Genomic DNA, 57164 nt, shown 5'->3' on the forward strand with positions numbered 1-57164 from the left:
AATGGTTGTCAGCATTAGAGAAACACTACAGTATCTAAAAGTTAGCTTTTTAGTAGAGAGTCACAGAACAGATCTATGGGAAAGTTCGATATTTTTCTTTCGCTTTAGGTGAAGTGAAACTACATGAAATTGTATAATGGAAATAAATAATTGATAATTATACCATTATAAAATAAAAAAGTAGTAGTAGAGGTTACTAGTATCATAAACCACTTTCGATTATACGGTTGATGCGCTTCACATTATTAGAAATAGAGTGCTTGTAAATTAATTTATTTAAAAAATAGGTCTAAAAAATAATAATTAACCTGAATAACTGGATGCTTCAATCTATACACCATAATTGCACTTAATGCGCACTACAATTCCTTTTTAGCTAGCGCTATTTTATTCATCGTGCTAGCTCTTAACAGTTCACTTTGTAATACCCGTGGTTATTCGTGATTTGCTAAATTAACAAAGATACTGATTTATTTTTGTCTATGGATATTTCAATGCATCTTAATCGACAGTGCTCTCGACCAGAATAGTTTTAGTTGAAAGCCAGACCCTATGTTGACTAATAGCATTGAAGAGGAGACCTGCATAAAAAAGGTTATCTTCAGGCAAATGCAGTGGCACAAAAGATCATTTAAGCTTGAAGAAGTATGACGAATCAGAACCTTGAAAACGCTCTGATACCACTTGCACTATTGAACTTAACCATTGACATTAAGTTAAATGCAAGTGATTTTCTAAAGCAATATGCGTATTAAGAGTTAAAATTGTATTCGAGTTAGGAGCGAGAGTTTTTCCCACTAAAACTAATTAGTTAACCTCCAATCCTTGTGCGAAAAATTCCTTTTATTGACCAGGTCTCAAGCACTCGCTCTACCATTCAATAACCTAGCTTAAACACTTTACTACATATGTTACCTAAAAATTAGACACTTTTCTGTTGAGGAAAAGTGTCTAATCTGAGAGGAACCTCAATGAAGAGAATCTCTTAACTTAGAAGGGGGAACTAAACGGTAATTATACCGAGAATGCACCTTCCCAAACGATGCGGCGATAACGTTCAGGGTTGGTATCCCCTTCAGTACTGAATAACAGCACAACAGAGTCTTCATTGAGACCGACGTTACCATTGTTTTTGACGATTTCGTTCAGTGCTCCAAGAGTAATCGCACCTGACTCTCCGCTGGTGATCGCTTTATCGCCAGTTAGCGGGTTACCGTACATTCGCATACCTGTTGCAGCGACATTGTCCTCTAAGGCGATGAAGTAGCGACTGCAATCTCTCAAAACTGGCCATGTAACAGGGTTCGGTTCACCACAAGCTAGACCTGCCATAATAGAGCTAAGATCACCGGTCACGTTAATTATATTGCCTGCTTCACTTGTACCAGAGCGATAGATGCAATCAGCGGCTTTTGGCTCTGCGATGATAGTGTCAAACTTAGTTGGGTCCAGTCTATCTGCTAAGTAACCTAATACGCCACCGGCCATCGCTCCGACACCAGCTTGTAGAATGACATGGCTAGGCGCGTCAAAACCAAGTTGCTCGATTTGTTCTACGGCTTCGTCAGCCATTGTCGTATAGCCTTGTGAGATCCAAGTTGGGATTTCTTCATAACCGTCCCAAGCAGTGTCTTGAACTAGCATCCAACCGTTGGCTTGAGCAGTATCATTTGCTAGTCGCACGGTATCGTCATAGTTCACTTCGGTCACGATACATTCCGCGCCCAGCCCACGAATACGATCGACACTCGCTTGTGGCGAACCTTTTGGCATATAAACAACTGCCTGTTGTCCCATTTCACGAGCAGCCCAAGCGACGCCAGTACCATGGTTGCCCGCTGTCGCGGTTGCGAAGGTCAACGGCGCTTCCAGTCTTGATGAAACGGTTTTGAGGTCTATCTCTGCAATATCGACATTAAGGTGTTTTGCTAACTGACGACCTAGAGCGTATGAGCCGCCAAGAACTTTAAAGGCGTTAAGCCCAAAGCGTTTGGATTCGTCTTTTACCAAGATGGCTTTTACACCAAGGTGTGTAGCTAGTGCTGGCAATGAAACAAGTGGTGTTGGTTGGTAGCCGTCGATCTGAGAATGAAAGGCGCGGGCTTGTTTGGCTTGCTCAACACTAAAGAGTTCGCTTTTTTTCCCAGAAAAGAATGAGTTTTTAGATAGATTTAGCATAGGGCACACTTAATGAATAACGTTGAGAGAAGAAAAGGTCATCGAGAGGGAATGACCTTTTCGTTGCATTTTATTTGATTACGTAAGCGACCGCTTCTACTTCAACAAGCGCGTCTTTTGGCAATCTTGCCGCCTCTACACACGATCGTGAAGGCGCGTTTTCAGTACCAAATACTTCAGTATACACTTCGTTGAATGCAGCAAAGTCTTCCATATTAGATAGGAAGCAAGTTGTTTTAATCACTGTTTCCATTGAAGCGCCAGCTTCTTCTAGCACTGCTTGTAGGTTTGCAAGTGACATACGAGATTGTTCCGTAATGCCGCCTTCTACAAAAGCCATCGTCTTAGGATCTAACGGAAGCTGACCAGATGTAAATACTAAATCTTGGAAAACAGTGCCTTGAACATAAGGGCCGATAGCTGCTGGTGCATTGTCAGTATGTACTTTAGTTTTCATTTTTAATCTCTTGCCTCTTTAACTTCTGACATCGGAAGTTAACTTTATCAAACTTTACTTCCGATTAGGTAACTTTAGTTAACTTTATTGACGTGTGTCATTTTGAGAGTAGCTTTTTTATTCAAGATAAAATCAACTCTTGGTAACTATAAAACTACTTTTATTCGACTTGGTCAATATTAAAGTTAACTAAATGTCACTGCGATGGGGTTTTGATCACGATTTAATGCAAATTATTCATATTTTGGTTAACTATGGTTGACCCTGTGTTTTGGGTCACATTATTTAACTGAAATATCAGTAAACTGCCCTCGTACCGTTCACAAATATTAACTATAACGCTTAATTGCTCCACAACTAAGCCTAATAAGAACAAGCAAAGAGGTTCCAATGAACAATTTTCTGAATCGTGGATTTGACCAATCTGAATTTGAACACCGTACCCAACGCGCTCAAAAAGTTATGCATGACAAAAAGTTGGATGCAATGATTTTTACCACAGAGCCAAACGTTCGCTACTTTACTGGCTTTCATACCCAGTTCTGGCATAGCCCAACTCGCCCATGGTTCGTTATCGTTCCAGCTGAAGGTAAGCCTATTGCCATTATTCCAGAAATTGGAGCTAGCGGTATGGCGGGTACTTGGATTGATAACATTATTACTTGGCCATCACCTCGCCCAGAAGACGATGGCATTAGCTTGGTAGCAAGTGCTTTGAACTCATTACCTTGTCGTCATGGTCGTGTTGGAGCGACATTAGGTATTGAATCTCACTTGCGTATGCCAGTTAACAACTACCTGCAACTGACCACCATGGTTAAGAAGGATTTTGTCGATGTATCTCTAGAGATGCATGAACTTCGTCAAATTAAGTCTCAAGCAGAAATTGAAAAGACGCGAGAAATCTGTCGCATCACCAATGTCGGCTTTAAGAAGGTTCCGCAATACGCCAAAGCCGGTATGACAGAACGTGAAATCTGTAAACAGTTCCGTATTGACATGCTGCTAGAAGGTGCTGATGAGTGCCCATACATTATTGCTGGCTCAGGTCCTGATGGTTACGACAGCATCATTATGGGACCAACAGACCGCATTATTGAGCCGGGTGATGTGTTGATTATTGATACGGGTGCTGTTCGAGATGGTTACTTCTCCGATTTTGACCGTAACTGGGCATTCGGCCACGCGAGTGAGCAAACTAAGGCAGCGTACCGAGCGACCTATGAAGCGACGACTAAAGGTTTTGAAGCGGCGAAGCCAGGCGCGACAACGACCGATATCTACAACGCGATGTGGAAAGTCTTAGAAGCGAATGGAGCATTGGGTAATGACGTAGGTCGTTTGGGTCACGGTTTGGGTATGGAACTAACCGAGCGCCCATCAAACACTGCAACAGACAATACGGTCTTGAAGCCAGGCATGGTGATGACACTAGAGCCAGGCATGGTTTACGCACCGGGTAAATCTATGGTTCACGAAGAAAATATCGTCATTACCGAAGATGGTGCGGAATGGCTATCTGAGCGTGCTGAACCTGAACTGATCATTATCGATTAATCCTCCCAAAGTGCTTCTCTGTCTGTCTTATATTCGGAGAAGCACCTAGACGAGAAAGCATTATGGAAACCTTACAAGAGTTTAAAGATTGGGAAATTACGTTGTCGCATACACAAGCCCCTCGGATTGATCGTGTGCATATCGGGTTAGTTCAACTGAGCACTGACCATTCGTTAGAAATGGACTGGGCAAAGTTACTGGGAACACAGGCGGGCGTTTTTAGTTCTCGTGTTTATTACAGCAGTGAAATGACACCGGAAGCGCTGGATCAAATTGCCACTGGTATCAGTGAAGCATCGGATTTGATAGCCACGGGTTTGCCAATGGATGTAATGGCCTTTGGCTGTACCTCTGCATCAATCATTATTGGAGAGGAAAAGGTTGGACAATTGCTCACGAGAAATCGTGGAGATATTCCTGCAACTAACCCATGGACAGCCGCTCAAGCGGCATTTAGGCACTTAGGCGCACGCAAGATCGCCGTATTTTCTCCTTACCCAACAGAGGTGAACTTCCCTCTCTACAACCAATTGACCGCTGCTGGGTTTGAGGTATGCATTTTAGGCTCATTGGGGATCGAGAAAGATACCGACATTACCAAGATTTCTAAAGCATCCATGTTGGAGGCGTTAGAAACCATCTTGCCACAGTCAGGTGCAGACCTTGTGTTCATGTCCTGTACCAACCTTCGCGTTCTAGATCATATCCAAGAAATCGAAGACAAGTTCAACATCCCGGTTGTTTGTAGCAACTCGGCTATGTTTTGGCATGCCATGCACCTAGTCGGTAAGAAAGCTCAATGTTCAGGTTACGGAAAATTACTAAATCAATAGGGAAGAATAATGAGTAATACAGTAAAAGGCTGGATCGCAGCCATATTTATCGGTTTGTTATGGGGTATTCCTTGGATTGTCGGAACACCGATCTTAGAAGTTATGGACGCTCAAGTGTTAGTTTGGGTTCGTTATACCGTTGCTTTCATTACTCTGTTTTTCATTATCAAGGTGAGTAACGCGATTGGTAAGCCTCAGAAAAAAATCGACTTTAAACTAAATTGGGAAAATCGCCATGATATCTTTTGGGCTGCTTCTTGTGGGATTATTGGTCAGGGCGCATTTAGTTTCCTGTCGTTTCTGTCTTTGGACTATATCACTGCATCTGAAAATGGCGTTATACAGGGATTAATCCCAATCATCATACTTTGCGTGGGTTTCTTGCGTCACGGTGAGCGATTTACTGTACTGCAAATTGTAGCTGCGGTTGGTGCGTTTGCTGGCGTAGCGATTTTGGTGATGGACCCATCGGTTGAAGGCAGTGGCTTTAATATTGGTCATTTAATCTGCTTTGCCAGTGCGGCGAGTTTCTCTACGATGGCTTATGCACGCGCTAAGCTCGCAGAGAAATATGGCTCAGTTGCGACTATGTACCATCAGTTTGTATTTGCAGCGATAGGCTTCGGTATCTACTTGTTCTTTGTTGGCGCAGACTTCTCTTCTGCTTTAGGCATTTTCTCCTCTCCATTGCGTATTCTTTGCATCACTATTTTGGGGGTTGGTATTTCTGGAATCAGTTACCTGATTTATATCTATGCAATGGAAAGAGTCGGTGTAGACGGCACGGGTATGGCGCTGAACTTAATGCCATTGTCTTCGTTCGTACTCGCAGTATTCGCCCTTGGCGAAGCTGTGACGCCAATGAGATTACTAGCCATTGCAGTCGTCATCGGCTCCATGATGATGTTTATGAAGTTTGCTCACAAAAAAGAGCCAGAAGTTGAAGCAAAACTGGCTGAGAGCAACTAACCATGACACACACTGCTAAGGGATGGATTGTGACGATTTCAGTTGTGTTGTTGTGGGGTAACGAGGGCTCTTTAGCAATCTTGTCTCTCAGCGTCATTGATGCAAGATCCTGGTATGGCTGCGCTATGTGATTGCATTCGTAGTATTATTTATCGTCTTGGCAGTGTCTCTTTTCTTTGGATAGTCACCAACGAAACCAAGGTAAGTTTTTCGGTTTAGTTGGCAGAATCGTAGGGCAGTTTTGAAACTGTTATTATGTGGTGTTGTTGGTGAAGCATTATTTAGTTTTTCTCGTGCCCTTGTTTAAATCATTAGATCTCTAAAATGGTGTTACTTAAGGGGAACCACCAATTACCATTTTGAGAATGGTTTTACTGGTTTTCTCCATCTCTAATTACCCAGTAGTATTAGAGATTTTATCTACCTACTGAGCGTTCTTGGCTTTGTAGCATTTTTTATTCATATTTTGATGGCGCTAGCTTTAGTTGTGTCCAAATACTCCTCCTCTCTTTTTATAAACTACTTCATATTCCTATATTAGGAAATTGTTTAACAGGACTCGGTTAGAACCTTTGTTTCTGATGAAGGCCTTATGACACTTAGAATGGATGCAATGGGACTTATTATTGGGAGTATAGTCATTTTTGTTAGGTCTATACCCAATAAGCAACAGTTGGTTTTTAGTGTAACTAATTAAAAGGAGCCTTATTTAATGTAAGACCCCTTTTAGAAGTTGGAGTAAACGTCCGCTAAGCTTTGAACTCACGAATGTACTTATAGATTGCGTGGCGTGTAATACCTAAGCGTTCAGACGCTAGCCCTGTAGCTTCTTTTAGTTCGAAAATACCGTTATCAAATAGGATCTTAGTGATCGCCTTGTTTTTGCTTTTTAAATTAATCGAAGCGTCATTTTTTACTTCTTCAATGGCATGTTCCAGAGCTTGCTCAATAACGTCAGTAGCCGAAGAACTAAAGTTTTCATGTACACCAACATGAGGGAGTGAAACATCTGGCATTAAAGTTTTGATAATTTCGGGGAAAGGGTGTGACAAATTCATATTGATACAGAATAGCCCAATGGGTTTGCTATTTTCCCCTGCAAGCACGCATGTTGTTGACTTTAAAAGTGAGCCGTCCTTACCGTTAGTAAAGTAGCTTTTTGGGGTGACTTCTCCTGTCCTTTCGAATGCGCTAAGCATACGTAACCCCATATCTGTGATTGGTGATCCTACTTCACGACCAGTGTGATGTCCGTTAACAATTTTCACCACAGACTTTTCAAAGCTTTCAAACGAGTGAATGACGACTTCGCAGTGCGGACCGATAAAGTCTGCAATGGTTTCCGCTAGTCGAAAATTTGACTCAAGATATTGTCGATCAACTTCAGTGAACTCGACGTTAAATGACTTATAAGCTGATGCGTTCATTATAGACCACTACTGTTAACTCTAACTTGAGAGTTATTGTCCCTTGATGTTGACTTGAAATCAACCTACACATAGCTAAATGTAACCGAATTCATTGTTCTTTAACTGCAGTTGGCTTTTGGGTTCACTAAAGGGAACTAAAGTTGACGAAAATCAAATTTAAAAGCGATTATTAACCTTAATAGTGAACAATAGTTAACTCTACGGTATGGGTCACATTATTTAACTGAAATATCAGTAAACTGCCCTCGTACCGTTCACAAATATTAACTATAACGCTTAATTGCTCCACAACTAAGCCTAATAAGAACAAGCAAAGAGGTTCCAATGAACAATTTTCTGAATCGTGGATTTGACCAATCTGAATTTGAACACCGTACCCAACGCGCTCAAAAAGTTATGCATGACAAAAAGTTGGATGCAATGATTTTTACCACAGAGCCAAACGTTCGCTACTTTACTGGCTTTCATACCCAGTTCTGGCATAGCCCAACTCGCCCATGGTTCGTTATCGTTCCAGCTGAAGGTAAGCCTATTGCCATTATTCCAGAAATTGGAGCTAGCGGTATGGCGGGTACTTGGATTGATAACATTATTACTTGGCCATCACCTCGCCCAGAAGACGATGGCATTAGCTTGGTAGCAAGTGCTTTGAACTCATTACCTTGTCGTCATGGTCGTGTTGGAGCGACATTAGGTATTGAATCTCACTTGCGTATGCCAGTTAACAACTACCTGCAACTGACCACCATGGTTAAGAAGGATTTTGTCGATGTATCTCTAGAGATGCATGAACTTCGTCAAATTAAGTCTCAAGCAGAAATTGAAAAGACGCGAGAAATCTGTCGCATCACCAATGTCGGCTTTAAGAAGGTTCCGCAATACGCCAAAGCCGGTATGACAGAACGTGAAATCTGTAAACAGTTCCGTATTGACATGCTGCTAGAAGGTGCTGATGAGTGCCCATACATTATTGCTGGCTCAGGTCCTGATGGTTACGACAGCATCATTATGGGACCAACAGACCGCATTATTGAGCCGGGTGATGTGTTGATTATTGATACGGGTGCTGTTCGAGATGGTTACTTCTCCGATTTTGACCGTAACTGGGCATTCGGCCACGCGAGTGAGCAAACTAAGGCAGCGTACCGAGCGACCTATGAAGCGACGACTAAAGGTTTTGAAGCGGCGAAGCCAGGCGCGACAACGACCGATATCTACAACGCGATGTGGAAAGTCTTAGAAGCGAATGGAGCATTGGGTAATGACGTAGGTCGTTTGGGTCACGGTTTGGGTATGGAACTAACCGAGCGCCCATCAAACACTGCAACAGACAATACGGTCTTGAAGCCAGGCATGGTGATGACACTAGAGCCAGGCATGGTTTACGCACCGGGTAAATCTATGGTTCACGAAGAAAATATCGTCATTACCGAAGATGGTGCGGAATGGCTATCTGAGCGTGCTGAACCTGAACTGATCATTATCGACTAAATACCTACTTATAACTACAAGCCAACGCACGAGACTCGTGACGTTGGCGAGAACGTGAAACGAAAAGGACTCAAAATGAACACAACAAATAAAGACACATTTTTAGGGTGGGTTGCTGCGATAGCGGTAGCGTGCATTTGGGGCGTGACAGGCGTGGTTTCTAAGCCTCTTTCTATGGCGGTAGATCCAATGACCTTGGTATTTTTCCGATATGTCACGGCGGTTATCGGCCTATCAATTATTTTCTTTTTTACGTCGCGCAGTAAGAGCTTAAGTGTTGACTTGGGATCGTCACTGAAAATTGACAAAAAAGATATCGGGCGAATTGCACTATGCGGCATTGTAGGGCAGGGGGTGTTCTCACTGTTTAACTTCCTGTCATTGGCTCACATCGGTGCGACAGAGAACGGCGTTATTCAGGGTATGCAGCCATTCGCTACCGTCTTTTTTGGAATGATGTTCATGAATTTCCGCATGAACAAAATTCAGTGGGGTGCATTCATTGCATCGGCGATCTGTATTTACGCGATGAGTGTGGGACCGACTAATACGATTGAAGGTGGTACGCCGTTAGTAGGCTATGCATATGTTACTTGCTCAATGCTTGCGCTGGCTTGGACAGCTCACCTTCGTGCGAGCCTAGCAGACAAATATGGCTCAGTTGTGTCTATGCTGTACCAATATATTTCGGTAGCAGTGATGGGGATCTTCGTGGTGTTTGCAATGGGTCTAGATCTGTCTCAAATTTACATCATCTTCTCTAGCCCATTACTGATTGCACTACTGATTTTCCTAGGGACTGGTATTTCAGGGGGCAGTTATCTTATCCAGCTTTACTCTTTCAAACGCATTGGTGTTGAAAAATCAACTATGGCTCTGAACCTAATGCCACTTGTTGGCTACCTTGTCGCAGTACTCACACTGGGTGAACAAATGGCGATGGGCAAAACCATTATTGTTTCGTTAATTGTTGTTGCACTTTACGTTTTCACAAAATACGAGACAAAAGAAGAGCCGAAAGTAGAGCATAGTCTGAAAGCACAAGATGCTTAAACCGAATTATAACTAATAATATGGGAAGCTATCTGGTTAGATAGCTTCTTCTTTGGAGAAAGATATGACAGTAGAAAAATCCGCAATTGAATGGCGTAGACACCTTCACCAATACCCAGAGTTTGGGACAGAAGAGTTCAAAACGTCTGAGTTTGTTGCGAACAAATTGGAAGAGTTTGGGCTTGAAGTTCACCGTGGGATTGGTGGTACTGGTGTGGTGGGTATTTTACGTCAAGGTACCAGTGAGCGCAGTATTGGTCTTAGAGCCGATATGGATGCTTTGAGAATTAAAGAAGAGAACACATTTTGTCATGCCTCAAAGCATGAAGGTGCTATGCACGCTTGTGGACATGATGGACACACAGCTATGTTGTTAGGCGCGGCATGTGAATTGGCTCAAAGCCGAAACTTTGATGGTATCGTGTACTTCATTTTCCAACCGGATGAGGAACGTGGTACTGGTGCAAAAGCTATGATAGCCGATGGTCTATTTACTCGTTGGAGTATGGATGCAATATATGCGATGCATAATTTGCCTGGTATTCCTGCGGGCAAGTTTGTGACTCGCCCACGCTCGGTGATGGCAAGTGAAAGCAGCTTCGAAATCACGATAAACGCAACGGGTGGTCACGCAGCGTTGCCGCATATGGGGACCGATCCTATTGTGGTTGGTGCGCAGGTTGTTACAGCGTTACAGACTATTGTCTCCCGTAATCTAAGTGCTATCAACGAAGCCGCTGTCATTTCAGTCACAAACTTTGAGACAAATGGCACTGTGAATGTTATCCCATCACAAGTGACTATCACTGGTGATACGCGAAGTTTTACCGATGAAGCATTGCATAAGATCGAGAAGGGAATTGAGCGCGTCGTGGCTGGCCAATGTATGTCAGCGGGCGTTGATTACCAATATCACTTTAACAATAGTTTTCTTTCAACGATTAATACGCCAGAAGAAACGCAACACGCGATTGCGGTCGCAGAAGCAGTCGTCGGTTTGGACAATGTAATTGGCAACTGTGAACCATTTACGATCAGTGAAGATTTCTCCTTCATGTTGCGTGAGGTGAAAGGGTGCTACATTCTAGTTGGTAATGGTGTTGGAGAGTGTGGTGGAACTGCACTGCATAACCCGCACTATGACTTCAATGACGATATTTTGGGTACGGGTATGCGCTATTGGCAAACTTTAGTGGAACAGCAGTTAGCGAAGTAATCACGACTGGGGAAAGGCATCGACAAAGCCTCTGATCTGTCGGTGCCACAATGTTTGTGAGTTTGGTTAGTTCCGGTGATTCATTCGTATACTGCATACTTAAGCATTGTTATCGAAGCTCTAATGGACTTTGAACGGTGCCATCAAACACCACCGACTTTCCATATTTTTAGTGTTTCACAGCTTGCTAATATTAAAGCTTCTGTCCATGATTTTTGTCCCAAAACGACCTTCACCAAGCTAGAACAATACAAATAAAAAACGCCTCTCCTATCTCTAGGAAGGGCGTTTTTCTTTTGTTTAAATTATCTAGGTAGATTACCTCTCACGCACGTAAGTGGTTTGTACTAAGGTATCCAAAACAACTTCGCTCTTGGTCACTTTAAAATTGAGTGGCTGTTGCAAATCACCAAATAAAGGTGCGCCGCCGCCAAGTAGAATAGGGAAGCGCGTGATCACCATTTCATCGATAAGATCTTCTTTCAAAAAGTTCTGAATCGTCACACCGCCGTCGATGTATAGCTCGTTAAAGCCTTTTGCATTCAGGTCAGTAAGCACATCTTTTAGCTCGCCTTTTACTAAAAAGACTTTGTCTTCGTAGCCCTGTGGGACTTCTGTCATGGTATTGCTGAGTACGAACACGGGTTTACTGTACGGCCAATCACAATCAAAACTCAGCACAACATCTAAGGTATTACGCCCCATGACTAAGCCGTCAATACGTTCCATTAATGGGAAGAAGCCAGTATCAATATTGTCGGGATTTGGTACGGATTGTAGCCAGTCGAGTTTGCCTTGTTTATCTGCGATGTAACCGTCCAGACTGGTTGCAATAAATACGATATTTGCCATGAGTACCTCATCAAAGTAGTGATGCTTGAGCCAAGCTAAAGTATGGGTTAAAATTAATTCTACAATGTAGAATAATGCTGAGTTTATCGAGAAGATCAAATGTCTGTCAACGAAAAGAAACGTGGAAGACCGACCGCAAAGCAGTCACAACTGAGTGCAGAAAGCATTTTGGAGTCGGCTAAGTTATTGATGAAAAAGGAAGGAAAGGTACCAAGTATTCGCCTGCTAGCGACCCAATTGAATGTGGATCCTATGGCGATCTATTACTACTTCAAAAACAAAAATGCTTTGCTTGAAGCGTTAACAACATCGTTGGTGGAAGACATTTATCAACCGCAAGCAAATGAAGATTGGCAAAGCGAACTCAAACACCTGTGCGTTAGTTATATTGAGCTGTTGCGTGAGTATAACGGGCTGTTGCAAACCATGTTGAGCATGACATCCCACGGACCGGCTCAAGTGTTTACTGAGCGCTATCAATTGATTGTTCAACCCTTGGGTTTATCCCAGCAAGTAGAGAAAGACAGTTTGGATCTGCTGGCGGATTACTTACACGGTTTTGCGCTGTCGATTAGCTGTTGCCATGATGCGAGCTTGATTAAGACTGATATGTTGGATGGACCGTTAAGTCTGATCTGCTCATCATTGTTGGTATCTCGAACCTAGCTCACATTAACGCGCTGTTTGGGTATATACCCTGAAAGAAATTCCCATAACCAAAGGTTCTAACTAAAAGAGATTACAGGACTTTTATTTGGTTAATTAGACCTAATATCTTGGTTATGCCCGAAGCGAAAGGCGAAGGGATACTTTCAATAATGCTTGCTGGCGTGCTAGAGCCGTCAGTTTGAAGATGCATTCAAACACAATAAGGGATAACAATGGCTAACGAATACATTCCACCAAAAGTTTGGACAAACGATAATGAAAATGGCGGTCAGTGGGCGAGCATTAACCGTCCGGATTCTGGCGCGCGTCATGAGCAAGAGCTTCCAGTTGGTGAGCACCCATTTCAGCTTTACTCAATGGGTACGCCAAATGGTCAGAAAGTGACGATCATGTTTGAGGAGCTTTTGGCAGCAGGCGTAACAGCAGCTGAATACGACGCATACCTGATCAAGATCGGCGATGGTGACCAATTTGGTTCAGGCTTTGTGTCAGTAAACCCGAACTCGAAGATTCCGGCTTTGGTTGACCGTTCAGGTGCTGAACCGGTGAATGTTTTTGAGTCTGGCAACATCTTGTTTTACCTAGCAGAGAAGTTTGGTCACTTCCTACCAACAGAAGGCGCGAAGCGCGCTGAGGTAATGAACTGGTTGTTCTGGTTGCAAGGTTCTGCGCCATACCTAGGCGGTGGTTTTGGGCATTTCTACGCGTATGCACCAGAGAAGTTCGAGTACCCAATCAACCGCTTCACTATGGAAGCTAAGCGTCAGCTAGACGTGCTGGATAAGCGCCTTGCGAACAACGAATTCCTAGGTGGTGACGAGTACAGCATTGCCGATATTGCAACATGGCCATGGTACGGTAACCTTGTTCTGGGGCGTGCGTATGATGCGGCAGAGTTCTTAGATGTGGCGAGCTACAAGAATGTTGTGCGTTGGGCGAAAGCGATTGATGAACGCGAAGCAGTACAACGTGGTCGTATTGTTAACCGTTCATGGGGTGAAGAGTGGGAACAAGTACCTGAGCGTCACAGCGCTGCAGACATTGATTCCGCACTAGCGAAAAAGTCTGCGTAATCGCTTCATCGTACTAAACGAAAAAGGAATGCCTGTGCATTCCTTTTTTTGATCCCTAGTGGTGTGTTTTCTCGATTAAGAAGTCGATAAGCACTCGAACCCGCTTGGCTTTTTGGGTGTTCTTGTGAAAGTAAACATATAAGCCAGAATAGGGCTGCCAATATTCTTCAAGCACAGGCACCAACTCTCCAGTGCGAAAGCCCTCTTGTACGATAGGCGTCACAATACGACCAATGCCTAACCCGTTGATGGCAGCGTCAACCATGAGATCGGTGTCGTTGACGATCAGCGCGCTTGGCATGTCGACGGTGATGGCTTCCCCTTTGTTGTTCAACTTCAGCGGTGCGATTTGATTAGAAGAGATAAAGCGGTATTGAATCAACTTATGCTTTTTTAAGTCTTCTGGCGTATTGGGTAAGCCGAACTGCGCGACATAGCTTGGTGATGCAAATAACGCTTCTTTCACTGGGTGAGTGAGCTGACGTGCAACCATTCCTTCTTCCACTTTATCGCCAAAGCGGATACCCATATCGAACCCTTCACGAATGATATCGACAGTTTTATCGGAAACAGAAATTTCCAACTGGATATCGGGATAACGTTGGCAAAACTCAATGTAGATAGGTTTGAGCAAAGATTGATAAACAAAGCGTGGCACCGTGATACGAACTTTGCCCGATGGCACTCGGCTCAAATCACTTACACTCTCGACTGCGAGGTTAAGATCAGACATGGTAGTCAGTGTTCGATCGTATAAGCGTTGCCCTGCTTCTGTCAGCTCAATGCGACGAGTGGTGCGGGTAAATAATGGCAAGCCGAGTTGTTCTTCCAGCATTTTTAGTGCCTGACTCACCGATGGTGGTGCGATTTCTAACTTACGCGCTGCGGCGGTGATGCTGCCTTCTTGTGCAATAGTATGGAACATCATTAATTGATTGTAGGTGGTGCCGTTCATGTTTCATCCTAGTGTTGCGTTTATTGTTAGTTTCTACCTAATAATAATTTAAGTAAAGAGCATCTAAAACTAAAGGTTACTTCAGCGTATTCTCTCTTCATCGGTTAACGCTTCGAAACAGAGGAATCACGATGAGCAAAGTACTGGTAATTTCAGGTCACCCAAACCTAGATGAGTCATACACCAACACAGTTATCCTAGACGAGCTAAAAGCAGGGCTTAGTGATATTGAAGTTCGTCGTTTAGACACTCTGTATCCGAACTACCAAATTGATGTTGAGGCAGAGCAAACTGCGCTTATGAGTGCTGATGTGGTTGTGTTGCAATTCCCATTTTACTGGTACTCAGCACCGGCGTTGTTGAAAAAGTGGGTAGATGATGTATTCAGTTTTAACTTCGCTTACGGTCCTGAAGGCGACAAGCTAAAAGGCAAAGACTTCATTCTGTCATTTACGATTGGTGGACCTGCAGAGTCTTACGATCCACTTGGTTACAACCACTTTACTATCGAGCAGTTTGTTTACCCATTCCAACAAACGGCTTATTTGGCGGGCATGAACTATCGTAAGCCAGTTTATACCCATCGTATGGTGTACATTCCAAATGTGTATAACAAGTTGGAAGAAGTGCAAGCACGTGCAAAAGATCATGCGAGCCGCTTAGCTGCACAGATTGAAGAAATCACCGCTTCACCAGAGAGCCGTATGCAAACATTTGTTGCTGAGTGGTTCGCCAAATTTGATGTTTTAGAAGAAGGGACGGAGTTCTTCACAGACAAGCTAGCGCAAGACGTGAAATGGTCGATGCCAGAAGGTGAATTTTTAGGTCATGATGGCTTTCGTGATTGGTATGCGATTGCCCGTTCGACTTTTAAACCAAACTGTGACCACGACGTTCAGCAGATCGAAGTGAAACCTAATGGTGATCGTTTTCAAGTGGAACTGCGTATTCGATTAACAGCAGACAGTTATGATGATTCGATGATGAAAGGTGAAGCAGTCAACTTAAACGTTAATGAGACATGGCAAGTGTCGATTGATGAGAGTGGACGAGTCATCATTCATGAATACAGCGTTGTTCCAGTGGTGAGTTAACGGCCCTTAGCTAGCAATTCATTGCTTTCGCCCTAAGCCCAGATGCTTAGGGCTTTTTTTATTTGTTTAATATCTAAAAAACGAGCGCCATATTGACGCTCGTTTTCTCTAGATTATGTGCAGCTTAAATTAAGCAACAGATTGTTCCCGCGCGGTGTTCTGATAGGCAGGTAATTCCGATCTCAAGCCTTTGATCAAGCTGACACACATCAGCAATAGAACAAAAGTGAAAGGTAAACCTGTTGCCACCACCCCGGATTGAAGCGCTTGCAAGGCCTCTTTACCACCAATCCACAGCATTACCGCAGCGATAGAGCCTTCGATACATGCCCAGAAAATACGTTGTGGTACCGGCGCATCAATTTTACCACCAGCAGTGATGCTATCGATAACCAGTGAACCGGAGTCTGAAGAAGTGATAAAGAACACTAAAATCAGAACAATAGATAATACCGAGATGACCGAGCTAAACGGCATTGCATCGTAAACGTGGAAAAGGGTTAGTGAGATATCTGTAAGACCATTCGCACCCAGCTCGCCGACTTTGTTGACCACTTGATCAAGCGCGATACCGCCGAATACTGCCATCCAAATCAGTGTTACTGTGGTTGGAATAACGATAACAGCGAATAGGAATTCACGAACCGTACGACCTTTCGAAACTCGAGCGATAAACATACCGACGAATGGTGACCAAGATACCCACCACGCCCAGTAGAAGACCGTCCAACCATGCATCCATTCGGTATCATCTCGACCGTGAGGGTTACTCAGTGCGAAGATGTCTTTTGCGTATGCGACTGTGGTATCCCAGATCGACGTTGTTGCTACATCAAAGCTGATGAATAGCACAAAAGCCAATAGAGCGAATGCCACCGCCATGTTGATGTTACTCAGTAGCTTAACGCCACCGTCGATGCCTCGAACAACAGAAAGTACGGCAATAAAGGTTACGAATGCGATAACGATCATTTGCATGCCAATGCCGCCATCCAGACCAAATACATGGTTGATGCCGCTCGTTGCTTGCTGTGCACCCAGACCAAGCGAAGTCGCAAGACCAAACAGGGTTGAAAGTACCGCAAGAATATCAATGACATGACCTAACCAGCCCCAAGCTCTATCACCAAATAGCGGGTAGAACGCAGAGCGTAATGAAAGTGGTAAGCCTTTGTTGAAGGCGAAGAAAGCCAGCGAAAGTGCCACGATGGCGTAAATTGCCCAACCGTGAATACCCCAGTGGAACATGGTTGCACCCATAGCCAGGGATTTCGCTTCCTCTGTGTAAGGCTCAACATTCAAGGGCGTGCCATACCAGTCAGTGAAATAAGCCGTTGGCTCAGAGACACTCCAAAACAGAAGACCGATACCCATACCTGCGGCAAAGAGCATTGATAACCAAGAAACGGTTGAGTGTTCTGCTTGTGCATCTTTACCACCAATGCGGATTTTACCTAGTGGTGACAGTAAGACTGCGATAGCAAATACGATGAAGAAGTTTGTTGACCACATGAAGAACACATCGAAGTCAGAAATGATGCTGTTCTTTACGCCATTTAAGGCATCACGGGCTGTTGAAGGATCAACGATTAATAGAGAAGCAAGACAGAGAAGAACAAGACCAGCACTAATCCCAAATACTGGATTGTGGATATCAAATCCCCATTTTTGAACGTTATCTTGACCAACCTGATAGTCGGTAGTGTCGATACTATATTTTTTTAGTGCATTATCCATAAATACAACATGTACGCTTTATTAAATGTGCCCTTCTTGAGTAAGAAAAACACTAAAACCGCCCTCCAATTGTTTTGAGTTCAAATTAAAAAATGCGACGCAATCATAATGTTTTGTGTAAAACAATGCAAATTGATGGTTTATTTAAAGGCGTTAACTACGTTTTAATGTGATTTTTGGTTGAAAATGCAATGAGGTGTAATGTTTTGATGTGTAAATATTTGCTTTTTGTTGTAGAGGAAGGTTTGTTCAAAAGGGAGGGGCAAAGCACGTGAGTGGTAACAAATTCGCGTGATTCTCGATAGACACGTTTGGCTAACTTATAAGCACAAACTCCAACCGACTTCGCATTCTTTTCGACAAATATCGAGTAAACGTAACCAATCGTAACAGAGCTGCTGTAACTGAACAGCGTTTCCATATACTCGACTTAATTTGTAAGCCACAGAATGCTGCTATGAGAAAAAACACTTTAATCAATGCTACGTTAGCGACCACCTTGACCGCTGTTTCTGCGTTTAGTTTTGCTGCTCCTACCGTTGTTCCTAATGCCCCAGAGTTAAGCTCTCGAGGCTATGTTTTAATGGATTACCACACTGGCACTGTGCTGGTGGAACGTGATGCCGACAAACGCCTAAACCCGGCGAGTTTGACTAAGTTGATGACCGCTTATGTCGCGGGGCAAGAGGTGAAGTCAGGCAACATTAGCCTAGACGATGAAGTGGTGATCAGCCGCAATGCGTGGGCGAAGAACTTCCCTGATTCTTCAAAAATGTTTATCGAAGTTGGTACCTCGGTTTCGCTTTCCGATCTTTACCGCGGTTTGATTGTGCAATCAGGTAACGACGCCAGTGTCGCGATTGCTGAGCACGTCGCCGGAAGTGAAGCAGGCTTTGTTGGTTTGATGAATAGCTGGGCGAACCAGCTTGGTTTATCGAACTCTGCCTTTACCAACCCACATGGTCTAGACAGTGACGGTTTGTACTCGACCCCGCGTGACATCGCAACGCTAGGTCGTGCCATCATCCGTGATCTTCCTGATATCTACCCGCTGTACAGTGAAACGTCGTTTACCTACAACGGCATTACTCAATACAACCGTAATGGTTTGCTGCGTGACCGTAGTATGAGCGTTGACGGTATGAAGACGGGTTACACCAGCGGTGCCGGTTACAGCCTTGCAACGTCTGCTACCAATGGCGACATGCGTTTAGTCGCGGTTGTTATGGGAGCAAAAAGCCCGAGTGTACGTGAATCAGAGAGTAAACAGCTTCTGAGTTACGGTTTCCGTTTCTTTGATACTGTTGTGCCAACGCAAGCGGGTAAAGAAGTCGCAACAGCACGTGTTTGGATGGGTAACCAAGACGAACTTAAAGTTGGCGTTGAACGCGATATTTACCTAACGCTACCGAAAGGTGACGTGAACAAGTTGGAAGCAGAAGTGGAATACAACGGCGACCTAATGGCTCCGATTCAACAAGATCAAATTGTTGGTAAAGTCCTATATAAAGTGGATGGTGATGTAGTGAAAGAAGCGGATCTCGTCGCACTTGAGCCAGTAGAAGAAGGCGGTATATTTAAGCGCCTAGTGGATTGGTTCAAGCGTTTGGTTGCAAGCTGGTTCTAACCTTCTTTTTTCTCTGATTTTATTTGAAGCCGCATCTTAGTTTTAAGTTGCGGCTTTTTGTTTATTTAAAGCTCAGTTTTTTCTCCCAATGGTTTCCCACAACGCCAATACAAGGATGACAGGAAATCTTGCCATTAGAGCAACATTTATATGACCGTGACATTTATATAAAAATCGATTCTTATGCGCACTTGGGAATGTATCGGATTGATGTTATTGTTCGCTTATAAATCAGATGCTTCTAAAAAGAAAATTCTTAATACAATCGAGATGGAACGTAATACTTCGTGAGAAAAAGCTATGTTGTCACTTTGCTAGCGGCACTGCTTTGGGTAGTGGTCGCTTTTGCTTTACACGATTACTGGCGTAAGGATTCGCCAAGTGAAAATATTCAACAAATCATCAGCCAAGATCCTCAGGTTTTGCTTGCTAAATCAGCTCAAGGTGAGGCATTGCTGGATGTCAGTGCATTGGCGTACAGTGATCCGGAACGCGCACAACAAGCACTGGCTGCAATCGGCAACACCTTTTCGACTGAGCTTGAAAAATCCTACGCCTTGTATCAGCAATATCGTGTTGCTCGTGCGAACGATGAGCCACAACTGGCGGCAGAGTATCGTGGGCAGCTCCAGACCATCGCTCGTGAAACTGAACAACCTTGGCTTGATGCAGTACTTTTGGCAGACAGTGCCATGCAGCACACCTTGCACGGGCGTAATGATGTTGGTTTGACTGAAATAAAACTTGCCATTGATATCGCCAAAAAAGAACAAATTAACTCTCTATTGCCACGGTTCTACAATATCGCGGGGGCGCTGAATAATGCGACCAATCAATTAGTCGATGCCCAGCGCTATTTCCTTGATGCAATAGATATCGCCAATAAAGTGGGGCAAGAGGCCTACAAAGGGACAATCTATAACAACCTAGGGCTGCTTTATCTGCATATTGAAAGCTGGGATAGGGCGTTAGAGTTCATCCAAAAAGCGCAGCAGATTTATCTAAAGCGTCACGCTCAAGGGCATAAAGCGCGAGGGCTACAGATTCTGTATCTCAACGAAGCGCATGTTTATAACCGACAGGGTAACGTTGAGCTCGCTCGTGCTGCTTATGAGAAATCTCAAGAGTTCTACAAGGCAACCTCAACGAACCTTCGCCATCATCTAATTCAGTTGAAAGGCAAAGCTGACATGCTGTTGCTGGAAAAGCAGTTTACTAAGGCGCTTGAAACTACACAGCAGTGCGTTATGTTGCCTTCTGCTGCTGACTTTCCAATTGAATACGGACAGTGTTATTTGATTATGTCGAAGTCTCAATTGGCGCTCGGAGACTTAGATAAGGCGATGCAAAGTGCGGCATTGAGTGCGGCTGCGTTTCGTTCGATAGAGCATCAACGTTGGCTGATTCGAGTTGAAGAACAGAAGGCAAAGATATTCGAACAACTTGGCGAGTATGAGAACGCTTTGAATTCCTTTAAGCATTTTTCTGCTAACAGTAAGAAGCAGTTACTCGGCAAAGTGTATGATTTAGAACAGGCGTTTGCGACAGAGCACATCCAGCGTGAAAGAGACGTATTAGAAGTAGAAAAACGTTTGGCGGAATCGGAGCTGGATCAAGAGAAGCTGCGCTTTCAGATTGCGATTGTCTGGATAGCGGTTTGTGCTGTCGTACTGGCGCTTACGGTGTCTAAAGTCTTAGCGACGCAGCGCAAAAACCAAGAGCTTCATCAGCTTTCTTTGCTTGACCCACTGACTCAATTACATAACCGACGCTTTTACTATGATCAGATTGATCACCCTGCACAGTTAGATGCAAAAACAGAGTATCGCGTTGTGTTGTTTGATATTGATAACTTCAAAGACGTTAACGATATTCACGGACATGAGGCAGGCGACCGCGTTTTGGAAGGTTTTGCAGAACGATTGAGGCTTCATGTTCATGCCCAAGAATTGTTGATTCGTTGGGGCGGTGAAGAGTTCTTGATGCTATTGAGATCAACCGATGACCTAGCGAAACGTCTCGAAGAAATTCGTCAGCACATTGATGACGCGTTGTTCGAAACCGAAGAGGGAAGTTTGCACATCACTACGTCAGTTGGGGTAAGTCATGGTGGGCAGATTGATACCTTCACGTACAACGACGAATATTTCCGCCGCGCAGATAAAAGCCTCTATGAAGCGAAGCAAAACGGTAAGAATCAGGTGGTATTTCCTGACGGACGATAAAGAAGATTGGCAACATTGCTTGTAAACGAATCGGCAGATTGAAGCGTTCAATCTGCCGTTTTTGTTTTGTGCTTCATTTTTCTGTCGTTGCGGTCGCCTACTCAGCGTAGAGCACTCTTAAAGAGAACCATTCAGAACAAAAACGGAGTTACGCGTGCGCAAGATTCTATCTTTGACCTTGGCTATGTCACTTACTGGTTGTGTTATGCCTCAGCATCAACCTATAGAAACGGGGCAATGTGTGGGGGTAATGTCATCACAAGATGCTTACGGCTACCTCAACCCAAACCATTACACCATGCAAGTGTTGGCATTGAAGAAAGAAAAAGATGTCAAAGAGTACATTCGTTACATTGACCCGAAACATCCGGTATGGGTGAACTGGAAAAACAGCCGCGGCACTCGTTGGTACACAGTGACGGTGGGTGACTTCAAGACCAAGCAAGATGCCTACAGTGCACTCTCTTCTTTACCAAGTCGAGTTAAGCAATCTTCTCCTTTCGTCATGACGTTTGCTGAAATGCAACGCAAGCAAGAAACCAGTGTAGTACGTATGCGCTAGTGCTGTTCTTGTCATTCCAATAAACACTTTGTTGTTACACATCGAGCCTTTGCAATCGGTTGGAAAGGCTCAATTGAACCATCAGTCATCGATCTTCTCCAATGTACACGCAAGATCACGCTTCTAACGCGCTTTTGACTTTACTTGTTATCGGGTATTTTTTAGTCTTCGCATCCCACTTTTTCTGTTGGAGTCACCATGAAGCAAGAAATGTACACCACCTACGCAAAGCAATACGATGTGGCAGCACAAGATAACCTGTACAACGCGCACTTTGAGCGTCCAAATACCTTTGAACTTATCGGTGATGTTACAGGTAAGAGGGTGCTGGATTTAGGCTGCGGTTCGGGTATTTATGCACAGCTTCTATTGGCGCGAGGCGCAAGCTCTGTGACTTGTATTGATGCTGCGCAAGAGATGATTGATATCGTTAAGGGTAAGTTGGGTGATTCAGTTACAGCTTATGCGCAAGACTTGGCGTTAGGCTTACCAGAAGAGCGAGATGCGCAATATGATCTTGTTATTTGTCCGCTCATGGTTCATTACATCGAAGATCTTCGCCCTTTGTTTAATGATATCCAACGTGTGTTAACAGCAGGTGGTCAGTTCGTATTTTCGACTCATCATCCATTTGCGGATTTTGAGTGTTCTACTTCAGGCAGTTATTACGACAAAGAGCTTGTAGAAGATATGTGGAACACCGTTGGTGAGCCAGTTCCTGTGGCATTCTATCGTCGCTCTTTGCAAGACATTACCGATGCGATCAGTGGGGCTGGCATGGCGATGTTGGCGATCTCAGAAGGTAAGGTGAATGAGAAGATTCGTGAAATCTCAGAAGAACATTACCAACGCTTGGCGACATTCCCGAACTTCATCTTCATTAAATGTGTGGCGCTGAGCTAGTAAAATCAGTGAGTTAAGATAGAAAAAACGGAAGCGCAGAGGCTTCCGTTTTGTGATCTTAGCGCTGAGCTTAAAGTGCTGCGAGAATAGTTTCCGCTTTGCTTGCTTCAAATGTTTTTGGCTCTTCAACGTTTAATGCGGTGACCACACCATTGTCGATGATCATCGCGTAACGCTGTGAACGAACGCCACCAAAACCGCCGGTGTCCATTTCTAGGCCCAGTGTTTTGGTAAAGCTTGCGTCGCCATCGCCAAGCATTAATAACTCAGACGCGTTTTGCGCTTCACCCCAAGCTTGCATCACGAATGCATCGTTAACAGAAACACAAGCAATCAGGTCCACACCTTTCGCTTTAAGTTGGTCAGCCAATACGACATAACCTGGCAAGTGCGCTTCTGAACACGTTGGCGTAAATGCTCCAGGAACCGCAAACAGAACCACTCTCTTATCCGCAAACAGTTCTGTCACTTGGTGGTTAACCATACCATCGGCAGTCAGTTCGCTTAGCGTTGCCGCTGGCAGTGCTTGACCTTGTTGAATCATGATTTTCTTCCTTTTGGGTAGCTTTATTTAGCTCACTCAGTCTAGCGCTAAAACCACGGGCTAACCACGGAAGAAATGTAAGGTCTTAATTGGCATCATAAAAACAAACCGCCTCAGTGGACGGTTTGTTTATTTTTTACATTGCGTTTAGATAAGACTTGTAAGAATGAAGTCGGACGGTTGCTGCGCCGATAACATCAATGAAACCGAACAAACTGTGTGGCTTATTCGCTGCAATCCATGCTGAACCGGTGGCTCCGATCGGGATGGTTTTGCCTTCCGGTTCGAAGATCTCCAGAATCACGGTACGACCATGGCTACTGGTATTTGCGCCGACATGCTGACGGACGCTTTGTGGTCCTTGCAATGGTGAGACAGAGGATTCCCCAGTGCCTGCCGTAATGCTGTGTACACGAGCGCGGAATACTTCGCCTGGGTAAGCATCGACGTAAAATTCGGCAAACTGTCCTTTTTCAACATAGCGGTAGGTTTGGTCAGGTATACGCATTTCTAAGAACTTACGTGACGTATCGTAGATGTGCATATTGCCGACACGGCTTCCATCCGCGACATTCACTACCGCAACTTGCCCATCATAAGGCGCTCGAACTGTCTTACGCTCTTGCTCAAATTGGGTCTTTTGCAGGTCGGCATGCAGGGATTTTAACGAGGCTTCTGCAACGCGCAGTTGAGACTCGTAGTATTCGATGTCTCGACCTTTAAAGATCTCTGGTGATGTTTTGCCGCGAATGATGTCGCGCTTCAACTGCGCCACATTTTCTTCTTGTTGAACAATCCCTGCTTTAATTTTTTCTACGTCTGCCAAAGAGGTGGTGTCGACGAGCGTATAGATCACATCGCCTTTCTTCACTTCTTGGTTGTGGTCGACATAGATGTGGTCAATCTGTTCTCTAAATAGGGGAGAAAGAACCGAATGAGGTGCTTTTACGGTGGATGAGTAGGTCAAATCAACCGGAGCCCAAAGGCGTGAGAGTATTCCTAATACCACCAGAATAAATGCACCACCAGAGATAATCCAAAATGCGCTTTTGAACGTCCATTTTATCGCACCCGTTGAGACCAAAATCCACATGATCAGAATGTACGGAATCATTACCTCTTTCATGGATTATTCCCCTGCTGTTTTGGTCGTTGTTTGTGGCTGTGAAGCCAATCGACTATTGCGAATGATGTTGCTTAGTGAGCTGCCGATGTGTTCCCAGTTGGCGAACGCAATGATTAACGCCAGCACCCACCACGCTTTATGGATGAACAAACCGCATAGAGAAAGCGCAAATACCAATTGGATATGAGAACTTCTCTTCTCTTGAGCTCGATGTACCGCAACTTCGTGGATCTGCCATAGCAAATAGATGACAAAAATGGCAAGCGCTATGGTGACGGAAAATAGATAACCGCTGAAGTACTCGGAGTTGAAGATCACCATCATGGTGTCGTTAGGGGTATTGGTAAACAAGCTCATATCAATATCTTTCGAATTGATCGTACCCATAGGCGCAAGCAAGTAAGCTCCACCGAGCATTAGAGCCATGAAAAGTGAGAACTTTAATAGCACCATAAAAATCGCAAAAATGACACGACCTATGGCTTTTATGACGTTCATAGTTATACCTTTTGTCAATGTGTGAGGGTAAAACGTTGAGCGCGTGATTATTGTTTTGTCTTTTGTAATCACATGCGCGGAATTGTATGAAAAAACGCCATAAGTTGAGTGATATATGATATAAGTTAAGCTCATGTCAGCATGGAAATATTAGAGAACACATAATCTATGAAGCACTCAGATTACAGTCTTATCCCGACCTTTGTGGCGATTGTGGAAGAGAAGAGTTACACCAAAGCGGCGCAACGTCTGGGTGTGAGTCAATCTGCGGTCAGCCAAGCGGTAGTCAGGCTTCGTGAGGTGTTTAAGGATGCGTTATTCATTCGTGAAAGCCATGGCGTTGCACCAACGGCGTTTGCAGTTGATATCTACCCGACATTAGCGAGTGCAGTAGAGAGCATCGCATATATGCTGCCAGAACATACTCGGTTTGATCCTGCTGAGTGCGATAAGCGTTTTGTGATCTCTTCCCTTAGTGTGTTCGGTTTTACTCTTCTTCCTGAACTTTCCGCTTTGATCAGTGAGAGAGCGCCAAAAGCCAGCACACGCATTGAACCGTTATACACCATGGATTTGACGAACCTACTGAGAACCCAGCAGTGTGACTTGGTGATAGAGGCTCACACTAATCTGCACCCACATTTACGTTCTAAAGTATTGATGTCTGATAAGTTGACCGTGGTGTGTCGCAAAGATCATCCTCGCTTAACGGGCAACAGGATCAGTGTCAAAGAGTACCTCAATGAAAAGCACGTCACTTTGTCTCAGTTCAATCAACAAAATGGTTACCTAATTGGTCGAGGAATCAAGGATGAAAAACTCTTAGGTCAACGTGATGTGGCATGGCAGGCGAGTAGCATTATTGAAGTATTGCCGGTTGTGCAGCGTTGTGATTATCTCGCTCTGATGCCACAAACCTTGCTGAAGCAGTATTGCGACCTCTATCAGCTCAAAGAGCTAAAAGCAGACTTCATGAAAGATCCAATTGATGTCGCCATGTATTGGCATTCTTCTCGCACAAATGATCCTAGTCATCAGTGGTTGAGAGAGCAGTGTTTATTAGCCGCTGAGAAATTTACCGAAAATCATTAGATTAAAGTGAATATTTTCACTATACCGTATGGATGGTTCTTTAATGAGACACTAGACTGTAAATATATTCCTCAATATCACTGGGGCTTTTGTGCAGGGAAGTCGGTTTTTTTTCACGAGCATTCGAACTAAGTTCATTGTCATCTATACCTTGATGACGATTTGCTTTGTTTTGATTTTGTTTGGTGCCCTTTATTTTAAAGAGCAGCAACGTGTGTTTAGTGTTGCCTTGAAAAACTCGATTCAAGTTTCAAACCTCCATTCTGATGTGATTAGCCAAGAGCTACAAAGAAACGTCGCCTCACTTCAAACCATCAGTGGGCATCAAAGGGTTCAGCATGGTGATGTTCCATTCATTATTGAAGAACTGAAATGGCTGCAAAGCATGTCGAAACATGCGGTGGTCAATACTTTGTTCGTCGACAATGAATGGAACTTGGTCGATTACCAAGGTCGCAGAACCAAAGTGACGCTGGCAGACATAACTGAGGATGTTAACTGGCAACAGGCAAAATACCATGTCACTAAGCCGCACATTGGTTTGGTGACAGGAGAGCCGTTGATTGCATTGGGTGTCCCTGTTTTTAATTCACAAAATGAGTGGAGTGGTATTGTTGGAGTATCCATCTCTATTGACTATTTGAGTAAGAGACTGTCCAAAGTCAAACTTGGAAACAGTAGTTATGCATGGATTGCCGACAATTACGGAAATGTGGTCTCCCACCCAAATAACACGCTTATTTTAGCGGCAAATATCTTTGATTCTGACAGTATCGGTTTTGAAGGCTTTGGGAATATTGCCTTGCAAACACGACAGCACGATATCGGCTACGGACATTATTATGATGAGAATGTGGGTGAATCCAAGATCGTTACCTTTTCTGCCATTGATAGTCTGCCGGGTTGGACGTTGTTTGTCACAACGGAAGAGTCAGACATATTCCTTGATATCAAAGCACTAGTAGAAGACGTCACCATTACCTTATCGGTGGTAATCATCGTTTTTCTACCGATTATCATCTATCTGACCAACTCTGTGACGTTACCGATTGTGGAGTTAACGCAGGACGTTAAAAATTCGGTCAGCAGTCACTACACCGAATTTGCTGGGCAAAACTCTTTGGATGAAATTGGGCAATTGTCTAACGCATTTAAAAACACCATAGAAGAGATTCAACAGCATAATCGAAACTTGGAAGATGTTGTGGCGAGCAGAACTAACGAGCTGAACGATGCCAATCACGACCTCGCGATGTCTGTGAAATTACTCAACGAAAATAATCAGAAGTTAACTTGGTTAGCCATGTATGACCCATTGACGAACTTATTCAATCGACGAGCTTTAATTAACCAAGTACATCAAGAATTGACCAATAAGACGATACCTTTTCACTCTACTTCTCTGATTCTTATTGATCTTGACTATTTTAAAGTGGTGAATGACACCTTTGGGCACGATGTGGGTGACCAAGTGCTAATGCATATAGCCGATTTCCTGAGTAACAATGTGAGAAAACAAGATCTTATTGCAAGATGGGGCGGGGAAGAGTTTGTCATTCTACTGAGAGATACATCGATTGAGCAAGGCGAGCAAATCGCTCTCAACTTACAAGAGAAAATGAAACAGGAGAACTTTTCGCCCGTGACGTGCATGACATTTAGCGCGGGTGTTGCAACGTTAGAAGTTGGGCAAAACTTCGATGAACTGGTTGCCTGCGCTGATAAGGCGCTTTATCTTGCCAAGAATTCAGGAAGAAATTGTGTCAAAACCAGTTTAAGCGTAGCGTCGTGACCAAGAGCTAGGGTTTGTTGTTCTTTCTCGGCGAGAATCTGCTAAAAAAGTCAACAAACCCTAGTCAACTAGCGCTAATATTTAGTGGCTTGCCAAGTAGTTCGCGACTTGAGTACGGTATTTCGCTTTAAGCGCTTCATCAATGAAACTGGCGTTGATTGCATTAACCGTAAACTGAGCCAGTTCTGATTTCGTCATTGGATGAGCATCGCTGACCGCTTTAAAGTTATCCGTCATATAGCCGCCAAAGTACGCCGGATCATCCGAGTTAATGGTTACCGCGACACCTTTACGTAGCAAATCGACAATGTTGTGCTGCTCCATTTCATCAAACACGCAAAGCTTAATGTTCGACAACGGGCACACCGTTAGTGGCATTTTACTTTCGATAAGCGCATCTACCAATGAAGCATCTTCAACACAGCGAACGCCATGGTCCACACGACTAACGCTAAGCATCTCAACAGAGTCAATGATGTTTTGCGCCGGACCCTCTTCACCCGCGTGTGCTACCGTCAATAGGCCTGCTGCTTTTGCTTGTTGGAAAGCGCGTTTGAATTTCTCTGGCGGGTGACCGAGTTCTGAAGAGTCCAAACCTACACCGATGATTTTGTCTTGATGTTTGATGATTGATTGCAGCGTTTCAATGGCGCTTTCTTCCGATAGGTGACGCAAGAAGCATGCGATAATTTGAGACGTAATACCTAGCTGCTCGTTACCATCTTGCATTGCTCGGTGAATACCGTTGATGACCGTTTCAAACTCAATGCCACGGTCGGTGTGGGTCTGTGGGTCAAAGAAGATCTCAGTATGGATGACGTTGTCGGCTTTGCAGCGCTCTAGGTATGCCCAAGTCAAATCATAGAAATCTTGTTCTGTACGCAGCGCGTTAGCACCTTGATAATAGATATCTAGGAAAGACTGTAAATCTTCGAATTCGTACGCTTTGCGCAGTGCCTGTGGCGATTCGTATGGAATGTCTATGTTGTTACGTTGTGCCAGTTCAAACAACAGTTCTGGCTCTAGCGAACCTTCGATATGTAAGTGTAACTCTACCTTTGGAAGACCTTGAATAAATGCGTTCATAATAAACTCCCACTTTTTCTTATGGTTGTTGTGGATGCAATTACTCTAAGGATAGGTATAGATTGAGAAAAATCGAACGCCATTACAAAGAGTAAGATCCACAGTGATCTCGACTCTTCGTAATCAGCACTTTGCGGGAGCTGGTAGAGACCCCCAAACCATATCATTGGGGTTATACGAAGCAAACGGTTGCGATTATACGCAAAAATTGAAGCTTGGCTAGAGTCGTTGATGAAATTGTTATTTGTGGAGAACGGAGAACGGAGAACGGAGAACGGAGAACGGAGAACGGAAAGGCAAAAAAGTGTTGGTTTAATTGAGCGATGGAGATTGTATCGAGGCTGTGATTCATCGCATGATGGCTTCGTTGTCAGCACACACCTTGCTGAGCGTCGAATATTCAGTGGCTAATACTGAACCACACCATGCGAGAAACATTGGGAGTCATATCGAATTTAATGTGCGTTGCTCATTGTGAACTGAGAAGAGGGGTGGCGATACCTTGCACGTCGATATTTTAGATGAGAAGAGTAGAGAAAAGAAAATGGAATGTATTTATAGTTCGAACATTTTATCAAATTCTCTTTGCTCCATGATGTCCTCAATTCGGCGGCGCGTTTGTTGTTTAATCGCTGCGGCGTTTTGCTCGGACTCTTTCTTTTCTTGCTCAATTTGCTTCTTGCTTTTCTTTGCCATGATTTTTCCTTTGGAAATTCTTCCTAAATATCCGCATTATTCATTAATGCACGAAAATTGATTTATTTAATAATAAAACTTCCTAGCTTTGAACCTGAGTCACACAGAATGTCTCCGGAGTAGGTTTTCTCACAGTATTTAAAATCAATGAGATAACAAGCAGATTGGAGTTTTGGCAATATATGGCGCCTTAAAATATCACTATTGAGTTGATGAATTTTGGCGTTCCAAGAGATGTCGGGTTGTTTTAAACGGAATTCAATCTCTATCATTTATTCTCCTGTTTTTTGGTGATCTTTTCTTTATTCAATAATTGGTACCAGTGTCTTTGACGACCTGTTCTTCTAGACATAATTTTTCCTAATTTTAAGTAAGTGAAATACCAACGATGGCTATCGGGTTCGATAGATCTAGTGTTCCAACGATGGATATCGTATCCGCCGCGTCTACAAACCAAGTCATTCTCGCTGAACTTAGCATCTCGAGGTTACTTGGGTATATTTTAGGCAGCAGAAAACCAAGCAAAATTTAATTGCTAAATATTAAGTTTGAGGAATTTTTTGAAGGGGGAGAGAGTTTGGTGCAGCGAGGAAATGCTGCACCAAGAAAAGCTATCTTATAGAGGAGTAACTTCAGTCGCTTGAGGACCTTTTTTACCTTCTTCTACATTGAAGCTTACTTTCTGACCTTCAGTCAAAGTTTTGAAACCGTCAGCAACGATTGCGTTGAAGTGTACGAATACATCTTGACCGCCGTTGTCTTGAGTTAGGAAACCAAAGCCTTTAGTTTCGTTAAACCATTTTACTGAACCAGTTACTTTACCAGACATAAAAACCTCTGAAATTAAACAATAATATACGAATTGTGATGGATCTTTTTTAAGCTATTGAATGTGCAATCAAGAGGAAGTTTTACGCAGGAGTCTGAATCAAGGATTCAGGGTGTTACTGAGAGGGAACTTAAACTAAATGTAGCATTAACAGCTCTTTTCTAGAGCCAGCCACCACTATACAGGGTGTTTAAAAAATAGCTACATTTATTTTTCAAATTCTTTTCGTTCGAAAAAACTGATGGAGTAGAACAATTTCATCCCCTCATGATTTGGCATCCCCCTTCCTACAATGAGTCCATACCAATAAGGGAGGCAATATTATGAGCACAGTGAGAGAGATTCGTCAGATCATTCCATCGCATGCAACCGCAGATGGTGATGGGGTTAAAATTCGTCGCGTAGCCGGATTCAATAACACGAGCTTTTCACCATTCTTGATGGTCGATGAGCTTAAATCAGACCAACGTGCAGATTATGTGGGTGGTTTCCCTCCACATCCACATCGGGGCATTGAAACACTAACTTATATGCTCACCGGTCATTTCCAACATCGTGACCATATGGAAAACATTGGTGAGCTTCGTTCTGGCGGTGCGCAATGGATGGCTGCTGGTCGTGGTGTGATTCACAGTGAAATGCCAATCATGGAAGACGGCGAGCTGCACGGTTTCCAAATTTGGATTAACCAACCTGCACGAGACAAGATGTCTCCGGCGCAATATCACGACTTCCAACCGGAAACTATTACCGAGCATCGCGCAGAGTCCCATGGTTTGGTTCGTGTTATTTCTGGCGAGTTAAGCATCGGCGATGAGGTTGTCAAAGGACCGCTAAGTAAAACGGGTGTACCAGTGACGGTTGCTGATTGGCAATCGCATCCAGGTGCGACAATGACATTAATGACACCGAAACATCACAATATGATGACCTATGCTTATAAAGGAAGTATTAAGGTGGGCGAGCGCGTGGTCATGCAAGGTGAGATGGCACTACTTTCGCAAGGTGAGTGGGTAGAGCTGCAAGCCAATGACGCTAGCGGAGTACTGCTCTTTATTGGCGAACCGATTAATGAACCTGTTGTGCATTATGGTCCATTTGTGATGAACAGTATCGACGAAATTGAACAAGCGATTCAAGACTACAATTCTGGTGTATTTGAAACTTATTAAGGCACCCAATACCGTTGCTTGGCACCAAGCCTTGACGCCAACTCTTGGAGTTACAGTTCGAGAGAAAAACACTAAGTGATTTGGAGTCCGTTTATTGGGCTCATACGCAAGCAAAGACGATATCCACTGCCATCGAATTTGCATCAGCCACACCAATTGGGTGTGGCTTTTTTTGTCTTTCACGAGGGCAGTGAGCTTTTTGCTCTCTGTTTAGCTTTGCTCCCATCGTTCAATGGCTTGTGGACCACATTCCACACCCAGCTCATAAGCTTGACGTAAAGGTTCTGGCGAGCGGCTTAAACGCTTTAACTTAAAGCCTTCTGGTGGACAGATTTGGATGATCTCAACGCCAACTGGCGGGTTCTCTATCAGTTCCAGACTCTGGTTGTAACGAATATGGCGCGTGAGCATTGGCTCGATTAACGCTGGATGATCTTTCAGTAAACGTGAAGTTAGCTTTTCAAACTTAGGCTTGGATTTGCGATAGCTGGCAGGGCGGCTTCGTAGCACCATGATTTTGGTTGCACCGCGTTTGATGGCTTCGGCAATAGGGATTGCATCCGCTACACCACCATCCACATACCTTACGCCATCTAATGGCACACCATTGCGGTACATGATTGGTAAGGCGCTGCTGGCTTTCATGGTTTCCGCCAACATTTCTACGGAAGGTGTTAGGTATTCTGGTTGTCCGTTGTCTTGTCGTGTGACACCTAAAAAGAATGGTCGAGGATCGGCAGAGAGTACGGCTCGATCAATGCCCAACTCTTTAAGCGTGACGTCCCACATCCAATCTAAATCCATCATATCGCCACCGCGTACGAGTTGAGTGGGGGAGATAAATTCTTTTCGTAGACTGTAGTCGAGATAGATTTTGAGGTTTCTGCCCGGCATTTTAGCAAGGTAAGCCGCTAAGTTACTTGCGCCCGCCGAGACACCCCAAAAGCTGTCAAAAGGGGAGAAATCTTGTGCCATAAAGTGATCGAGTATGCCGCAGGAGAACACCCCACGCATCGCGCCGCCTTCTACAATCAACGCTCGAGAACCAACATGTTCCATCCTAGCCATCCGTTTCGATTATTCTGATTTGGATACGAACTAATTAGAGTAACGGATCTAATGCGTATACCCAAGTCGCGTTCACTTTGACCTTACCTTGATGAATCTATTTTTTATGTTATAACATAACAATAATCAAAATTATTATAAGGTAGCGTGTGTCTTGTGTGAGGTGAAAATGAGCGATATTGACGCCATTATTAAGCATGTTGAGGTGAGCTTTAAAGCTCAAGGAAAGCAATTAACTTCCAAGAGAAAACTGGTGTTGAAAGCGTTGGTCCATGCCGATAGAGCCTTGTCAGCTTATGAGTTGGTGGATTATTGCAAAGCCCATTTTGAACAAAATATTCAGGCAATGTCGGTGTATCGAATCTTGGATTTTCTTGAAGGTGAGCACTTGGCTCACAAGCTTAAAGTTTCTAATAAATACATCGTCTGCTCCCATATCCTATGCGAGCACGAACATGGCGTTCCTCAATTTCTCATCTGCTCCAAATGCAACAAAATTAGCGAGCAAGCCATCGACCCAAGCTTGATTCACGGTCTGCAATCCCATGCAAAAGAAGAAGGCTTCACCGTTGTCAGCCCTCAACTAGAGATCAATTGTGTTTGTGATGACTGTGCGAAATCCCAGTAAGTGTTTTTGAATGTCCACTTATTGTCGTCTTCATCACTGCCACTTTACGACGTTTATCCTTTCCCATTATTAGCATCATCAGCAAGGAGTTCTGAACCGCTATGCCAGCAACACTGATTAAAAACGCCCTTGTCGTCAACGAAGGAACCATTACCGAGACCGATTTACGAATTGTCGATCAGCGAATTGAAGCTATCTCGACCGATATCGCCTCAAAACCGGAAGACACGGTGATTGATGCTAAAGGATGCCATCTAATCCCCGGTATGATAGACGACCAAGTACACTTTCGTGAGCCGGGTTTAACGCACAAAGGTTCGATTGCAACAGAATCCCGTGCAGCGGTTGCAGGTGGTATCACAAGCTATATGGAAATGCCGAACGTAAACCCTGCCACGACGACCATCGAAGCGTTAGAAAGCAAATTCTCCATTGCCGAGCAGAGCTCCCTCGCGAACTACTCTTTCTATCTTGGTGCGACCGAAGACAACCTTGAGCAAATCAAACAGCTTGATCCAAAGAGACATTGTGGCGTGAAGGTTTTTATGGGGGCTTCGACGGGGGATTTGTTGGTGGAAGCACCTCAAGCCTTGGAGGAAATTTTCCGTGATTCACCGGTGCTCATCGTAACGCACTGTGAAAGTGGACCTGTGATTGCGCAAAACAAACAGCGACTACTCAAAGAGAAGTCGGAATTCACCATTGAAGATCATCCGATACTGCGTGATGACGAAGCGTGCTATGCGTCCTCTTCTTATGCGGTAGAACTGGCTAAGAAGTACAACAGTCAGTTGCATGTTCTGCACATTACAACGGCAAAAGAGTTAGCACTGTTTGATGCAGGTCCAATCGAGAACAAAAACATTACCGCTGAAGCTTGCGTTCATCACCTGTGGTTTAGCAATGAAGATTACGCAGAGCGTGGTAACCAAATCAAATGTAACCCAGCGGTGAAATACCCAAGTGACCGTGAGGCTATTCTAAAAGCACTTAATACAGGTCAAATTGACATTATCGCGACAGACCACGCCCCCCACACGAGGGAAGAAAAACAGGTGCCTTACGAACAAGCGCCAGCGGGGTTACCTTTGGTACAGCACGCACTATTGTCTTTATTTGATCAAGTCGCTCGCGGACATATGACGATGGAGCAAGTGGTTCAAAAGACGGCACATAACCCAGCCATCCGCTACGGTATTGAGCAACGTGGCTTTATCCGTGAAGGGTATTTCGCTGATTTGGTGCTGGTGGATACAAAAATGCCGACTTTAGTCACCAATGACAATAGCTTGTACCACTGTGGTTGGTCGCCTTTTGCTGGCCATCAGTTCTCCTCACAAATCAAGAAAACTTGGGTCAACGGTGGGTTGGTGTATGTCGACCAACAAGTCAATGAGCAGGCAGCACATGCTATGCGATTGGTATTTGATCGCTAAGACTCAAGTTTTTCAAAAACTTAGATTATTTGAAAGCTCAGTTTATTTTCGAAAGCTTACATTTATCCGCTTTCATCGGGCTTTATTTGTAGAAGTATAGTTGTCGTAACTTGAGTGTCTTTTCGGCATCAAATAAAGAGAATTCAATATGTTAAGAAGAAATCCCACAGGTCACATGCCCGAAGTGTCGGAAACAGCCTTCATCGATCCGACTGCAATCATCTGTGGCAAAGTGATCATTGAAGATAACGTTTTTATTGGTCCTTACGCGGTGATTCGTGCTGATGAGGTGAACGAGCAAGGCGATATGGAAGCCATTGTCATCAAGCGCGATACCAACATTCAAGATGGCGTGGTCATTCACTCAAAGGCAGGCGCTGCCGTGACCATTGGTGAGCGCTCTTCCATTGCACACCGATCAATTATTCATGGTCCGTGTGAAGTTAGCGATGATGTGTTCATTGGTTTTAACTCGGTGGTATTTAATGCTGTGATTGGGAAGGGTTGTGTTATTCGCCATAACTGTGTGGTAGATGGTCTAGACTTGCCAGAGAATTTCCATGTTCCGCCAATGACGAATATTGGTGCTGACTTTGATTTGAATAGCATCTCGAAAGTGCCACCTGAGTACTCGGCGTTTTCAGAGTCTGTGGTTTCAGCAAACCACGAACTGGTGCAAGGTTACAGGAGAATTGCCAATGAGCTCTGAGAGCCAACCCATACTTGGTGTTCCTACCAACATGATTACGGGGTTTCTTGGTGTAGGAAAGACCTCAGCGATTTTGAATTTAATGGCGAATAAGCCAGAGAACGAGCGCTGGGCGGTATTAGTGAATGAGTTTGGTGAAATCGGCGTTGATGGTAGCTTGGTTCAGGGGCAACAAAGCGAAGAGCAACAAGTGTTTATTCGCGAAGTACCCGGCGGCTGCATGTGCTGCGCGGCGGGGTTGCCAATGCAAATCGCCTTAAACCAACTGCTTAATGAAGCAAAGCCAGACCGTCTGCTGATTGAGCCTACTGGGCTTGGCCACCCGAAAGAAGTGCTGCAAGTGTTGTCGACAGATCATTATCGCCAAGTGCTTTCGCTACAAAAGAACATCACTTTGGTCGACGCGCGTAAGCTTGCGGATGAGCGCTATACACAGCATGACACGTTCAACCAACAAATTGCGATTGCCGATACAGTGGTGGGTAACAAGCTCGATTTGTATCAAGAGGGAGACACCCAGAAGCTAGAAGCTTACGTGGCGCAAGTTGGGCGCCCAAATACCAAAGTGGTTTTTGCTCAGCATGGGGTGATTCCGTTCGCTGAATTTGAAGGTGAGACCACCATTCATGAACATCCCCCGCATCACCACCATCATGCGAGTGACAAGCCTTTGGCTTCAGACATGCCAATGCCTGAGAGTGGTATGCTCAAAGCGACCAATTCAGGCGAAGGTTTCCAGAGTGTCGGTTGGCGCTTTTCACCTGAGAAAGTGTTCGATCGCCGCAAGCTGATTCCTCTGTTGGTTGAGCTGGAAGTGGAGCGCATGAAAGCGGTGTTTATTACTGGTGATGGCATTTATGGCTACAACCTAACGCCAGATGGGCTACAGGAAGTGGAGTTGGATGACTGTGCTGAAAGCCGAATTGAACTGATTGCCGACTGCATTGATGAGCACTTTGAAGCCAAACTGCTTTCTTGCGAATTGGCGTGATCTATAGGCTCAGGCATTCTCAATATGAGTGTCTGAGTCTTCTTCTATGTTTCTAATCACTTCCTGTTTTCTCCCTGTCGTTTGTGCTTTTCCGATTCAGCCCGATCCGTTACTCTTCTTGAAAACATTGAAACATGAGCACTGATATGATCGACAAGCTACCTGGCATTCTTACTTTTTTGCGCGAGGCTGAGCAGCTCAAAAGCACCTTACGCACCGCATGGACGTCTTCTGGTCGCCATGAAAGTACTGCTGAGCACACGTGGCGATTATGCTTACTTGCCATGCTGGTAGCAGAACATTATCCACATTTGGATAGCTTGAAAGTGCTAAAACTCTGTGTTGTTCATGACTTGGCAGAAGCGGTCAGCGGTGACATTTCGGCGTTGGAGCAACACTATGGGCTGGATAAAAGCGCACTAGAACTGGCGGATTTGAAGCAACTCATCGCTCCGTTAGACGCTTCTCTGCAAAAGGATCTGCTGGAGCTATGGTTGGAATACGACAGTGCTACTACCGCAGAAGCTCGACTCACCAAAGCGTTGGATAAATTGGAAACCATTCTGCAGCACACTCAAGGCGATAACCCTACCGATTTCAATTACGCCTTTAATCTGGAATACGGCAAAAAGCACACGGACTTTGATGATCTGACCAAAGCGCTTCGAGCGATCATCGATGAAGATACCCGTCGATTAGCTGAGCGCTAGTTCTCTCGCTCAACTTAAAAACATCACTTTCTGCAAAATCACTTAGGCTTCTCTGGTGAACCTGAGTGCTTTAGCTCGTTTGTGTTTTTTTATACTGAGTAAGACTCTTTTTAAAACTTCCCTTTGATCAAATTCCCTTCCTAGGTTGACATTGTTTGATGGTCAAACTAAGTTAAAATCAAATAATTTGATAATCAAACTAAAATTGGAAGGTAAGTGTCGCAATGGCTGTATCGCAACATTCACATGATTTCGTTTCTCACAACCAAAAGGGTGAAAAACGCACGCTCTACGTATTGATCCTAACCGTGACCACCATGGTGGTGGAGATTGCTGCCGGGACCATGTTTGGTTCAATGGCATTGCTCGCAGATGGTTGGCATATGGGTACACACGCAGCGGCATTTTGTATCACCTTGTTTGCTTACCGCTACGCGAAACAAAATGCCCATAATGACCGCTTCTCATTTGGTACGGGTAAGGTGAGTGTGCTCGGCGGTTTTACCAGTGCCATTGCGTTGGGGATTGTGGCATTGATGATGATGGTCGAGTCGATTCATCGTCTCTTCAACCCAGAAAGCATTCAGTTTAACGAAGCTATTATGGTGGCGGTGATTGGTTTAGTGGTGAACCTTGCGAGCATGCTGCTTCTGCAAGATCACCATCATCATGGGCATGACCATCATGATCACCATTCTCACGATCATGAGCACGAACATCATCACGACCACAACCTAACTGCTGCGTACTTCCACGTGTTAGCGGATACGCTGACCTCTCTACTTGCGATTGTCGCGTTGATTGTCGGTAAGTTTTACGGCTGGGTTTGGTTAGATGCCATGATGGGGATTGTTGGTGCCGTTGTGATTGGTAAGTGGACCTTGGGTTTAATGAAACAAACCGCACCAGTCTTGTTGGATGAGAGCATCAACAAGTCATACCGAGATGAGATTACTGAAACACTTACTCCTTATGCCGAGATTGTTGATTTACACATCTGGAAGGTGAGTGGTCATCATTATTCTGCGGCTATCGCGCTTAAAAATCATAGCAACAAAACGCTGGATGAATTTAAGCAATTATTGAGTAAATTTGATAAGATTCACCACCTAACTTTGGAAGTTCAAACGACTGAGTGATGCGCGAATTAGAAAAGCTGAATCAAACGCTTACCGAGTTCTATGACAAAATGTCTTCTTGGGAGCAATCTGTAGTAAAAGGCACGGGTTACTCACTAGCTCAAATCCACACGATTGAAGTACTGGGTGGGCATGGTGCGTTGCGTATGAAAGAACTGGCGGAAAAGCTTGGGATTACGACAGGCACGTTAACGGTTCAAATTGAGAAACTGGTGAAAGCGGAGCTTATTGAGCGCTGTCCGCATCCAGAAGATCGTCGCGCTATCGTAGTAAAGCTTACGCCAGCGGGTGAAGAGATTCACCGTCATCACAATCAGCTGCATTTAGATTTGGTTCAAGACTTAACGCGCAATATCGAACCTGAGCATCAAGCGATCTTGTTTGCTTGCTTACAGAAGATGAATAAAGAGTTCTGATTGCGCTTTTCGTTTCTCAACTCAAATATTGAGTCTCAAACAGCAAAAAAGTAGAGCACCGAAGTGCTCTACTTTTTTATAAGCTCGATAGAATTTGTTCGATTGGCAGTTGTGTGAACGCATAAGTAATGCCAACACAGAATGCAGCACCGGTAACGCCAATACCGACAGTCGTTGCGAGTAGCAGAAGGGTAATCTTAGGCATCAGAGATTAAACTCCTTCTTAAAGGTTGGGTAAATGACACCATTCGCTTCTTGATAGGATTTAAAGCCATAACCAAACGCAAATGCTGCCACCACAATGGCAAATGCCGCAATGTTTCTTCCTTTCATCCTTAAACTCTCAACTGTTTGTATTGAACAAAGGTAATAAACACTCTGCCAATAGTTTATCTATTGCTTATTTAATTCGGTTATTCAATTACTGGGTAAAACACACGAACAGTACCCATGCTGTTGTTAGCACAAGTAACGGTGTGAACACTTTCTGAATTGAAGCGCCATCGGTTAGGTCATAAATCACGATCGATTCTTTATAGAATGCGCGTTTGAATGAACCAAAGCTGATTTCATTTTTAACGTCAGATTGCTCATAGTGATGACGAGCAGAGTCTGCCATTTGAGACTCTAGATCTTGCATCTCGTATTCTTTGTTAAAAAATGCATCCCACGCCGAAATACGTGCAATAGTTTTTGGCGAACGATTGCCCTTCAGTTTTTCTAGACGCTTAGCGTATGCAGCTTGATATTTATCCACGATGATTTCCTACATGAATAGACTGTAATGCAGAACACAGCTTTAAATGCTCTGCGCAGTGGTTGTAAAAATTTGAAAATGGGAATCAAAAGGGAATTTTTACATCAGTAGGAAAGTTGTCAGATGAAGAAGTACGGCATTTGATTGTTAAAGAGCGTAAGGAATGTCATCCCTTGTGCTGCGGATAATATGGGCTGCTTTTGAATGCGACAAACAAAAATAATTAGTTAGGACAACAATCAATTTTTGTTGCGGATTGCTTCGTTCTGAGCATGGTAAGTAGTACGAAATGAAAAAACGCCATATATAGCAAGGGATTGAGAGCAAATTAGTAACGAGAGTTTTTTGAGCGTTTTTGGTAGATAACAAAACGATAATTGCGAATGATAAATAGAGATTTTATTTATCAGAGACAAAAATAATGTCCATTCACCGACTTAAGAAAAGCGGAAGGGCGAATGGACATGCTGTTGAATTACAGGCTTTTTGCTTGAACGATCAAGCTTGCCAATTGAGCAAACCCATAGCCGCCGTTCTCTTGTGTGACATAGTTAGGTTGATGGTTCAGTTTCGCCAATAAAGGGCGAATGTTATTCACGCCAAAGGTCATTGGCAACCACTCAAACATGCCTTCATCATTGAGTGAATCTCCCACATACGTGATGCGCTCTAAGCTCGGTAATTCGCCGTTATTGAACTGCCTAATGTACGCTTCACCACTTGTACGCTTGCTGTGACTACCGACCCAAGCATTGATGTGAATCGAACTCAATGTTGCATTGACGGGATTAGACTCCACATTCAAATTCATAATGTGGTTAAGAATTTCCATTGTCGTGGAAGGGGAAACAGGTGTTCTATCTTGCGCTATGTTCACCGCAACGTCACAGTAGCGAAAACTCTGATCTTGGCTGAACTCGACATTGGGATAGCCTGCCAAAATGCCGGAAATACTTTCTTGTAATGCGCGTTGTTCTTTGCGCATTGCTTCGGCTGGGCGAGCAAAGGTGGTGTGGAATCCTGCCGCGTCTTTTCTCATCCAAAACGCGCCATTTTCACCAATCACACCATGCAGTGACCACATCTTTGCCATTTGGTCACACCAACCGGCACATGCGCCTGTTACTGCCACCACTTTTACGCCGACACGCTCTAGCTCGGCTAACGCAATGAGTGTTTCAGGTGGCAGCTTGCCTTGCCAAGTCAATGTGTCATCCACGTCGGTTAGCAGCCATTCGATCTGTTTCAGACTCTCTAACTTGAGCTCTGATAACGGGTTAGGCATTCACCACTCCTTGCTTGTTTACTCTAGGGTTGATTGCTTGAGTTTCGTCACTGACGCCTTGCAGTGATACCGCGGAAGCCAGTGTACTCTCGATACGCTTTTCTGTGTTGGCATCAAATAGATGAACATGTTTTGGCTTTATGTCTAGACCAAGCTTGTCGCCAATTTGAATTGGCGTATGTCCCTCTACACGAACAACAAGCTTTTGTGAGTCACCACCTTCTGTGCGGCAGTAAAGTAACAGATCGGCACCGAGCGATTCAATCAATTCGACTTCTACTTGCAACCATGGGTTATCTTGGCTGATTTGTAAATGCTCTGGACGAAGTCCTAGCTTTATTTCGCCAAGAGCCAAGTTTGCTGTGGAGACAGGAAGCAGCGCGTCACCGATAGTGATGCCGTCAACGCTAACATTGCCATCTAAGATGTTCATGGATGGTGAACCAATAAAGGTCGCGACGAACAAAGATGCAGGGTTGTCGTATATCTCTAGCGGTGTGCCAACTTGTTCGACATTACCTTTGTTCAAAACAACAAGTTTGTCCGCCAGCGTCATTGCTTCAACTTGGTCGTGGGTAACGTAAACCGATGTTGTTCCGAGGCGACGCTGAAGCTTCTTGATTTCCAAACGCATTTGAACACGCAGTTTGGCGTCTAGATTGGACAGTGGTTCGTCGAACAGAAACACCTTTGGTTCACGTACAATTGCGCGCCCCATCGCCACACGTTGACGTTGTCCGCCAGAAAGCTGCCCTGGTTTGCGGTCGAGTAGGTGATCCAACTCCAGCATCTTTGCCGCTTCGTGAACCAATCGTTCGATTTCCGCTTTCGGTGTTCTGCGGTTGCGCAGACCGTAAGCCATGTTGTTGTACACCGTCATGTGTGGGTACAAGGCGTAGTTCTGGAATACCATGGCAATGTCTCGCTCGCCAGGTTCGAGATCGTTGACGGTTGTGGTGTCGATCTTAAGCTCTCCTGAGCTGATTTCCTCTAGCCCTGCAATCATGCGAAGTAAGGTGGATTTACCGCAGCCACTCGGGCCAACCAGCACGACCATTTCGCCGTCGCAGATATTGAGATTAAGTTTTTGGATCGCCTGATAGCCGTTCGGATAACATTTAGCGATATTAGAAAGAGTTAATGTGGACATTTATTTCTCCGAATCTACCAGACCTTTAACAAAGGCTTTTTGCATTGCAATTACCACAATCACGGGTGGCAACATGGCGATAATGGTGGTGGCCATAATTTTGTTCCATTCGATCACGCCATCAACCACTCCAAGCATCTGTTTAATGCCCATCACGATGGTGTAGTACTGCACGTCTGTGGTGATCAAAAGCGGCCACAAATATTGGTTCCAGCCGTAAATGAAGGTGATGACGAATAGTGCGGCGATGTTGGTGCGCGATAGAGGCAACAAGATATCGAAGAAGAACTTGATTGGTCCTGCGCCATCAATTCGTGCTGCTTCCACTAACTCATTCGGCACCGTTAAGAAGAACTGACGGAACAAGAAAGTAGCCGTTGCACTGGCGATCAATGGAATGGTTAAGCCGTAAAATGAGTTCAGCATGTTGAGGTTCGTAATCACCTCAAATGTCGGCATGATGCGCACTTCTACTGGTAACATCAGCGTGAAGAAGATCATCCAGAACGCCAGCATTCGTCCCGGAAAACGGAAGAACACCACTGCATACGCTGACAGGATGGAAATGCTCAACTTGCCGATGGTAATGCACATCGCCATGATGAAGGAGTTCAGCAGCATGTTGCCAATTGGCAAAGTATTGTTGTTGTATTGGGTGTCGTTACTCAACAAGTCAGTGAAAACGCTAAAGCCCAAATCGCCAAACCACAGCGGCGTACCAGTAGCGAACGCGCTGTTCTCATGTGTGGTTGCTACGATCGCAATCCAAACGGGAAGCGCAATCGAAATAATGCCAAGAATTAAAATGACATGACAAAACAGATTAAAAAACGGTCTTCTTTCTACCATTAGTACGCCACCTTCTTCTCAACATACTTAAATTGAATCACGGTTAGGGAAGCCACCAAGATCATCAGGATGACGGATTGCGCTGCTGATGAGCCTAAGTCCAGACCAATAAAACCATCGTTATAGACTTTATAAACCAAGGTGGAAGTGCTGTTACTCGGACCGCCTTGTGTCATCGCATGGATGATGGCGAAGGTATCGAAGAACGCGTAAACGAAGTTCACGACCAACAAAAAGAAACTGGTTGGTGAAATCAGCGGGAAGCTAATGGTGATAAAGCGTTTGATTGGACCACTGCCGTCAATGGCCGCGGCTTCGTGCAGAGACTTGGGTACTGATTGAAGCGCCGCAAGGAAGAACAGAAAGTTGTAGCTGATTTGCTTCCATGTCGAGGTGATGATCACCATCCACATAGCATGGGTGCCATTGAGCGTTGGATTCCAGTCTACGCCAAACAGATTCAACAGTTCGGTCATCACACCGATGGTTGGATCGAATAGAAATAGCCATAGTGAACCTGCGACAACCGGAGCCACCGCATAAGGCCAAATCAAGAAAGTGCGATACATGGTCGCGCCACGGATGATTTGCTCGGCAAAAGCGGAAAGGATCAGCGCACTGACCAGAGCAAGCACCGCAACACTGATGCTAAATTGCAGCGTGGTCATTAACGAATCTAGGTAAAGTGGATCATGGAAGAGCGTTTCAAAGTTCTCTAAACCCACAAACTCACGGCTCATACCGAAAGCATCTTCAAGTTGTGAAGATTGGAAAATGGCTTGTCCTGCCGGCCAGATGAAGAACACCAAGGTGATCACCAACTGAGGCGCAATCAGCGCAACCGGAAGCCATTTGTGTTTAAAAACAACAGGTGAGGACATACAAATACCAAAATAAAACAGGCAAGGTGTGTAAACGAATTCCCCACCCATGATGGGCGGGGAGAGTGCATCTCTGAGTACCTACTGGAATAAGACTCGGTGCATCACTGTTCGTTATTAAGGTTCGTTATTTCTGTGTGCGCTCAAAGCGACGTAGCTGCTCGTCACCACGACGAACCGCATTATTTAGCGCAGCTTGTGCTGTTGCTTTTCCTGCCCAAACCGCTTCCAGCTCTTCGTTGATAATGTCGCGAGTTTGCAGGAAGTTACCAAAGCGAATGCCTTTCGAGTTTTCCGTTGGCTTTGTCGACGTCATTTGCAGAACGGCTGTGTCGGTGCCTGGGTTCTTAGTGTAGAAGCCTTGCTCTTTCGTTAGCTCATAAGCCGCTTTAGTGATTGGTAAGTAACCAGTGAATTGGTGCCAATCTGCTTGAACTTCAGGGCTTGAAAGGTAAGAGAAAAACTTCGCCACGCCTTTGTATTCTTCGCTTGAGTGACCACGAAGCACCCAAAGAGAGGCTCCTCCGATAATGGTGTTTTGTGGCTTAGATACTAGCTCTGAATCGTATGGCAATTGTGCTACGCCGATATCAACGCCTTTCATGTTCTCTTTGATGCCCGCCAGACCTGCGGAAGAGCCCATGGTCATTGCACACTCTTGGGTGTAAAACAGTGGCATGCCATCAGACTGACGACCACCGTACTTAAAGATGCCTTCTTTCGACCATTTACCCATCTGTTCGATATGATGTACGAACGCTGAGTCATTGAACTTGAATTTTGTGTCTAAGCCAGCAAAGCCGTTGTTGTTATTGGCAATAGGAACGTTGTTACGCGCACCAAAGTTTTCGATTTGAGTCCATGATTGCCAGGTTGTGCTGAAACCACATTTCGCACCAGACGCCAGTAGTTTACGAGACACTTCTTCCATCTCTTTCCACGTCTTAGGTGGATTTGCTACGCCTGCTTTCTTAAACATGTCTTTGTTGTAATAAAGCACAGGAGTGGAGCTGTTGAATGGCAGTGAAAGCATGTTGCCTTCATTGGTGGTGTAGTAACCCGTTACTGCCGCAAGATAATCATCTGGATTAAACGACTCTTTGGTGTCTTTCATCAATTTATAAACGGGATAAATCGCTTTATCTGCCCCCATCATTGTCGCCGTGCCCACTTCGAACACTTGCACGATAGCTGGTTGCTCTTTCGCTCTGAATGCGGCGATTGCACTGGTCATGGTTTCTGCGTAGCTGCCTTTGTAAACTGGCTTGATCTCGTATTCTGATTGGCTTGCGTTAAAGTCTGCGGCAATTTCGTTGACCTTTTTACCTAGTGCGCCACCCATTGCGTGCCACCACTCAACCTCTGTTTTTGCTTGTGCTTGCGTGCTGATGAATGCCGCTGCAATTGCAAGTCCGGCGAGGTGTTTAATAGCCATAATGATTCCTTTTCATAGATGATTTGAACAGGTTGTTCCCTTGCAGGTTTTCATTTTGATAATGAATCCGCTTCAAAAAATTCAAATGAACATTAAATGAGCCAAATGACGTTCTAGTTACAGAAAAATGAACTTATTTGAGCATTATTTTCGTCACGATTTTGTAATTAAACCGTCATTGAGGGCTGAGATAGTTCATTTGAAAACAAATGAAAAAGACGGAATAAAAAATGACAATAACGGCACACCGAGGCTTATCCAGTTTGGCTCCAGAAAACACCTTATCGGCAATGCAACGCGCTATTGAGTTTGGCTGTGAATGGATTGAAATCGACGTTCAACTCTGTGCAGACAACATCCCTGTGGTTATCCATGACAAAACCGTAAACCGCTGCACAAATGGTCGCGGTAAAGTGAAAGAGCTGACTTGGCATGAGCTAAGGTTACTTGATGCTGGCTTATGGTTCGGTGATGACTTCGCTGGCGAGCATATCCCGAGCTTAGAAGAGACGCTTGAACTCACCGCAAAGGCTGGCGTGAAGCTCAATATTGAATTGAAGATCTACTCAGGCGATGAAATTGATTTGTTGTGTGAAAAGGTGGCACAGGTAATTGAGCGCTTGGATGCGGATACGGACATGATTCTGTTCTCTAGCTTTAATACGGAAGCTTTGGTGACGATGAGAAACTATCTGCCAGAAGTAAGAAGAGGACAGTTGTGGCAAGAGATTCCTGATGATTTTGCTATCGTGCTACAACACATTGATGCTTACAGCGTGCATTGTGATTACCGTTTCCTGACCGAATCGCAGGCTAAGCAAATCAAGCAGTTTGGCTACCAACTATTTTGTTATACACCGAACTTCCCTCAATTAGTTGAAGCGCATTGGCTGTGGGGTGTGGACATGATGATCACAGACACACCACAGAGTTATAAAGTTGAAGCGACTGCAGTCAGACGAGAAGCAGCATTGAATGAATAACCTCAACGTCCGTCAGCAAAGCATCATTGAATTGGTTCATCAGCAAGAATATTGTGCGATAGAAGAACTTGCTCAGCGCTTCGAAGTCACGACGCAAACCATTCGACGTGACATTAATCAGCTTTGCCAATTAGGACTGACCCGACGTCATCATGGTGGTGTCGGATTGCCTGCTACCTTGAGTAATCGCAGCTATGCTTCTCGCCAAGTCACCAATCAACAAGAAAAGCAGATCATTGCAGATGAAGTGGTCAAAGCCATCCCGAACGGCGCGACTTTGTTTTTGGGTATCGGTACTACCATCGCATTGATTGCAGAGCGTTTAGTCCACCACAGTGAGCTTCGCGTGGTGACGAATAACTTCGAAGCGGCGCACATTCTTTCTCATTTTGAGAACATTGAAACTTGGATTCCGGGTGGGCGTATTCGTACCAATGACCGCGATGTAGTAGATGGTGCGGCGGAGCACTTTTTCGCTCAGTTTTCCGCAGATATTGGCATTATCGGTTGCGCAGGTGTAACCGAAATCGCCGAACTTCATTCCGCGCAGATCAATCTTGGTAGCACTAAAGGTGATACTCATGCTTTTGCGATGGAACATGAGTTGCGAGAAGCCAGAGTGAGCCAAGCGATTTTAGCCAACTCAGAACAAAAGTGGCTGGTGGCGAACAGCAGCAAGTGGCAACGAAGAGCCAATACCAAGGTGGCGCCACTCAGTTATTTTGACCGCGTTTTCAGTAACTAAGCTTTTACTTTCCTTGTTTGTCTAGCCCTTAGGAAAATCCGTTACCTATTCAAGTTGGCATGGTGCTTTCTCATCGCGATTCGCTATGCTTAGATAATTGAAATTAAAGAGGTCATGTCATGTTTGAATCGGATAAAACTAAAGTGAAAAACTTGCTTATTGCAACGCGTTTTGGTGTCTCTGCCTCTGAAATGCCGACCATTATTGGTGTGAAGCAAGATAAAGCGCTCAAACTGATTAATGAGCTCAAACAAGAAGGGGAAGACATTCACTCGTTAGGGGAAGGGAATAACCCACAAGAGTTGGTGCTGTATTCGATTGGTGAAATAGAGCCTTAATTGAGCCAACAAGAAACTCAAAAAAGCCGCCCATCGTTGGCGGCTTTTGGGATGGTTCATTCACGCTATTCGTGAATTGGTACAACTAGAATATCAACCGGAGACTTGTTGATCAGATGTCTTGAGTAAGAAATGATCTTGCTCCAGAAGTCTTGATGGTGACCACAAATCAGCAGATCAACTTCTTGTTCTTTGATAGTCACTTCCAGTTTGTCCGCTAAATCACCAGTGCCTACGAAGAAGTGCTTCAATGGTTGCTCCATGTAATCGCTAAAGGACTTCAAGCACTCCATTGAATGTTCATTCAACGGTCTTTGGTCTGGGTTTGCTTTAATATCGACAAGCTCACGATAAATTTCGCCATGAGTACCATCGATATGAATAAAAGAAATCTCGGCATCGAGATAACTCGCCATAGATACCGCTCGGTCAATCAACACAGTACTCTCATCAGACAGTTCCAGTGCGACTAGGATATGTTTGTATTTCATAACCACGCCCTCTTGTGGAATACACTACCAATAGCATAGTACGCCTTTAACAAAAAATGTGTTGATAAGATCCCGAAATCGCTCAAAGTTTTGGCAAATTATGCTTGTTGCAAATGTTTTGGAAACCATGCTTTTAAGTGATTTAAGAACAAAGATAAACGGTAGGGTACATGTTTACGTGTAGGATACATTCCGTAAATATTGACCAGCGGGAATTCAGCCACGCCTTTGATTTCAACAAGAGTATTTTGTTTTAGTTCTTTGTGCACAAACAAACTCGGCATCATAGAGATTCCCATGCCATCTACCATGGCGGCGATTAGAGTATGGGTATCGGAAATGACTGCCGCCCATGGTTGGCGATAGGTGATGCTCTTACCTTCTACCTGCAGCACCCAGTTATCACCGTAACGCGAGCGCCCCATGTGTAAGCAATCATGCTGCTCTAACTCTTTGTAGTGATTTGGCTGCCCGTGTTCAAGGATATAGCTTGGTGCTGCGTACAATCCAAAGCTAGAACTGCCTAGTTTCGTTGCAATATAGGAAGAATCCTGTAAGTCATATGAGAGACGGATAGTTAGGTCAATCTCTTCTTCAATCAGGTTTACGTGACTATTGGACAACACCAAATCAAAGCGGATGTGCTGATAGGTTTGGCGAAATACCTTAATCGCTTTCATCAGAAAAGGTCCCATTGCATCTGGGGCTGAAAGTCTGATTAATCCGGTTGGATTCAGTTGGTGGGCGCTAGTTAAAGAGTCTTCTAACTGCTCTATGTTTTCGAGAATCGCACGTGACCCCTCGTAATAGGCTCTGCCTCCTGGGGTCAGCTGCATGCTCCGAGTTGTGCGATTAAGAAGTACAAACCCTAACTCGCTTTCCATGGCTGCAATATGTCGCCCGACAATCGCGGGTGTGACGCCTATTGCTTTTGCTGCTTTTGCGAAACTGCCTTTCTCTACCACGGTGCAGAGCAGTTGCATGTTTTTGTATTTGTCCATTCGATACTTTTTGTATGTTATGAAGTTACTTTTTACTCAATTGTTTCATTAAAGTATACAAATTATCTTTAGCAACACCAAAGACAAGTAAGACAAAAGGTGTGTCCTATGAAGATGATTTACCAAGCTATGATTGGCGGGCTTTTGATGAGCTCAACGGTAGCGGCTGAAGCGGTGCAATTTGACCCAACCAAACCAGTGATGATTGAGTTGAAAGATGGTGTTTATCAATACTCGCAGTATTTCTATAACAGCTTAGTTGTTATAACGCCTGAAGGGGTGATTGTGACGGACCCGTCCGGTGAAGCGCGATCCAAGCAAATGATGCAAGAAATTAGCAAGCTAACCAAGCAACCAGTCAAAAAGGTGATTTATTCACACGACCATTTTGACCACTCTCGCGGCGGTCAGATCTTTAAAGAGCAGGGAGCAGAGTTCATCTCTCAAGAAAAGTGTACTGAGCTTTTAAGTCGAGACTTAGAGAACCGCGTTGTTCAACCAGATCAAACATATGATGACACCATGAGCGTGAGTTTAGGTGGCAAACAAGTCGATTTGCATTACTACGGTCCTAATGATGGGGATTGCATGAGCATCATTCATATGCCGAAAGACAAAGTCCTACTCGCCGTTGATTGGCATTTGCCGGGTATGGTTAATGAACCACACCGTTTGAATACGCATAACTACGTCAGCATTTTGAATACCTTTAAACGTGCGCGGAATGAATTAGCATTTGACACTGTCATTAGTGGTCACATGCCTGTCTCATCAGCCGAAGCATTTGAAGAAGATTATCAATTTAACAAAGCGTTGTTTGATGCGGTTTGGAGTGGTATGCAAGCTGGTAAGACTCCAGAAGAACTCAAACATTCAGTGAAGCTACCAAAGTTCGAACATTGGGTAGGCTATGAACAAAACCTTCCTGCTCATGTAGAGCGTATGGCTTATTCCATCTGGCATGGAAACTAGGAGGGGTAGGAAAATGATGACATTACATACGTTTGATAGCTGTCCTTACTGTACGCGAGTTAAAGCATTAATTGGGTTGAAGAATCTGGATGTTAAGGTCAAAACATTCCCATTGGGAGAGCTCGAACCATCGGTCGCTGCGAAACTAGAAAAGTTTACCGTTCCTATTTTGCAGCTCACTTCTGCTGCGGAAAAGCAAACAGAGCTTATGACGGAGAGTCTCGATATTTTTGCTTTTTTGGACCAACTTCCTAGTTCCCTTAACGTCGAGCCTTATTTTAGTCGCTATACACTATCGACCATCGTTCAGGATATGTTGGATGATTTGAAGCCATATACTGCCAAGCTGTGTTATCCGCGCATGCCATTGCTTGGGCTCCCTGAACTCAGCACGGAGTCGGCAATGGCATTATTTGTTCACTCTAGAGAAGAGTATTTAGGTGCTTCTTTAGCTGAGTTGCTGAGCACGACCGAAGATTACTTACCTCAACTTGAGGGCGCACTGCTCAAGATGGTGCCTGAGGTTGATATGATGTCTGTTGTAAACACAACACGAGATCTGACGATTGATGACATCGCGTTGTTTTCGGAGCTGAGAAATCTAACCATGATCGGTGAGCTTTCGATACCTCAGATAATGCGCGATTATTTAGAGATCATTTCACAGCGAACTCAAGTGGCACTCTTTGCTCCAGTTTATGCTGATTGCACGGTGAGGTAGGGGCATGGAGAAGGCAGGTAATAGGCTTTTGCCACTGATTGTTGTTTTCGCTTTAGTACCACTTGGACCTCTTGCTATTGACGTGTATTTGCCGTCCATTCCTCAGATGATGGATGTGTTTGGTGCTAGCGATGGTGATATGCGCCAAACCATCTCTATCTATATTCTTGCTCTGGGGGTGAGCCAGTTATTAGCTGGGCCAATCTCAGACCGATTTGGTCGTCGGTTTTCGGCTGTGCTTGGTACGTTGGTTTACGCGATGGGCAGTATTCTTGCGTCATTGTCACCGAATATGGAAGTACTATATATCGCGAGAGGAATGCAGGGCATTGGGGCTTCCTTTACCATGATCACCGCTATGGCGTGGGTACGAGACAATTACCAAGGAAATGATGCAGGAAGGCTGTTGAGTTACATCGGCGGTGTTACTAGTGCGATTCCAACCATCGCGCCATTGATTGGTAGTGGTTTAGCCATGGCTTGGGGATGGGCTGGTGGCTTCTATATGATGGCAGGGTTGGCACTGTTACTTATGGTGTTAGCGACCGTCGGATTTGACAGCCCAAAGCCAGTTAAGGTGTCGGTTGATATCGAGAACACGGTGGCATTGCGTTGCAATATCAAAGACATTCTAAGTAATAAGAACTTCCAGGTGTTTGCATTGGCAAACCTGTTGAGTTTTGGCGGGCTTTTAACTTATGTCTCTGTCGCTCCAGTAGTGGCAATGCAGCAAGGAGGTTTAAGCCAAGTCGAGTTCTCTATGATGTTTGGCTTGATTGGCGGTTCTCAAATCCTATTTAGTGTGATTGCACCTAAAGTGATGAACAGGTTGGGACGTATTGATACGGTATTAACCGGCACGATCATGGTTGCAATGGCAGGAATAGGCTTGGTATTAATGCCCGAAGGTGAAGTTGGTGGATTTTTCCTGATGGCAGGAATGGCGAGCGGCGGATTTAGCTTGTTGGCTGGCGCAGCGACTTCCATGGCGTTGGAACCATTTCAGTATTGTGCTGGTTTAGCTTCTTCCATTGATGGCTTTTTGAGAATGATGGGAGGTGCAGTCCTCGTCGCTATAGCGAGCGCGCTGAATGTGGATGGCACAACTGCGCTGGCAATAGTGTATATGATGTCACTGTTGTCAACCATGGTCTTGATGATGAGGAAGCGCCAAATCGCTGTAGGCAAAGCTCAGGTCTGATAGCTAAGAGCTGGTGTTAATACCAGCTCAATTCAATCTCTAATGGCATGTCACAGCGTATTCTTTCCCCACACATCTCATCGGATGCGTTGAGGTGGACCAGTTTGGCTGAGGAGTATCCTTCTCCTCGGAAGTGGTCTCTTGCCTCACAGAGGCTGGCGAACGTGAGTGGGCTCTTGTGCTCGTTCAAGATCAACGATCTTGTTTGGTTTTCTACGTTGTAAGCGAGGTAGATACCACCCTCAACCGATTCAATCAAAAGATTCATAGCCGTTTCCCATTGGTGTTTTCACTCTTTGGCTATTACGGTGAGTAATGGATTTTAGTTCACTTCTGATGCTCGATCGCTGCCAACAAAAACTCAGTCACTTCTTGCACGTGCTCCTTAATCTCAGCTTGCGTTGGCTTTTCCATTCCCATTAGAACGCTAGAGCGGATCGACAGTAGCATACCTGTCCAGAGGCGAATTTGTGTTCCTGGTTCCTTAATATCGAAACGATCTCGGAAGAACTGAGTGAGTTTGGCATCGGTATCGTCCGGACCGACTTCGCGGAAGATCGTCGTGATCTCAGGCGCTTTGGCGCTTTCTGCAATCAACAAGCGGAAGGTCGCCAAGTGCTCATCAGAAAGGTGGAAAGAAACAAAGTGTTCACCAAATGAGTTCAGTGCTCCTCGCAGATCATCCTTTTGTAGGTGACTAATGAAGCCACCATCCATGTTTTCACCTATCTGGCGCAATGTTGCTTCAAATAGCGCTGCTTTAGATGGGAAGTAACGATACACGGTTTGCTTTGTCATACCTGCTTGGGCAGAGATTTTATCCATGTTCGCTAATACATATCCCTCGGACAAAAAGTTCTCTTTCGCGGCTTCCAAAATAGCTCGGCGTTTCTTCTCTCGGTTTTGCTCGATCTTGCTCATGCTCAGATTCTCTTGATTTGATAATCATACTATACGGTATGATTTTTGTTGACACAACTCTGAAATTAGAAAATCATACTAGCAAGTATGATTTATTTCTTGAGGAGAAAGACGATGACAACGGCATTTATGAACAATCTAAACGCCAAAGGGGCTCGCTTTGCCGGGGTGATGATTACCTTGGTTGGTGCACTGCTGATGAGCCTAGACCCAATTTTTATTCGTTTCTCGGGCGTGAGTGGGGTGGATACCGCATTTCTATTTGGCTTGTTTACCGCGATTTCGATGCCAATATTTATCCAGCTTCGCGATGAGCGCGGTCTGGTTCGAGCGGTGAAAGAGAGCGGCTGGCATGTCTTGTTGTCTGGCTTATTGATGCTCGGCAGTGCTGCTGGTTTGGTGATGAGCATTAAGCTCACCACGGTTGCCAATACCTTTGTGATTCTGAGTGCAGCACCAGCTTTGGCTGCATTGTTTAGCTGGTGGTTTTTGGGTGAAGTGACCCAGCGTTCGACGTGGATTGCGATTGTTGCTGTGATGGTAGGTATTGCGATTGTGGTCTCTGGTTCTTTTAAATCGGGTAACTGGATTGGCGATGGCTTAGCAGTGTTTGCTGTGGTGTGTTTGTCGCTCAACCAGGTGCAATTGCGTAAGCATCAGCACGTAAGCCGCATGGCAAGCGTTGGTTTTGGTGGGCTGTTCTTAGCGATGGCAATGCTGTTTTGGGCAACGCCTTCAACTTACAGCGCGAACACTTGGCTGATTATGGGCTTGATGGGGCTGTTTACTGCGCCGTTTGGGCGTGTGCTTTCACAAGTTGCGACTCGTTACATCACTGCACCTGAAGTTGGCATGATTCTGATGATTGAAACCGTGCTAGCACCACTTTGGGCATTACTCTTCTTTGATGAAATTCCTGCAATGGCAAGCATTCTTGGTGGTTCAATCATCTTGGTCACTATTACCATTTACGCTTTTTCAGCGATGAAGTCAGAACAAAAATAGAGGTTGATATGAACACAATTCAAACCCCACAACTTGAGTTTATTGGGCAAATTCGTACGCCATATACTGAGGTTTCTCAGTGCCCAAATAACATTCAGCCACAAGATGGACCTGTGTGTGAAATTCAACTTAAATCTCAGTATCACCAAGGGCTTCTAGGACTTGAGGTTGAGCAGAAAATACTGGTTCTGTATTGGCTTTCTGGTGCGAACCGCCAACCTGAAATGATGCAAGGGAAGAAGGGCACCTTTGCTTTACGTTCTCCGCACAGACCAAACCCTATTGGCGCGGCGGTAATACCGATTGAGTCTATCGACGAGGGAGTAATTAAAGTGCGTGGTTTGGACTGCTTGGATGGCACGCCTTTGGTTGATATCAAACCTACAATTTACTTTGAAGCACAATCCTAGGTTTTTGCCCTTGTAAGCGAGGGCATCCAAACGAGCTTTCGGTTTGAAAGCGGCTTGTGACAGAAGTCGCTTGCTTTTTATACAAGAAAACCTTTAGACTTTGCCCATCACTTCTTTAGGAGATTACGCCAACATGAACAACTAAACCTGTCATCCAACTCTCATTTTATTTTTTGGATTTACAGGGTTAGTAGGCGTAGCTCACTTTCCGATATTTCTTTGCAGTTACCATTTTTCTGTTTAAAGCGCTTCTATGGGCGCGTGTATTTGCATCGATCTCATCTCTAGATTTATCTCAAGCTACGGCTGTTGTCCCTGTCATACAGGAGGCAAATTATGCCAGTCTTACAGGCTTACAATATCAGTCATCAATTTGGTAACGGCGAAACACTGTTTCAGCAAATCTCATGTTCTATGACCAAACGTCGTGTTGGGTTAGTTGGGCGCAACGGTGTCGGAAAATCGGTATTTGCATCGATACTCAGCGGTGAGCAAACCTCAACCAGCGGTACAGTAACCTTACCAAGGTCCTTTGCGGTGTATCGCCAGCAACCATCTCACTTGTTGGGGGGAGAGCTGTCGATTGCCCAGTTTTTAGCAAAGGACAAAGTGCTAAGCGCGCTCAAGCAGATCGAAATGGGCGATTGCTCTGAGGATCTGTTTGAGGTGGTGGGTGAACAATGGGATTTGCCCATCCAACTTGCTAAGCAGTTAGAAACCATGGGTTTGCCGCCACAGCCAGACTTTCCTTGCTCGCAATTGAGTGGCGGGCAGTTAGCGCGTTTGCAACTGTGGCAGATGTTCGAAAGCGAAGTGGAATTACTGATCCTTGATGAGCCGTCGAACCATCTTGATACACATGCCAAGCAGTGGTTGATTCATTCGATGCGCAATTTCTCAGGAGCGATTCTGCTCATCAGTCATGACAGAGAATTACTTCGCGAGATGGAGGAAATCTGGGAACTGTCCGGACTAGGCTTGCAAGTGTTTGGCGGTAATTACGATGTGTATGCCGAGCAAAAGCACACCGAACTACAAGCGGTGGAACGCCAGTTAGCCAGTGTCGATAAACAAAAAAAGCAATTAGAAGAACAAGCTCAGCGCAATCGTGAGAAAGCGGAACAAAGAGCGGCTCAAGGTAACAAGCTAAGAAAGGATGGCAGTCAGCCAAAGATCTTACTTGATGGCATGAAAGATAAAGCTACAGCCCGAGCTGCCAGTCGTAATAAAAACGAGCAACTTCGCCAAGCGCATCTGCAAGAGAAAGAGCAAAGTTTGCGAGTGCGTAAAGAGCAAATCAAAGGGCAAAAACTGTATTTGGCAGACAGTCAAAATCGTTCACGAAAAGTTGTGTCGCTTTTAGAAGGCATGTTGCCATTTGGGTCGGCTCAACCCATCACTGCGCAAGTTCATGCGGATGATAAATTGCATTTGTTGGGCAAAAACGGATGCGGTAAATCGACCTTACTGAAAACCCTCTTGGGGGAGTTCTCACTGCAAAGTGGTGAGCTACAAATCAATACGCCGCTTTATTATCTCGACCAACACTTTGGTGCGATACAGCCTGAACTCTCCATGTTGGAAAACCTGATGCAACATTGTGAGGGGATGAAAGAGAGCGATGCCAGAACATTACTCGCAGGCATTGGTTTTCGCCGAGACAGTGTATTTCGTTTGGGCAGCGTATTGAGTGGCGGCGAGAAAATGAAGCTCGCTATGCTGATTGTCAGTCATCAACCAACGCAGCCTTTGTTGCTCTTGGATGAGCCAGATAATCACCTCGACTTGGATTCGAAAATCATGCTTGCTCAGGCACTAAGCGCGTATCGAGGCGGCTTTATTCTTATCAGTCACGACCAAGATTTTGCCGCGGAGTCGGGTGTGTCTCGAAGCATTGAACTGAGTTAATGCAAGTCGGTCTATAAACCGAGGTTTGTCTATCTCACGGAGGCAAAGTGAGTCACTTTGTCTCCGTGGATTCACAGCTTTATTCAGACGATTAGAATCATTTCTCTAATATAGGTAAGATGCTTGGTGCATTACATAAAACAAAAACAGAAAAGGAAGTCTATGAAAAAGAAAACCTTAGCGCTGGTGACCGCGTTTGCGATGACGGGCATATTGCCGAGTGCTTATGCCGAAGACTCAACAAAGGAATTGGTTGAACACGTACACAAAATGGCGGTGAAGTACCCAACGACAAAGAAAGTCGATGTGGTGGATGAATATTTTGGTACCAAAGTCAGTGACCCATACCGCTGGTTAGAAGACGACCGCAGTAAAGAAACGGCAGATTGGGTCAAAGCGCAGAACCAAGTCACGTTCGATTACTTGGCGCAAATTCCTTATCGTCACCAGATTGAAGAACGCTTAACTCAGTTGATGGATTACGAGAAGTTAGGGCGTCCATTCAAAGAAGGTAAATACACCTATTTCTACAAGAACGACGGTTTGCAAAACCAAGACGTGCTTTACCGCCAACTTGATGATGGCAAGCCTGAGGTTTTTCTCGATCCAAATACCTTTAGCGAAGATGGCACGACCTCGTTGGCGAACGTGAGCTTCACCAAAGATGGTTCTTTAGTCGCTTACAGCATTTCAGAAGGCGGTAGCGACTGGCGCAAAGTGATTGTGCTTGATGCCGAAACCAAAAAGCCTGTCGGTGAGACGCTAGTGGATATTAAGTTCAGCGGCGTAAACTGGCTGGGGAACAAAGGTTTCTACTACTCAAGTTACGACAAGCCAGAAGGCAGCGAGCTTTCGGCAAAAACCGACCAACACAAGCTTTACTATCACGAGTTAGGCACTAAGCAGAGTGAGGATAAGCTTATCTTCGGCGGTACAGAGGAAGAGAAGCACCGATACGTTCGTGGTTACACTTCGGACGACCAACGTTACCTGTTTATTTCGGCAAGCACTTCAACGTCTGGCAATAAACTGTTCTTCAAAGATTTGACCAAGCCAGACAGTCCGCTGCAAACCATTTTGGATGACACCAATTCTGATACTTGGGTGATTGATAGCAAAGGCACCAAGCTGTATTTGGTCACCAACTTAGATGCACCAAACAAACGCGTGGTGACGGTGGATGCGGGCAACCCTGAGCCGAAGAATTGGAAAGATTTAATACCTGAAACTGACAACGTGCTTAGCCCATCAACCGCGGGCGGTTATCTATTCGCAAGCTACATTGTTGATGCCCTTTC

The 57164-nt window shown here is 44.7% G+C and carries 59 protein-coding genes and 1 riboswitch (1 of these 60 only partly in view); of the genes, 33 read left to right on the top strand and 26 right to left on the bottom strand.

Going from position 1 to position 57164, the window contains the following annotated elements; genetic code table 11:
- Positions 1-1014: 1014 nt before the first annotated feature.
- Both dpaL and OH459_RS05800 read right to left on the bottom strand, forming a co-directional pair.
- Positions 1015-2178, bottom strand: a complete 1164-nt coding sequence (dpaL, locus tag OH459_RS05795; protein ID WP_050907473.1) for a diaminopropionate ammonia-lyase — start codon at positions 2176-2178, stop codon at positions 1015-1017.
- A gap of 70 nt (positions 2179-2248) precedes the next feature.
- Positions 2249-2635, bottom strand: coding sequence for a RidA family protein (locus OH459_RS05800; protein WP_050903772.1), 387 nt, complete (start codon positions 2633-2635; stop codon positions 2249-2251).
- A gap of 390 nt (positions 2636-3025) precedes the next feature.
- Between OH459_RS05800 and OH459_RS05805 the strand changes: the two genes are divergently transcribed.
- The 3 genes from OH459_RS05805 (at position 3026) to OH459_RS05815 (ending at position 5994) form a co-directional block, all read left to right on the top strand.
- Positions 3026-4192 (top strand): M24 family metallopeptidase, encoded by a 1167-nt coding sequence (locus OH459_RS05805; protein WP_050903773.1) that lies wholly within the window; start codon positions 3026-3028, stop codon positions 4190-4192.
- A 62-nt stretch (positions 4193-4254) separates the two neighbouring features.
- Complete coding sequence (locus OH459_RS05810) at positions 4255-5025, top strand: maleate cis-trans isomerase family protein (protein ID WP_050908610.1); 771 nt, start codon at positions 4255-4257, stop codon at positions 5023-5025.
- 9 nt (positions 5026-5034) lie between these two features.
- Complete coding sequence (locus tag OH459_RS05815; protein ID WP_050902263.1) at positions 5035-5994, top strand: DMT family transporter; 960 nt, start codon at positions 5035-5037, stop codon at positions 5992-5994.
- Between the two features lie 749 nt (positions 5995-6743).
- Here the strand turns inward: OH459_RS05815 and OH459_RS05820 are convergent.
- A complete protein-coding gene (locus OH459_RS05820) occupies positions 6744-7421 on the bottom strand; it encodes a helix-turn-helix transcriptional regulator (protein WP_029865711.1) in 678 nt (225 codons plus the stop codon).
- Positions 7422-7748: 327 nt separating this feature from the next.
- On the opposite strand from OH459_RS05820, the gene OH459_RS05825 reads away from it, so the two are divergent.
- The 3 genes from OH459_RS05825 (at position 7749) to OH459_RS05835 (ending at position 11184) form a co-directional block, all read left to right on the top strand.
- Positions 7749-8915, top strand: a complete 1167-nt coding sequence (locus OH459_RS05825; protein WP_050903773.1) for a M24 family metallopeptidase — start codon at positions 7749-7751, stop codon at positions 8913-8915.
- Positions 8916-8990: 75 nt separating this feature from the next.
- Positions 8991-9968: a DMT family transporter gene (locus OH459_RS05830; RefSeq protein WP_050903774.1), complete on the top strand. Its 978-nt coding sequence runs from the start codon at positions 8991-8993 to the stop codon at positions 9966-9968.
- Positions 9969-10032: 64 nt separating this feature from the next.
- Complete coding sequence (locus tag OH459_RS05835) at positions 10033-11184, top strand: M20 aminoacylase family protein (RefSeq protein ID WP_269986032.1); 1152 nt, start codon at positions 10033-10035, stop codon at positions 11182-11184.
- A 318-nt stretch (positions 11185-11502) separates the two neighbouring features.
- Here the strand turns inward: OH459_RS05835 and OH459_RS05840 are convergent, their stop codons facing one another.
- A complete protein-coding gene (locus OH459_RS05840; RefSeq protein ID WP_017189549.1) occupies positions 11503-12036 on the bottom strand; it encodes a dihydrofolate reductase family protein in 534 nt (177 codons plus the stop codon).
- Between the two features lie 99 nt (positions 12037-12135).
- Here OH459_RS05840 and OH459_RS05845 point away from each other — a divergent pair, with 99 nt between their 5' ends.
- Positions 12136-12702 carry a TetR/AcrR family transcriptional regulator gene (locus OH459_RS05845; RefSeq protein WP_005452711.1) on the top strand — a complete coding sequence of 189 codons (567 nt, stop codon included), beginning with the start codon at positions 12136-12138 and terminating at the stop codon, positions 12700-12702.
- Positions 12703-12917: 215 nt separating this feature from the next.
- Positions 12918-13778, top strand: coding sequence for a glutathione-dependent disulfide-bond oxidoreductase (yghU, locus tag OH459_RS05850; RefSeq protein WP_009697048.1), 861 nt, complete (start codon positions 12918-12920; stop codon positions 13776-13778).
- Positions 13779-13833: 55 nt separating this feature from the next.
- Here yghU and OH459_RS05855 read toward each other — a convergent pair whose 3' ends face one another.
- Positions 13834-14733 (bottom strand): LysR family transcriptional regulator, encoded by a 900-nt coding sequence (locus OH459_RS05855; protein WP_110416216.1) that lies wholly within the window; start codon positions 14731-14733, stop codon positions 13834-13836.
- Positions 14734-14864: 131 nt separating this feature from the next.
- On the opposite strand from OH459_RS05855, the gene OH459_RS05860 reads away from it, so the two are divergent.
- Positions 14865-15827 (top strand): NAD(P)H-dependent oxidoreductase, encoded by a 963-nt coding sequence (locus OH459_RS05860; RefSeq protein ID WP_009697049.1) that lies wholly within the window; start codon positions 14865-14867, stop codon positions 15825-15827.
- A gap of 129 nt (positions 15828-15956) precedes the next feature.
- Here the strand turns inward: OH459_RS05860 and OH459_RS05865 are convergent, their stop codons facing one another.
- Entirely contained in the window at positions 15957-17564 is a 1608-nt protein-coding gene (locus OH459_RS05865; protein ID WP_005452704.1) for a BCCT family transporter, read from the bottom strand.
- 457 nt (positions 17565-18021) lie between these two features.
- Between OH459_RS05865 and OH459_RS05870 the strand changes: the two genes are divergently transcribed.
- The 4 genes from OH459_RS05870 (at position 18022) to OH459_RS05885 (ending at position 22881) form a co-directional block, all read left to right on the top strand.
- Complete coding sequence (locus OH459_RS05870) at positions 18022-19191, top strand: D-alanyl-D-alanine carboxypeptidase family protein (RefSeq protein ID WP_017818550.1); 1170 nt, start codon at positions 18022-18024, stop codon at positions 19189-19191.
- A 287-nt stretch (positions 19192-19478) separates the two neighbouring features.
- Positions 19479-21416 carry a tetratricopeptide repeat-containing diguanylate cyclase gene (locus OH459_RS05875; protein ID WP_269986033.1) on the top strand — a complete coding sequence of 646 codons (1938 nt, stop codon included), beginning with the start codon at positions 19479-19481 and terminating at the stop codon, positions 21414-21416.
- Between the two features lie 154 nt (positions 21417-21570).
- Positions 21571-21978 (top strand): SPOR domain-containing protein, encoded by a 408-nt coding sequence (locus tag OH459_RS05880; protein ID WP_050936315.1) that lies wholly within the window; start codon positions 21571-21573, stop codon positions 21976-21978.
- A 198-nt stretch (positions 21979-22176) separates the two neighbouring features.
- Positions 22177-22881: a class I SAM-dependent DNA methyltransferase gene (locus OH459_RS05885; protein WP_050936314.1), complete on the top strand. Its 705-nt coding sequence runs from the start codon at positions 22177-22179 to the stop codon at positions 22879-22881.
- 70 nt (positions 22882-22951) lie between these two features.
- On the opposite strand, the gene OH459_RS05890 is transcribed toward OH459_RS05885, so the two are convergent.
- The 3 genes from OH459_RS05890 to OH459_RS05900 form a co-directional block, all read right to left on the bottom strand.
- A complete protein-coding gene (locus OH459_RS05890; RefSeq protein WP_050936313.1) occupies positions 22952-23425 on the bottom strand; it encodes a peroxiredoxin in 474 nt (157 codons plus the stop codon).
- 136 nt (positions 23426-23561) lie between these two features.
- The gene (locus OH459_RS05895) at positions 23562-24551 is read right to left on the bottom strand and encodes an efflux RND transporter periplasmic adaptor subunit (RefSeq protein ID WP_005452689.1); all 990 of its coding nucleotides are present in this window, start codon (positions 24549-24551) and stop codon (positions 23562-23564) included.
- A 3-nt stretch (positions 24552-24554) separates the two neighbouring features.
- Positions 24555-25049 (bottom strand): magnesium transporter, encoded by a 495-nt coding sequence (locus OH459_RS05900; protein ID WP_269986034.1) that lies wholly within the window; start codon positions 25047-25049, stop codon positions 24555-24557.
- A 168-nt stretch (positions 25050-25217) separates the two neighbouring features.
- Here OH459_RS05900 and OH459_RS05905 point away from each other — a divergent pair, with 168 nt between their 5' ends.
- Together OH459_RS05905 and OH459_RS05910 are read left to right on the top strand one after the other, a co-directional pair.
- Complete coding sequence (locus OH459_RS05905; protein ID WP_009697055.1) at positions 25218-26141, top strand: LysR family transcriptional regulator; 924 nt, start codon at positions 25218-25220, stop codon at positions 26139-26141.
- 154 nt (positions 26142-26295) lie between these two features.
- Positions 26296-27933 (top strand): sensor domain-containing diguanylate cyclase, encoded by a 1638-nt coding sequence (locus OH459_RS05910; RefSeq protein WP_050936312.1) that lies wholly within the window; start codon positions 26296-26298, stop codon positions 27931-27933.
- Positions 27934-28014: 81 nt separating this feature from the next.
- Here OH459_RS05910 and OH459_RS05915 read toward each other — a convergent pair whose 3' ends face one another.
- From OH459_RS05915 to cspE, 4 genes are all read right to left on the bottom strand, one after another.
- On the bottom strand, positions 28015-29019 hold the full coding sequence (locus OH459_RS05915) for an adenosine deaminase (protein ID WP_050936311.1): 1005 nt from the start codon (positions 29017-29019) through the stop codon (positions 28015-28017).
- Positions 29020-29119: 100 nt separating this feature from the next.
- Positions 29120-29219: riboswitch (purine riboswitch) on the bottom strand.
- A 355-nt stretch (positions 29220-29574) separates the two neighbouring features.
- Positions 29575-29715, bottom strand: a complete 141-nt coding sequence (locus OH459_RS05920) for a hypothetical protein (protein WP_005452683.1) — start codon at positions 29713-29715, stop codon at positions 29575-29577.
- 62 nt (positions 29716-29777) lie between these two features.
- A complete protein-coding gene (locus OH459_RS05925) occupies positions 29778-29987 on the bottom strand; it encodes a hypothetical protein (protein ID WP_005452681.1) in 210 nt (69 codons plus the stop codon).
- A 344-nt stretch (positions 29988-30331) separates the two neighbouring features.
- Entirely contained in the window at positions 30332-30544 is a 213-nt protein-coding gene (gene cspE, locus OH459_RS05930) for a transcription antiterminator/RNA stability regulator CspE (RefSeq protein WP_005452678.1), read from the bottom strand.
- A 323-nt stretch (positions 30545-30867) separates the two neighbouring features.
- Here cspE and OH459_RS05935 point away from each other — a divergent pair, with 323 nt between their 5' ends.
- A complete protein-coding gene (locus tag OH459_RS05935) occupies positions 30868-31716 on the top strand; it encodes a pirin family protein (RefSeq protein WP_050921549.1) in 849 nt (282 codons plus the stop codon).
- Between the two features lie 210 nt (positions 31717-31926).
- On the opposite strand, the gene OH459_RS05940 is transcribed toward OH459_RS05935, so the two are convergent.
- Positions 31927-32775, bottom strand: a complete 849-nt coding sequence (locus OH459_RS05940; protein WP_005452674.1) for a patatin-like phospholipase family protein — start codon at positions 32773-32775, stop codon at positions 31927-31929.
- A gap of 178 nt (positions 32776-32953) precedes the next feature.
- Here OH459_RS05940 and OH459_RS05945 point away from each other — a divergent pair, with 178 nt between their 5' ends.
- The 7 genes from OH459_RS05945 (at position 32954) to OH459_RS05975 (ending at position 38813) form a co-directional block, all read left to right on the top strand.
- Complete coding sequence (locus OH459_RS05945; protein WP_005452672.1) at positions 32954-33412, top strand: Fur family transcriptional regulator; 459 nt, start codon at positions 32954-32956, stop codon at positions 33410-33412.
- Between the two features lie 101 nt (positions 33413-33513).
- Positions 33514-34848 (top strand): dihydroorotase, encoded by a 1335-nt coding sequence (locus OH459_RS05950; RefSeq protein ID WP_239968819.1) that lies wholly within the window; start codon positions 33514-33516, stop codon positions 34846-34848.
- A 148-nt stretch (positions 34849-34996) separates the two neighbouring features.
- Positions 34997-35557, top strand: a complete 561-nt coding sequence (locus OH459_RS05955; protein ID WP_005426373.1) for a carbonate dehydratase — start codon at positions 34997-34999, stop codon at positions 35555-35557.
- Complete coding sequence (locus OH459_RS05960) at positions 35547-36548, top strand: CobW family GTP-binding protein (RefSeq protein ID WP_199449671.1); 1002 nt, start codon at positions 35547-35549, stop codon at positions 36546-36548. Before OH459_RS05955 ends, OH459_RS05960 begins: the two co-directional genes overlap by 11 nt.
- A 146-nt stretch (positions 36549-36694) precedes the next feature.
- Positions 36695-37258 (top strand): HD domain-containing protein, encoded by a 564-nt coding sequence (locus tag OH459_RS05965; RefSeq protein ID WP_038897835.1) that lies wholly within the window; start codon positions 36695-36697, stop codon positions 37256-37258.
- Between the two features lie 224 nt (positions 37259-37482).
- On the top strand, positions 37483-38397 hold the full coding sequence (dmeF, locus tag OH459_RS05970) for a CDF family Co(II)/Ni(II) efflux transporter DmeF (RefSeq protein ID WP_005452657.1): 915 nt from the start codon (positions 37483-37485) through the stop codon (positions 38395-38397).
- Positions 38397-38813, top strand: coding sequence for a MarR family winged helix-turn-helix transcriptional regulator (locus tag OH459_RS05975; protein WP_009697065.1), 417 nt, complete (start codon positions 38397-38399; stop codon positions 38811-38813). Before dmeF ends, OH459_RS05975 begins: the two co-directional genes overlap by 1 nt.
- Positions 38814-38889: 76 nt before the next feature.
- Here OH459_RS05975 and OH459_RS05980 read toward each other — a convergent pair whose 3' ends face one another.
- From OH459_RS05980 to ugpB, 8 genes are all read right to left on the bottom strand, one after another.
- On the bottom strand, positions 38890-39018 hold the full coding sequence (locus tag OH459_RS05980; RefSeq protein ID WP_005452653.1) for a hypothetical protein: 129 nt from the start codon (positions 39016-39018) through the stop codon (positions 38890-38892).
- Complete coding sequence (locus OH459_RS05985) at positions 39018-39146, bottom strand: hypothetical protein (RefSeq protein WP_005426337.1); 129 nt, start codon at positions 39144-39146, stop codon at positions 39018-39020. Before OH459_RS05985 ends, OH459_RS05980 begins: the two co-directional genes overlap by 1 nt.
- An 88-nt stretch (positions 39147-39234) precedes the next feature.
- A complete protein-coding gene (locus OH459_RS05990) occupies positions 39235-39570 on the bottom strand; it encodes a hypothetical protein (RefSeq protein WP_005452650.1) in 336 nt (111 codons plus the stop codon).
- Between the two features lie 475 nt (positions 39571-40045).
- Positions 40046-40855, bottom strand: a complete 810-nt coding sequence (locus tag OH459_RS05995) for an HAD-IIB family hydrolase (RefSeq protein WP_050941107.1) — start codon at positions 40853-40855, stop codon at positions 40046-40048.
- On the bottom strand, positions 40848-42005 hold the full coding sequence (locus tag OH459_RS06000) for a sn-glycerol-3-phosphate import ATP-binding protein UgpC (RefSeq protein ID WP_050908611.1): 1158 nt from the start codon (positions 42003-42005) through the stop codon (positions 40848-40850). The genes OH459_RS05995 and OH459_RS06000 overlap by 8 nt, the downstream gene beginning before the upstream one ends.
- Positions 42006-42854, bottom strand: coding sequence for a sn-glycerol-3-phosphate ABC transporter permease UgpE (gene ugpE / locus OH459_RS06005; protein WP_009697068.1), 849 nt, complete (start codon positions 42852-42854; stop codon positions 42006-42008).
- Positions 42854-43735, bottom strand: coding sequence for a sn-glycerol-3-phosphate ABC transporter permease UgpA (gene ugpA / locus OH459_RS06010; protein ID WP_005452642.1), 882 nt, complete (start codon positions 43733-43735; stop codon positions 42854-42856). Before ugpA ends, ugpE begins: the two co-directional genes overlap by 1 nt.
- Before the next feature lie 127 nt (positions 43736-43862).
- Entirely contained in the window at positions 43863-45170 is a 1308-nt protein-coding gene (gene ugpB, locus OH459_RS06015; RefSeq protein WP_053053678.1) for a sn-glycerol-3-phosphate ABC transporter substrate-binding protein UgpB, read from the bottom strand.
- A 230-nt stretch (positions 45171-45400) separates the two neighbouring features.
- On the opposite strand from ugpB, the gene OH459_RS06020 reads away from it, so the two are divergent.
- The 3 genes from OH459_RS06020 (at position 45401) to OH459_RS06030 (ending at position 47236) form a co-directional block, all read left to right on the top strand.
- Positions 45401-46153 carry a glycerophosphoryl diester phosphodiesterase gene (locus tag OH459_RS06020; protein WP_053053680.1) on the top strand — a complete coding sequence of 251 codons (753 nt, stop codon included), beginning with the start codon at positions 45401-45403 and terminating at the stop codon, positions 46151-46153.
- Positions 46146-46898 (top strand): DeoR/GlpR family DNA-binding transcription regulator, encoded by a 753-nt coding sequence (locus OH459_RS06025; RefSeq protein ID WP_005452636.1) that lies wholly within the window; start codon positions 46146-46148, stop codon positions 46896-46898. The genes OH459_RS06020 and OH459_RS06025 overlap by 8 nt, the downstream gene beginning before the upstream one ends.
- Before the next feature lie 119 nt (positions 46899-47017).
- Positions 47018-47236, top strand: a complete 219-nt coding sequence (locus tag OH459_RS06030; protein ID WP_009703435.1) for a hypothetical protein — start codon at positions 47018-47020, stop codon at positions 47234-47236.
- 65 nt (positions 47237-47301) lie between these two features.
- Here OH459_RS06030 and OH459_RS06035 read toward each other — a convergent pair whose 3' ends face one another.
- Positions 47302-47727, bottom strand: a complete 426-nt coding sequence (locus OH459_RS06035) for a universal stress protein (RefSeq protein WP_049537950.1) — start codon at positions 47725-47727, stop codon at positions 47302-47304.
- A gap of 98 nt (positions 47728-47825) precedes the next feature.
- Positions 47826-48728 carry a LysR family transcriptional regulator gene (locus OH459_RS06040; RefSeq protein WP_081053542.1) on the bottom strand — a complete coding sequence of 301 codons (903 nt, stop codon included), beginning with the start codon at positions 48726-48728 and terminating at the stop codon, positions 47826-47828.
- A 108-nt stretch (positions 48729-48836) separates the two neighbouring features.
- Between OH459_RS06040 and OH459_RS06045 the strand changes: the two genes are divergently transcribed.
- Genes OH459_RS06045 through OH459_RS06055 form a run of 3 tightly spaced genes read left to right on the top strand, consistent with a single transcriptional unit; the run spans position 48837 to position 51622 of the window.
- Positions 48837-49700, top strand: a complete 864-nt coding sequence (locus OH459_RS06045) for an MBL fold metallo-hydrolase (protein WP_269986035.1) — start codon at positions 48837-48839, stop codon at positions 49698-49700.
- 13 nt (positions 49701-49713) lie between these two features.
- Entirely contained in the window at positions 49714-50421 is a 708-nt protein-coding gene (locus OH459_RS06050) for a glutathione S-transferase N-terminal domain-containing protein (RefSeq protein ID WP_269986036.1), read from the top strand.
- A 4-nt stretch (positions 50422-50425) separates the two neighbouring features.
- Entirely contained in the window at positions 50426-51622 is a 1197-nt protein-coding gene (locus tag OH459_RS06055; protein WP_047513985.1) for a multidrug effflux MFS transporter, read from the top strand.
- 16 nt (positions 51623-51638) lie between these two features.
- Here OH459_RS06055 and OH459_RS06060 read toward each other — a convergent pair whose 3' ends face one another.
- Together OH459_RS06060 and OH459_RS06065 are read right to left on the bottom strand one after the other, a co-directional pair.
- Entirely contained in the window at positions 51639-51890 is a 252-nt protein-coding gene (locus OH459_RS06060; protein ID WP_005452623.1) for a DUF6482 family protein, read from the bottom strand.
- 59 nt (positions 51891-51949) lie between these two features.
- Positions 51950-52543, bottom strand: a complete 594-nt coding sequence (locus OH459_RS06065; RefSeq protein ID WP_269986037.1) for a TetR/AcrR family transcriptional regulator — start codon at positions 52541-52543, stop codon at positions 51950-51952.
- Positions 52544-52657: 114 nt separating this feature from the next.
- Between OH459_RS06065 and OH459_RS06070 the strand changes: the two genes are divergently transcribed.
- The 4 genes from OH459_RS06070 to OH459_RS06085 all read left to right on the top strand — a co-directional run.
- Complete coding sequence (locus OH459_RS06070) at positions 52658-53548, top strand: DMT family transporter (protein ID WP_009697078.1); 891 nt, start codon at positions 52658-52660, stop codon at positions 53546-53548.
- An 8-nt stretch (positions 53549-53556) separates the two neighbouring features.
- Entirely contained in the window at positions 53557-53958 is a 402-nt protein-coding gene (tsaA, locus tag OH459_RS06075) for a tRNA (N6-threonylcarbamoyladenosine(37)-N6)-methyltransferase TrmO (protein WP_269986038.1), read from the top strand.
- Between the two features lie 336 nt (positions 53959-54294).
- On the top strand, positions 54295-55866 hold the full coding sequence (locus OH459_RS06080) for an ABC-F family ATP-binding cassette domain-containing protein (RefSeq protein ID WP_269986039.1): 1572 nt from the start codon (positions 54295-54297) through the stop codon (positions 55864-55866).
- A gap of 162 nt (positions 55867-56028) precedes the next feature.
- Positions 56029-57164 carry the 5' portion of a prolyl oligopeptidase family serine peptidase gene (locus OH459_RS06085; protein WP_053053694.1) on the top strand. Its footprint extends 1021 nt past the window's final position, so only the first 1136 of its 2157 coding nucleotides appear in the window; it begins with the start codon at positions 56029-56031; its stop codon lies beyond the right edge, outside the window.

Origin of the sequence: Vibrio sp. MM46 (genome assembly GCF_027587135.1) — a bacterium.
Classification (GTDB): Bacteria; Pseudomonadota; Gammaproteobacteria; order Enterobacterales; family Vibrionaceae; genus Vibrio; species Vibrio harveyi.

Bases quoted from the DNA above. Each gene is read 5' to 3' on its own strand.
- ugpE (WP_009697068.1), bottom strand. From the start codon at position 42,854: ATGGTAGAAAGAAGACCGTTTTTTAATCTGTTTTGTCATGTCATTTTA.
- OH459_RS06055 (WP_047513985.1), top strand. From the start codon at position 50,426: ATGGAGAAGGCAGGTAATAGGCTTTTGCCACTGATTGTTGTTTTCGCT.
- OH459_RS05820 (WP_029865711.1), bottom strand. From the start codon at position 7,421: ATGAACGCATCAGCTTATAAGTCATTTAACGTCGAGTTCACTGAAGTT.
- OH459_RS05960 (WP_199449671.1), top strand. From the start codon at position 35,547: ATGAGCTCTGAGAGCCAACCCATACTTGGTGTTCCTACCAACATGATT.
- tsaA (WP_269986038.1), top strand. From the start codon at position 53,557: ATGAACACAATTCAAACCCCACAACTTGAGTTTATTGGGCAAATTCGT.
- dmeF (WP_005452657.1), top strand. From the start codon at position 37,483: ATGGCTGTATCGCAACATTCACATGATTTCGTTTCTCACAACCAAAAG.
- OH459_RS05870 (WP_017818550.1), top strand. From the start codon at position 18,022: ATGAGAAAAAACACTTTAATCAATGCTACGTTAGCGACCACCTTGACC.
- OH459_RS06050 (WP_269986036.1), top strand. From the start codon at position 49,714: ATGATGACATTACATACGTTTGATAGCTGTCCTTACTGTACGCGAGTT.
- OH459_RS05950 (WP_239968819.1), top strand. From the start codon at position 33,514: ATGCCAGCAACACTGATTAAAAACGCCCTTGTCGTCAACGAAGGAACC.
- OH459_RS06060 (WP_005452623.1), bottom strand. From the start codon at position 51,890: ATGAATCTTTTGATTGAATCGGTTGAGGGTGGTATCTACCTCGCTTAC.
- OH459_RS06025 (WP_005452636.1), top strand. From the start codon at position 46,146: ATGAATAACCTCAACGTCCGTCAGCAAAGCATCATTGAATTGGTTCAT.
- OH459_RS05840 (WP_017189549.1), bottom strand. From the start codon at position 12,036: ATGGCAAATATCGTATTTATTGCAACCAGTCTGGACGGTTACATCGCA.
- OH459_RS06080 (WP_269986039.1), top strand. From the start codon at position 54,295: ATGCCAGTCTTACAGGCTTACAATATCAGTCATCAATTTGGTAACGGC.
- OH459_RS06070 (WP_009697078.1), top strand. From the start codon at position 52,658: ATGACAACGGCATTTATGAACAATCTAAACGCCAAAGGGGCTCGCTTT.
- OH459_RS06065 (WP_269986037.1), bottom strand. From the start codon at position 52,543: ATGAGCAAGATCGAGCAAAACCGAGAGAAGAAACGCCGAGCTATTTTG.
- OH459_RS05860 (WP_009697049.1), top strand. From the start codon at position 14,865: ATGAGCAAAGTACTGGTAATTTCAGGTCACCCAAACCTAGATGAGTCA.
- OH459_RS05955 (WP_005426373.1), top strand. From the start codon at position 34,997: ATGTTAAGAAGAAATCCCACAGGTCACATGCCCGAAGTGTCGGAAACA.
- OH459_RS05830 (WP_050903774.1), top strand. From the start codon at position 8,991: ATGAACACAACAAATAAAGACACATTTTTAGGGTGGGTTGCTGCGATA.
- dpaL (WP_050907473.1), bottom strand. From the start codon at position 2,178: ATGCTAAATCTATCTAAAAACTCATTCTTTTCTGGGAAAAAAAGCGAA.
- OH459_RS06020 (WP_053053680.1), top strand. From the start codon at position 45,401: ATGACAATAACGGCACACCGAGGCTTATCCAGTTTGGCTCCAGAAAAC.
- OH459_RS05965 (WP_038897835.1), top strand. From the start codon at position 36,695: ATGATCGACAAGCTACCTGGCATTCTTACTTTTTTGCGCGAGGCTGAG.
- OH459_RS05945 (WP_005452672.1), top strand. From the start codon at position 32,954: ATGAGCGATATTGACGCCATTATTAAGCATGTTGAGGTGAGCTTTAAA.
- OH459_RS05995 (WP_050941107.1), bottom strand. From the start codon at position 40,855: ATGCCTAACCCGTTATCAGAGCTCAAGTTAGAGAGTCTGAAACAGATC.
- OH459_RS05815 (WP_050902263.1), top strand. From the start codon at position 5,035: ATGAGTAATACAGTAAAAGGCTGGATCGCAGCCATATTTATCGGTTTG.
- OH459_RS05845 (WP_005452711.1), top strand. From the start codon at position 12,136: ATGTCTGTCAACGAAAAGAAACGTGGAAGACCGACCGCAAAGCAGTCA.
- OH459_RS05920 (WP_005452683.1), bottom strand. From the start codon at position 29,715: ATGGCAAAGAAAAGCAAGAAGCAAATTGAGCAAGAAAAGAAAGAGTCC.
- OH459_RS05980 (WP_005452653.1), bottom strand. From the start codon at position 39,018: ATGCCTAAGATTACCCTTCTGCTACTCGCAACGACTGTCGGTATTGGC.
- OH459_RS05915 (WP_050936311.1), bottom strand. From the start codon at position 29,019: ATGAACGCATTTATTCAAGGTCTTCCAAAGGTAGAGTTACACTTACAT.
- OH459_RS05910 (WP_050936312.1), top strand. From the start codon at position 26,296: ATGACGATTTGCTTTGTTTTGATTTTGTTTGGTGCCCTTTATTTTAAA.
- OH459_RS06040 (WP_081053542.1), bottom strand. From the start codon at position 48,728: ATGGACAAATACAAAAACATGCAACTGCTCTGCACCGTGGTAGAGAAA.
- ugpA (WP_005452642.1), bottom strand. From the start codon at position 43,735: ATGTCCTCACCTGTTGTTTTTAAACACAAATGGCTTCCGGTTGCGCTG.
- OH459_RS05810 (WP_050908610.1), top strand. From the start codon at position 4,255: ATGGAAACCTTACAAGAGTTTAAAGATTGGGAAATTACGTTGTCGCAT.
- OH459_RS06030 (WP_009703435.1), top strand. From the start codon at position 47,018: ATGTTTGAATCGGATAAAACTAAAGTGAAAAACTTGCTTATTGCAACG.
- OH459_RS05925 (WP_005452681.1), bottom strand. From the start codon at position 29,987: ATGATAGAGATTGAATTCCGTTTAAAACAACCCGACATCTCTTGGAAC.
- OH459_RS05835 (WP_269986032.1), top strand. From the start codon at position 10,033: ATGACAGTAGAAAAATCCGCAATTGAATGGCGTAGACACCTTCACCAA.
- OH459_RS05985 (WP_005426337.1), bottom strand. From the start codon at position 39,146: ATGAAAGGAAGAAACATTGCGGCATTTGCCATTGTGGTGGCAGCATTT.
- yghU (WP_009697048.1), top strand. From the start codon at position 12,918: ATGGCTAACGAATACATTCCACCAAAAGTTTGGACAAACGATAATGAA.
- OH459_RS05800 (WP_050903772.1), bottom strand. From the start codon at position 2,635: ATGAAAACTAAAGTACATACTGACAATGCACCAGCAGCTATCGGCCCT.
- OH459_RS05825 (WP_050903773.1), top strand. From the start codon at position 7,749: ATGAACAATTTTCTGAATCGTGGATTTGACCAATCTGAATTTGAACAC.
- ugpB (WP_053053678.1), bottom strand. From the start codon at position 45,170: ATGGCTATTAAACACCTCGCCGGACTTGCAATTGCAGCGGCATTCATC.
- cspE (WP_005452678.1), bottom strand. From the start codon at position 30,544: ATGTCTGGTAAAGTAACTGGTTCAGTAAAATGGTTTAACGAAACTAAA.
- OH459_RS06000 (WP_050908611.1), bottom strand. From the start codon at position 42,005: ATGTCCACATTAACTCTTTCTAATATCGCTAAATGTTATCCGAACGGC.
- OH459_RS05940 (WP_005452674.1), bottom strand. From the start codon at position 32,775: ATGGAACATGTTGGTTCTCGAGCGTTGATTGTAGAAGGCGGCGCGATG.
- OH459_RS05855 (WP_110416216.1), bottom strand. From the start codon at position 14,733: ATGAACGGCACCACCTACAATCAATTAATGATGTTCCATACTATTGCA.
- OH459_RS05905 (WP_009697055.1), top strand. From the start codon at position 25,218: ATGAAGCACTCAGATTACAGTCTTATCCCGACCTTTGTGGCGATTGTG.
- OH459_RS05890 (WP_050936313.1), bottom strand. From the start codon at position 23,425: ATGATTCAACAAGGTCAAGCACTGCCAGCGGCAACGCTAAGCGAACTG.
- OH459_RS05805 (WP_050903773.1), top strand. From the start codon at position 3,026: ATGAACAATTTTCTGAATCGTGGATTTGACCAATCTGAATTTGAACAC.
- OH459_RS05975 (WP_009697065.1), top strand. From the start codon at position 38,397: ATGCGCGAATTAGAAAAGCTGAATCAAACGCTTACCGAGTTCTATGAC.
- OH459_RS06045 (WP_269986035.1), top strand. From the start codon at position 48,837: ATGAAGATGATTTACCAAGCTATGATTGGCGGGCTTTTGATGAGCTCA.
- OH459_RS05885 (WP_050936314.1), top strand. From the start codon at position 22,177: ATGAAGCAAGAAATGTACACCACCTACGCAAAGCAATACGATGTGGCA.
- OH459_RS06035 (WP_049537950.1), bottom strand. From the start codon at position 47,727: ATGAAATACAAACATATCCTAGTCGCACTGGAACTGTCTGATGAGAGT.
- OH459_RS05935 (WP_050921549.1), top strand. From the start codon at position 30,868: ATGAGCACAGTGAGAGAGATTCGTCAGATCATTCCATCGCATGCAACC.
- OH459_RS05900 (WP_269986034.1), bottom strand. From the start codon at position 25,049: ATGAACGTCATAAAAGCCATAGGTCGTGTCATTTTTGCGATTTTTATG.
- OH459_RS05895 (WP_005452689.1), bottom strand. From the start codon at position 24,551: ATGAAAGAGGTAATGATTCCGTACATTCTGATCATGTGGATTTTGGTC.
- OH459_RS05865 (WP_005452704.1), bottom strand. From the start codon at position 17,564: ATGGATAATGCACTAAAAAAATATAGTATCGACACTACCGACTATCAG.